54 protein-coding genes, 3 tRNA genes, 1 pseudogene and 1 CRISPR repeat array (2 of these 59 running past the window's edge) are annotated in these 54,754 nt (G+C 72.7%); of the genes and pseudogenes, 32 read left to right on the forward strand and 26 right to left on the reverse strand.

Annotation, left to right across the window (positions count from 1 at the left end; genetic code table 11):
* The 7 genes from casA to cas2e form a co-directional block, all read left to right on the forward strand.
* On the forward strand, positions 1-2,575 hold the 3' portion of the coding sequence (gene casA, locus ACH4OW_RS02310) for a type I-E CRISPR-associated protein Cse1/CasA (RefSeq protein ID WP_398024456.1). Its footprint begins 2,279 nt before the window's first position; only the last 2,575 of its 4,854 coding nucleotides appear in the window; its start codon lies off the left edge, out of view; its stop codon occupies positions 2,573-2,575.
* Positions 2,576-2,661: 86 nt separating this feature from the next.
* Positions 2,662-3,447, forward strand: coding sequence for a type I-E CRISPR-associated protein Cse2/CasB (casB, locus tag ACH4OW_RS02315; RefSeq protein WP_398024264.1), 786 nt, complete (start codon positions 2,662-2,664; stop codon positions 3,445-3,447).
* Positions 3,448-3,587: 140 nt separating this feature from the next.
* Complete coding sequence (gene cas7e, locus ACH4OW_RS02320) at positions 3,588-4,802, forward strand: type I-E CRISPR-associated protein Cas7/Cse4/CasC (protein WP_398024267.1); 1,215 nt, start codon at positions 3,588-3,590, stop codon at positions 4,800-4,802.
* Positions 4,799-5,563, forward strand: a complete 765-nt coding sequence (gene cas5e, locus ACH4OW_RS02325) for a type I-E CRISPR-associated protein Cas5/CasD (protein ID WP_398024269.1) — start codon at positions 4,799-4,801, stop codon at positions 5,561-5,563. Before cas7e ends, cas5e begins: the two co-directional genes overlap by 4 nt.
* Entirely contained in the window at positions 5,563-6,285 is a 723-nt protein-coding gene (cas6e, locus tag ACH4OW_RS02330) for a type I-E CRISPR-associated protein Cas6/Cse3/CasE (protein WP_398024271.1), read from the forward strand. Before cas5e ends, cas6e begins: the two co-directional genes overlap by 1 nt.
* Positions 6,282-7,220, forward strand: coding sequence for a type I-E CRISPR-associated endonuclease Cas1e (gene cas1e / locus ACH4OW_RS02335; RefSeq protein WP_398024273.1), 939 nt, complete (start codon positions 6,282-6,284; stop codon positions 7,218-7,220). The genes cas6e and cas1e overlap by 4 nt, the downstream gene beginning before the upstream one ends.
* Positions 7,217-7,582, forward strand: coding sequence for a type I-E CRISPR-associated endoribonuclease Cas2e (gene cas2e / locus ACH4OW_RS02340; RefSeq protein WP_398024275.1), 366 nt, complete (start codon positions 7,217-7,219; stop codon positions 7,580-7,582). Before cas1e ends, cas2e begins: the two co-directional genes overlap by 4 nt.
* Before the next feature lie 128 nt (positions 7,583-7,710).
* A CRISPR array of direct repeats spans positions 7,711-8,044; the repeat unit is 29 nt; unit sequence GTGGTCCCCGCGCGTGCGGGGCTGTTCCC.
* A gap of 256 nt (positions 8,045-8,300) precedes the next feature.
* On the opposite strand, the gene ACH4OW_RS02345 is transcribed toward cas2e, so the two are convergent.
* From ACH4OW_RS02345 to ACH4OW_RS02355, 3 genes are all read right to left on the reverse strand, one after another.
* A tRNA-Ile gene (locus tag ACH4OW_RS02345) sits at positions 8,301-8,377 on the reverse strand.
* A 180-nt stretch (positions 8,378-8,557) separates the two neighbouring features.
* Positions 8,558-8,630, reverse strand: a tRNA-Asn gene (locus ACH4OW_RS02350).
* Positions 8,631-8,635: 5 nt separating this feature from the next.
* Positions 8,636-8,708 (reverse strand) — tRNA-Asn (locus ACH4OW_RS02355).
* A gap of 262 nt (positions 8,709-8,970) precedes the next feature.
* On the opposite strand from ACH4OW_RS02355, the gene ACH4OW_RS02360 reads away from it, so the two are divergent.
* Both ACH4OW_RS02360 and ACH4OW_RS02365 read left to right on the forward strand, forming a co-directional pair.
* Entirely contained in the window at positions 8,971-9,270 is a 300-nt protein-coding gene (locus ACH4OW_RS02360; RefSeq protein WP_360122059.1) for a YtxH domain-containing protein, read from the forward strand.
* Positions 9,271-9,365: 95 nt separating this feature from the next.
* Positions 9,366-10,805: an FGGY family carbohydrate kinase gene (locus tag ACH4OW_RS02365; protein WP_360122062.1), complete on the forward strand. Its 1,440-nt coding sequence runs from the start codon at positions 9,366-9,368 to the stop codon at positions 10,803-10,805.
* Between the two features lie 18 nt (positions 10,806-10,823).
* Here the strand turns inward: ACH4OW_RS02365 and ACH4OW_RS02370 are convergent, their stop codons facing one another.
* From ACH4OW_RS02370 to ACH4OW_RS02395, 6 genes are all read right to left on the reverse strand, one after another.
* Positions 10,824-12,014: an RNA polymerase sigma factor gene (locus ACH4OW_RS02370; protein ID WP_360122065.1), complete on the reverse strand. Its 1,191-nt coding sequence runs from the start codon at positions 12,012-12,014 to the stop codon at positions 10,824-10,826.
* Between the two features lie 125 nt (positions 12,015-12,139).
* Positions 12,140-14,053 (reverse strand): DNA primase, encoded by a 1,914-nt coding sequence (gene dnaG, locus ACH4OW_RS02375; protein ID WP_360122068.1) that lies wholly within the window; start codon positions 14,051-14,053, stop codon positions 12,140-12,142.
* A gap of 113 nt (positions 14,054-14,166) precedes the next feature.
* Positions 14,167-15,159, reverse strand: a complete 993-nt coding sequence (locus ACH4OW_RS02380; RefSeq protein WP_398024279.1) for a threo-3-hydroxy-L-aspartate ammonia-lyase — start codon at positions 15,157-15,159, stop codon at positions 14,167-14,169.
* Between the two features lie 98 nt (positions 15,160-15,257).
* Positions 15,258-16,541: an FAD-dependent oxidoreductase gene (locus ACH4OW_RS02385; RefSeq protein ID WP_360122074.1), complete on the reverse strand. Its 1,284-nt coding sequence runs from the start codon at positions 16,539-16,541 to the stop codon at positions 15,258-15,260.
* Positions 16,542-16,854: 313 nt separating this feature from the next.
* Positions 16,855-18,186, reverse strand: a complete 1,332-nt coding sequence (locus ACH4OW_RS02390) for a deoxyguanosinetriphosphate triphosphohydrolase (protein ID WP_398024281.1) — start codon at positions 18,184-18,186, stop codon at positions 16,855-16,857.
* The gene (locus ACH4OW_RS02395) at positions 18,183-18,986 is read right to left on the reverse strand and encodes a sirohydrochlorin chelatase (protein WP_398024283.1); all 804 of its coding nucleotides are present in this window, start codon (positions 18,984-18,986) and stop codon (positions 18,183-18,185) included. The genes ACH4OW_RS02390 and ACH4OW_RS02395 overlap by 4 nt, the downstream gene beginning before the upstream one ends.
* A 243-nt stretch (positions 18,987-19,229) precedes the next feature.
* Here ACH4OW_RS02395 and ACH4OW_RS02400 point away from each other — a divergent pair, with 243 nt between their 5' ends.
* Positions 19,230-21,455 (forward strand): molybdopterin oxidoreductase family protein, encoded by a 2,226-nt coding sequence (locus ACH4OW_RS02400; RefSeq protein ID WP_398024286.1) that lies wholly within the window; start codon positions 19,230-19,232, stop codon positions 21,453-21,455.
* Here the strand turns inward: ACH4OW_RS02400 and ACH4OW_RS02405 are convergent.
* The 4 genes from ACH4OW_RS02405 to ACH4OW_RS02420 form a co-directional block, all read right to left on the reverse strand.
* Positions 21,397-21,855 (reverse strand): nuclear transport factor 2 family protein, encoded by a 459-nt coding sequence (locus ACH4OW_RS02405; RefSeq protein WP_398024288.1) that lies wholly within the window; start codon positions 21,853-21,855, stop codon positions 21,397-21,399. The two genes, ACH4OW_RS02400 and ACH4OW_RS02405, sit on opposite strands and share 59 nt — an antisense overlap.
* Before the next feature lie 116 nt (positions 21,856-21,971).
* Positions 21,972-22,427, reverse strand: coding sequence for a MarR family winged helix-turn-helix transcriptional regulator (locus tag ACH4OW_RS02410; RefSeq protein ID WP_398024290.1), 456 nt, complete (start codon positions 22,425-22,427; stop codon positions 21,972-21,974).
* A 102-nt stretch (positions 22,428-22,529) separates the two neighbouring features.
* Positions 22,530-23,546: an adenosine deaminase gene (locus tag ACH4OW_RS02415; RefSeq protein ID WP_398024292.1), complete on the reverse strand. Its 1,017-nt coding sequence runs from the start codon at positions 23,544-23,546 to the stop codon at positions 22,530-22,532.
* Between the two features lie 195 nt (positions 23,547-23,741).
* Positions 23,742-24,023 (reverse strand): hypothetical protein, encoded by a 282-nt coding sequence (locus ACH4OW_RS02420; RefSeq protein WP_398024294.1) that lies wholly within the window; start codon positions 24,021-24,023, stop codon positions 23,742-23,744.
* 57 nt (positions 24,024-24,080) lie between these two features.
* Between ACH4OW_RS02420 and ACH4OW_RS02425 the strand changes: the two are divergent.
* Positions 24,081-24,844 (forward strand): annotated as a pseudogene (locus tag ACH4OW_RS02425) (DUF5753 domain-containing protein).
* The gene (locus ACH4OW_RS02430) at positions 24,841-25,053 is read left to right on the forward strand and encodes a DUF397 domain-containing protein (RefSeq protein WP_398024296.1); all 213 of its coding nucleotides are present in this window, start codon (positions 24,841-24,843) and stop codon (positions 25,051-25,053) included. Before ACH4OW_RS02425 ends, ACH4OW_RS02430 begins: the two are co-directional and overlap by 4 nt.
* Positions 25,054-25,116: 63 nt before the next feature.
* Here the strand turns inward: ACH4OW_RS02430 and ACH4OW_RS02435 are convergent, their stop codons facing one another.
* Positions 25,117-25,551 carry a gamma-glutamylcyclotransferase family protein gene (locus tag ACH4OW_RS02435; RefSeq protein ID WP_398024298.1) on the reverse strand — a complete coding sequence of 145 codons (435 nt, stop codon included), beginning with the start codon at positions 25,549-25,551 and terminating at the stop codon, positions 25,117-25,119.
* A gap of 126 nt (positions 25,552-25,677) precedes the next feature.
* On the opposite strand from ACH4OW_RS02435, the gene ACH4OW_RS02440 reads away from it, so the two are divergent.
* Positions 25,678-26,382, forward strand: coding sequence for a vancomycin high temperature exclusion protein (locus ACH4OW_RS02440; RefSeq protein ID WP_398024299.1), 705 nt, complete (start codon positions 25,678-25,680; stop codon positions 26,380-26,382).
* Between the two features lie 35 nt (positions 26,383-26,417).
* Here ACH4OW_RS02440 and ACH4OW_RS02445 read toward each other — a convergent pair whose 3' ends face one another.
* Together ACH4OW_RS02445 and cutA are read right to left on the reverse strand one after the other, a co-directional pair.
* Positions 26,418-27,449: a trypsin-like serine peptidase gene (locus tag ACH4OW_RS02445; RefSeq protein WP_398024301.1), complete on the reverse strand. Its 1,032-nt coding sequence runs from the start codon at positions 27,447-27,449 to the stop codon at positions 26,418-26,420.
* A gap of 1 nt (position 27,450) precedes the next feature.
* Entirely contained in the window at positions 27,451-27,747 is a 297-nt protein-coding gene (gene cutA / locus ACH4OW_RS02450; protein ID WP_360122109.1) for a divalent-cation tolerance protein CutA, read from the reverse strand.
* A gap of 304 nt (positions 27,748-28,051) precedes the next feature.
* On the opposite strand from cutA, the gene ACH4OW_RS02455 reads away from it, so the two are divergent.
* A complete protein-coding gene (locus tag ACH4OW_RS02455; protein ID WP_360122112.1) occupies positions 28,052-28,384 on the forward strand; it encodes a cupin in 333 nt (110 codons plus the stop codon).
* A 17-nt stretch (positions 28,385-28,401) separates the two neighbouring features.
* Here the strand turns inward: ACH4OW_RS02455 and ACH4OW_RS02460 are convergent, their stop codons facing one another.
* The 3 genes from ACH4OW_RS02460 to fes form a co-directional block, all read right to left on the reverse strand.
* A complete protein-coding gene (locus tag ACH4OW_RS02460; RefSeq protein WP_360122115.1) occupies positions 28,402-29,187 on the reverse strand; it encodes a TSUP family transporter in 786 nt (261 codons plus the stop codon).
* Between the two features lie 116 nt (positions 29,188-29,303).
* Positions 29,304-29,543 carry a hypothetical protein gene (locus tag ACH4OW_RS02465; RefSeq protein ID WP_398024304.1) on the reverse strand — a complete coding sequence of 80 codons (240 nt, stop codon included), beginning with the start codon at positions 29,541-29,543 and terminating at the stop codon, positions 29,304-29,306.
* Positions 29,540-31,057 (reverse strand): enterochelin esterase, encoded by a 1,518-nt coding sequence (gene fes, locus ACH4OW_RS02470; RefSeq protein ID WP_398024306.1) that lies wholly within the window; start codon positions 31,055-31,057, stop codon positions 29,540-29,542. Before fes ends, ACH4OW_RS02465 begins: the two co-directional genes overlap by 4 nt.
* Positions 31,058-31,303: 246 nt before the next feature.
* On the opposite strand from fes, the gene ACH4OW_RS02475 reads away from it, so the two are divergent.
* On the forward strand, positions 31,304-33,304 hold the full coding sequence (locus tag ACH4OW_RS02475) for a glycoside hydrolase (RefSeq protein ID WP_398024308.1): 2,001 nt from the start codon (positions 31,304-31,306) through the stop codon (positions 33,302-33,304).
* A gap of 53 nt (positions 33,305-33,357) precedes the next feature.
* On the opposite strand, the gene ACH4OW_RS02480 is transcribed toward ACH4OW_RS02475, so the two are convergent.
* On the reverse strand, positions 33,358-34,299 hold the full coding sequence (locus ACH4OW_RS02480; protein ID WP_398024310.1) for a beta-ketoacyl-ACP synthase III: 942 nt from the start codon (positions 34,297-34,299) through the stop codon (positions 33,358-33,360).
* A 125-nt stretch (positions 34,300-34,424) separates the two neighbouring features.
* On the opposite strand from ACH4OW_RS02480, the gene ACH4OW_RS02485 reads away from it, so the two are divergent.
* The 6 genes from ACH4OW_RS02485 to ACH4OW_RS02510 all read left to right on the forward strand — a co-directional run bounded on the left by ACH4OW_RS02485 (position 34,425) and on the right by ACH4OW_RS02510 (position 41,282).
* Entirely contained in the window at positions 34,425-35,048 is a 624-nt protein-coding gene (locus ACH4OW_RS02485) for a TetR/AcrR family transcriptional regulator (protein ID WP_398024312.1), read from the forward strand.
* The gene (locus ACH4OW_RS02490) at positions 35,045-35,770 is read left to right on the forward strand and encodes a GNAT family N-acetyltransferase (protein ID WP_398024314.1); all 726 of its coding nucleotides are present in this window, start codon (positions 35,045-35,047) and stop codon (positions 35,768-35,770) included. The genes ACH4OW_RS02485 and ACH4OW_RS02490 overlap by 4 nt, the downstream gene beginning before the upstream one ends.
* A gap of 150 nt (positions 35,771-35,920) precedes the next feature.
* Entirely contained in the window at positions 35,921-37,213 is a 1,293-nt protein-coding gene (locus ACH4OW_RS02495) for an NAD(P)/FAD-dependent oxidoreductase (protein ID WP_398024316.1), read from the forward strand.
* 2 nt (positions 37,214-37,215) lie between these two features.
* Entirely contained in the window at positions 37,216-39,816 is a 2,601-nt protein-coding gene (gene nirB, locus ACH4OW_RS02500) for a nitrite reductase large subunit NirB (protein WP_398024318.1), read from the forward strand.
* Entirely contained in the window at positions 39,813-40,199 is a 387-nt protein-coding gene (nirD, locus tag ACH4OW_RS02505) for a nitrite reductase small subunit NirD (RefSeq protein WP_398024319.1), read from the forward strand. The genes nirB and nirD overlap by 4 nt, the downstream gene beginning before the upstream one ends.
* A 141-nt stretch (positions 40,200-40,340) precedes the next feature.
* On the forward strand, positions 40,341-41,282 hold the full coding sequence (locus ACH4OW_RS02510) for an oxidoreductase (protein WP_398024321.1): 942 nt from the start codon (positions 40,341-40,343) through the stop codon (positions 41,280-41,282).
* A gap of 82 nt (positions 41,283-41,364) precedes the next feature.
* Here ACH4OW_RS02510 and ACH4OW_RS02515 read toward each other — a convergent pair whose 3' ends face one another.
* Positions 41,365-41,874, reverse strand: coding sequence for a hypothetical protein (locus tag ACH4OW_RS02515; protein ID WP_360122151.1), 510 nt, complete (start codon positions 41,872-41,874; stop codon positions 41,365-41,367).
* Between the two features lie 484 nt (positions 41,875-42,358).
* Between ACH4OW_RS02515 and ACH4OW_RS02520 the strand changes: the two genes are divergently transcribed.
* Both ACH4OW_RS02520 and ACH4OW_RS02525 read left to right on the forward strand, forming a co-directional pair.
* Entirely contained in the window at positions 42,359-44,281 is a 1,923-nt protein-coding gene (locus ACH4OW_RS02520; protein WP_398024323.1) for an APC family permease, read from the forward strand.
* A 200-nt stretch (positions 44,282-44,481) separates the two neighbouring features.
* Positions 44,482-44,613, forward strand: coding sequence for a hypothetical protein (locus ACH4OW_RS02525; protein ID WP_398024325.1), 132 nt, complete (start codon positions 44,482-44,484; stop codon positions 44,611-44,613).
* A 272-nt stretch (positions 44,614-44,885) separates the two neighbouring features.
* Here the strand turns inward: ACH4OW_RS02525 and ACH4OW_RS02530 are convergent, their stop codons facing one another.
* Positions 44,886-45,446 carry a hypothetical protein gene (locus ACH4OW_RS02530; RefSeq protein ID WP_398024327.1) on the reverse strand — a complete coding sequence of 187 codons (561 nt, stop codon included), beginning with the start codon at positions 45,444-45,446 and terminating at the stop codon, positions 44,886-44,888.
* Between the two features lie 240 nt (positions 45,447-45,686).
* On the opposite strand from ACH4OW_RS02530, the gene ACH4OW_RS02535 reads away from it, so the two are divergent.
* Complete coding sequence (locus ACH4OW_RS02535; RefSeq protein WP_398024329.1) at positions 45,687-46,379, forward strand: protocatechuate 3,4-dioxygenase subunit beta; 693 nt, start codon at positions 45,687-45,689, stop codon at positions 46,377-46,379.
* On the opposite strand, the gene ACH4OW_RS02540 is transcribed toward ACH4OW_RS02535, so the two are convergent.
* Positions 46,366-46,788 carry an ATP-binding protein gene (locus ACH4OW_RS02540; protein WP_398024331.1) on the reverse strand — a complete coding sequence of 141 codons (423 nt, stop codon included), beginning with the start codon at positions 46,786-46,788 and terminating at the stop codon, positions 46,366-46,368. The genes ACH4OW_RS02535 and ACH4OW_RS02540 overlap by 14 nt on opposite strands.
* Before the next feature lie 186 nt (positions 46,789-46,974).
* Here ACH4OW_RS02540 and ACH4OW_RS02545 point away from each other — a divergent pair, with 186 nt between their 5' ends.
* Positions 46,975-47,826 carry a helix-turn-helix domain-containing protein gene (locus ACH4OW_RS02545; protein ID WP_398024333.1) on the forward strand — a complete coding sequence of 284 codons (852 nt, stop codon included), beginning with the start codon at positions 46,975-46,977 and terminating at the stop codon, positions 47,824-47,826.
* A 3-nt stretch (positions 47,827-47,829) separates the two neighbouring features.
* Positions 47,830-48,021 carry a DUF397 domain-containing protein gene (locus tag ACH4OW_RS02550; RefSeq protein WP_398024335.1) on the forward strand — a complete coding sequence of 64 codons (192 nt, stop codon included), beginning with the start codon at positions 47,830-47,832 and terminating at the stop codon, positions 48,019-48,021.
* Here ACH4OW_RS02550 and ACH4OW_RS02555 read toward each other — a convergent pair.
* Entirely contained in the window at positions 48,018-48,302 is a 285-nt protein-coding gene (locus tag ACH4OW_RS02555) for an antibiotic biosynthesis monooxygenase family protein (protein ID WP_360122178.1), read from the reverse strand. The genes ACH4OW_RS02550 and ACH4OW_RS02555 overlap by 4 nt on opposite strands.
* Positions 48,303-48,603: 301 nt before the next feature.
* Between ACH4OW_RS02555 and ACH4OW_RS02560 the strand changes: the two genes are divergently transcribed.
* The 3 genes from ACH4OW_RS02560 to ACH4OW_RS02570 all read left to right on the forward strand — a co-directional run bounded on the left by ACH4OW_RS02560 (position 48,604) and on the right by ACH4OW_RS02570 (position 51,752).
* A complete protein-coding gene (locus ACH4OW_RS02560; RefSeq protein WP_398024337.1) occupies positions 48,604-49,899 on the forward strand; it encodes an ABC transporter substrate-binding protein in 1,296 nt (431 codons plus the stop codon).
* Positions 49,900-49,964: 65 nt separating this feature from the next.
* Positions 49,965-50,879 (forward strand): sugar ABC transporter permease, encoded by a 915-nt coding sequence (locus ACH4OW_RS02565; RefSeq protein ID WP_360123246.1) that lies wholly within the window; start codon positions 49,965-49,967, stop codon positions 50,877-50,879.
* Between the two features lie 3 nt (positions 50,880-50,882).
* The gene (locus ACH4OW_RS02570) at positions 50,883-51,752 is read left to right on the forward strand and encodes a carbohydrate ABC transporter permease (RefSeq protein ID WP_398024340.1); all 870 of its coding nucleotides are present in this window, start codon (positions 50,883-50,885) and stop codon (positions 51,750-51,752) included.
* A gap of 15 nt (positions 51,753-51,767) precedes the next feature.
* On the opposite strand, the gene ACH4OW_RS02575 is transcribed toward ACH4OW_RS02570, so the two are convergent.
* A complete protein-coding gene (locus ACH4OW_RS02575) occupies positions 51,768-52,646 on the reverse strand; it encodes an SGNH/GDSL hydrolase family protein (RefSeq protein ID WP_398024342.1) in 879 nt (292 codons plus the stop codon).
* 198 nt (positions 52,647-52,844) lie between these two features.
* On the opposite strand from ACH4OW_RS02575, the gene ACH4OW_RS02580 reads away from it, so the two are divergent.
* From ACH4OW_RS02580 to ACH4OW_RS02590, 3 genes are all read left to right on the forward strand, one after another.
* Positions 52,845-53,288: a GNAT family N-acetyltransferase gene (locus tag ACH4OW_RS02580; RefSeq protein WP_360122190.1), complete on the forward strand. Its 444-nt coding sequence runs from the start codon at positions 52,845-52,847 to the stop codon at positions 53,286-53,288.
* Positions 53,289-53,372: 84 nt separating this feature from the next.
* On the forward strand, positions 53,373-53,516 hold the full coding sequence (locus ACH4OW_RS02585; protein ID WP_360122193.1) for a hypothetical protein: 144 nt from the start codon (positions 53,373-53,375) through the stop codon (positions 53,514-53,516).
* A 158-nt stretch (positions 53,517-53,674) separates the two neighbouring features.
* Positions 53,675-54,634 (forward strand): TauD/TfdA family dioxygenase, encoded by a 960-nt coding sequence (locus ACH4OW_RS02590; RefSeq protein WP_360122196.1) that lies wholly within the window; start codon positions 53,675-53,677, stop codon positions 54,632-54,634.
* A 97-nt stretch (positions 54,635-54,731) separates the two neighbouring features.
* On the opposite strand, the gene ACH4OW_RS02595 is transcribed toward ACH4OW_RS02590, so the two are convergent.
* Positions 54,732-54,754, reverse strand: partial view of a winged helix-turn-helix domain-containing protein gene (locus ACH4OW_RS02595; protein ID WP_360122199.1) — the end only. 1,015 nt of this gene lie beyond the right edge of the window; 23 of the gene's 1,038 nt are visible here — the last part of the coding sequence; its start codon lies beyond the right edge, outside the window — the gene reads right to left on this strand; the stop codon is at positions 54,732-54,734.

A 54,754-nucleotide genomic window follows, 5' to 3' on the forward strand; every position in this document is an offset into this window, starting at 1 on the left:
CGGGAGCACCGAGGCCGGTCCTCCGGAGTGGGCCGGGAAACTGGCTGAGGCCCGCGCAGAACATATTCAACTCCTCGAGAAGAAACGCGAAGCGGCCGGCAACTTCCTTCTGGGGCCGGTGCGGCGGGCGGGGCGGCCGGTGATCGGCTGGCTGGAGGCCAACGCCGGGGACGCGGACGACAGCCGGGCGGGGCGTGCGCAGGTGCGCGACAGCCCGGAGAGCCTGGAGGTTCTGGTCGTCCAGCGGCTGCGGGACGGCCGACTGGTCACCGTGCCGTGGCTGGACGGCGGGCGGGGCGGTTTGGATCTGCCCACCGATTTTCTGCCGAGCCGGCGCGCCGCCGAGGCCGCCGCGGCGAGTGCGATCACGTTGCCCTGGCAGTTCTGTAAACCCTGGGTGATCGACCGGACCATCGAGGAGCTGGAGCGCTTCCGGGTGGATGCCTGGCAGGTGAAGGAATGCCCGTGGCTGGCGGGGGAGTTGTTCCTCGTTCTCGATGAGGATTGTCAGACCCGTCTGTCAGGCTTCGTTCTCAGCTACAGCAAGGACGACGGGCTGCGGGTGCTGCCCTCGACCGAACCCGCGCGCGTGCCGGGCCCGGATGAGGGAGAGGCCCCGTCTGGGGACGGAGGAGATCGTGGGCGAGCAGCGGACAGCGAGGTTACGAGCCCTATGTCGGGACCGGCGCCAGTGGCCGTACCCGAGGGGGCCTCTGGCCAGGCGGCGTCAGCCGATACTTCGAGCACGCGGAAGCGCGCAGAGGAGGCGGGCTCACTGATGTCCCGCACCGCTCAGGCCGACGCTACGGCCCCGCCGTCCTTCGACCTGGTCACCCGCCCGTGGCTGCCGGTACAGCGCCTGGACGGCAGCACCGAGGAGCTGTCACTGCACGACCTCTTCGCGCAGACCCGCGAGCTGCGTCGGCTGGTCGGGGACGTGCCCACACAGGAGCTGGCGCTGCTGCGACTGCTGCTCGCTGTGGTGCACGACGCCCTCGACGGTCCGGCAGATCTGGAGCGCTGGGAGGAGCTGTGGCAGGCCGATGATCCCTTCGCCCCGGTCCTGGACTACCTTCGCCGATACGGTGATCGCTTCGACCTTCTGCACCCCGAGCAGCCGTTCTTTCAGGTCAGTGGACTGCGTACGGAGAAGGATGAGATCGCCTCGCTGAACCGGCTGGTCGCCGACGTCCCCAACGGTGATCCGTTCTTCGCCATGCGCCGCCCGGGCGTGGACCGGCTCTCGTACGCCGAGGCATCCCGGTGGCTGGTGCACGCACACGCTTACGACACTTCCGGTATCAAGTCCGCCATGGCCGGGGACGGCCGGGCCAAGGCCGGCAAGGTCTACCCCCTGGGGGTGGGGTCGGCCGGCACCCTGGGCGGGATCTTCGCCGAGGGGGCGAACCTCCACGAGACACTGCTGTTGAACCTCATCGCCCTCGACGAGGGCATCGTCGAGATGGCGGACCACGCGGGCATGGGCGGTGAAGACCGGCCGGCGTGGCGGCGGGAGCAGCCGTTCGGTCCGGGGCCGCGCGGGACGGCCTCGGATCTCAGCCGGCCGGACGGGCTGCGGGATCTGTACACCTGGCAATCCCGCCGTATCCGGCTGCACGCCGAGGACGGCGCCATCACGGGAGTGGTCCTGGGCTATGGCGATCCGCTGGTGATGTCCGCGCCGTGGAAGCTGGAGCCCATGTCGGGATGGCGGCGCAGCCCGGCGCAGGAGAAGAAGCAGGGCCGCCCGCTGGTCTACATGCCGCAGCAGCACGATCCGAGCCGGACGGCCTGGCGGGGCCTGGGCAGCCTGCTGCGCGCCCGCCGCGCCGCCACGGACGACAGCGGGCGAGGTGTGCCTGTATCGCTGCCGTCCGGAGTGGTGCGCTGGTCTTCGATGCTCACCACCGAGGGCGTCCTCGATCCGCGGGCGCTGATCCGGTTGCGGCTCATCGGCGCCGTGTACGGCACGCAGCAGTCCGTCGTGGACGAGATCGTGGACGACTCGGTGGTCCTGCCCGCGGTGCTCCTGCACCAGGAGCACGGGGCGTTTCGTACCGCGGCGGTCGACGCCGTCGCCGACGCCGACGAAGCCGTACGCGCCCTGGGCCACCTGGCCGGGAACCTGGCGCGCGCCGCCGGGACCGACGCGGCACCCGCCACGCAGACCGCCCGCGACCTCGGCTTCGGAACGCTGGACGGCCCCTACCGGCAGTGGCTGGCCACGTTGGCCGCGTACTCCGACCCGCAGGAGGCCCGCAAGGAGTGGCAAGCCACTGTGCGCCGCCGCATCCTCCGGCTCGGCCGGGACCTGCTCAATTCCGCGGGCCCGGCCGCATCGGAGGGCCGCGTCACCGAGCTTCCCGGGTACGGCCCGACCTGGGTCAATGACGCCGTCGCGGAGACCTGGTTCCGCCGCCGGTTGAACAAGGTCCTGCCCGACGCAGTGGTGCGGCCGGGCAGTGCGCAGGCCACAGGCCCCCTCGCCTCGTCACCCGTAACCGACCCCACCGCAGCGCCGGTGCCGGCATCTGCACCCGTGCGCCGCGACGACCAGACGGAGCCCGCCTTATGACCACCGGCCCGCACCCACCCACAGACCGTCGAACGGAAAGTTCCAAGCGCACGGACCGAGGTACCTACCAACGGAGCGCCCCAGAGGTGGCCACGGCTCGCTGCATCGGACGGCTTCAGCAGCTCTACCGCCAGGACGTCCCGTCGGCGGTCGCGATCCTGGCGCGGCTGCGGCGGGCCGCCGGCCGGACCGTGCACGAGACCCCGGACATCTGGGGCATCGACGGGCTGGAGGACCTCGCACGGGTCTGGGAAAAGCTGCGGGAAGCGAACGGGACCGACCCGGCAGGCAGCGAAGCACCGCTGGAGCTGCTTGACCCGGCCCAACGCCGTACGCGTGAGATGAGCACGCGGGCCGAGGAAGACGCCGTTCATGTGGCGGTCACGTTGTGGGCGCTGCATCAGCAGTCCGTACGGGATGCGGCCATGTACGAGCCCGGCTGGAGCCTGGGACGTGCGGTTCGCGCCCTGGCCCGAGGCAGTGGGGAAGCCGGCCCCACCGCTGACGGCGAGCCGGAACCGGGCCGCAAGCAAGCCCGTTCCGCTCCTCGTCTGGATGATGAACTCAACGAGACGCTGCGCAAGCGCTTCGTCCGCATCGGCACCTCGTCCTCGTTCGACATGCTCGCCGTGCGCCTTCGCGAAGTGGTACTGCTGCTGCGCACCGCACGTATCCCGCTCGACTACGCCCGGCTTGCCGATCAGTTGTGCCGCTGGCAGAACGAGGATCTGCGGGCGAGTGTCCGCCGCACCTGGGGGCGGGAGCTGTACCTGTCCTACAGCCGGCAGGCCCCGCCGGGCGGCGAAGGCGAGGACAGCGCCGAAGACACACCACCTCCCCCCGAGACCGACGAGCCCGACCCCGGCCTCTGAGCCACCGGAGTGGAGCGCCCGATGCATCGGCGTCGCCATGCCCCTCCGGCACCAGCACCGCCACCTCCAGCACAAGGCCCACGTCTCGCCGCGGAAGCCCGTACCCGTCCCACTTACCAGCGCCAGAACGGAAGACCTCGATGAGCCGCACGATTCTCGACATCCACATCCTCCAGACCGTCCCGCCGAGCAACCTCAACCGCGACGACACTGGAACCCCCAAATCCGCGCTGTACGGCGGGGTACGGCGGGCACGGGTCTCCAGCCAGGCGTGGAAGCGGGCCACCCGCAAAGCCTTCAACGATCTGCTGCCCCCCTCGGAACTGGGCGTGCGCACCAAGAAGGTCGCCGAGGTGCTGGCTGAGCGGATCACTGCTCTTGCTCTGGCGATGGATCCGGCCCACGCCGTCGACCTGGCCGCCGAGATGCTGCGGACGGCGACCGGCTCCAAGATCGAAGTGCCCAAGCGCAAGGCGAAGGACGACCAAGCCGAGGCGCAGGAGGCGAACGGCGCGGCGCCGGAATCCTCGTACCTGATGTTCCTCAGCACTTGCCAGCTCGACGCGCTGGCCGCCCTGGCCGTCGAACTGGACACCGGCGACGGCCTCAAGAGCTTCCAGGCGGCGCTGAAGAAGAAGGAGAACAAGGCTGCGGCCCAGCAGGCGGTCGACACCCGGCACTCGGTGGACATCGCGCTGTTCGGCCGGATGGTCGCCGACTCCACCGACCTGAACGTGGAGGCCGCCACCCAGGTCGCCCACGCGATCAGCGTGCACAAGTCCGAGATCGAATCCGACTACTACACCGCGGTCGACGACAAGAACAAGGAATCCGAGATGGGCGCCGGGATGATCGGCTCCATCGACTTCAACTCCGCCACCCTCTACCGCTACGCCGCCGTCGACGTCGACGAGCTGCACCGCACCCTGGGCACCGGACTCCGCACGGACGAGGCACCGTCGACTCCCGCGCAGAAGGCGGTGGGTGCCTTCCTCGAAGGGTTCATCACCTCCCTTCCCACCGGGAAGATCAACACGTTCGGCAACCACACCTTGCCGTCCGCCGTGATCGTCAAGCTCCGCACCCGCCGCCCCGTCAGCTTCGTCGGCGCCTTCGAACAGCCGGTCTCGCAGGGCGCGAACGGCGGCTTCCTGGAGGAGGCGTGCGAGCGCCTGGGAAGCTATGTGCCGCAGCTGGAGAAGGCGTTCGGCGTGCCGGACGGCGAGCGGAGCTGGGTCCTGCGGGTGGGCGGGGAAACCCAGGCCCTCAAGGACCTGGGCACCAGTGTCACGCTGGCGGAACTGGTCAAGGACGTGGAGGCCGCCGTCGCCAGGCGTCTGGAGACCGGCGTATGAGCGTGCTGCTCCTGCGGCTCGCCGGCCCGCTGCAAGCCTGGGGCTCCGCGGCCCGCTTCGCGCGCCGCAGCACCGAAAACGCCCCGACGAAAAGCGGCGTGCTCGGCCTGCTCGCCGCGGCCCAGGGCCGCCCGCGCCAGGCGGACCTCTCCGACCTGGCCGCGCTGCGCTTCGGCGTACGCATCGACCAGCCCGGCTCCCGGCTGCGCGACTTCCACACCGCCCACCACGCCGACTCCGGCAAGGCCATGCCACTGTCCGAACGCTTCTACCTGGCCGACGCCGTCTTCGTCGCCGGACTCGAAGGCGACCCCCAGCTACTGCACCAGCTCTATGAAGCGCTGCTGTGCCCCCGCTATCTGCCCTACCTCGGCCGCCGCTCCTGCCCCCCGTCCCAGCGGCTCGACATGGGCCCGCCGCGGGACACCCCCCTGGAAGAGGCCCTGCACCGCGCCGAATGGCAGGCATCGGACTGGTACGTGCGGCAGCTCCAGCGCACAGCCGAACGCGACACCACGGCCGGGCCGGAAGTCCTGGACGTGCTCGTCGACTGCCCGCCCGGAGACGTGCCCGACTTCTCCCTGCGGGACACGCCCGTCAGCTACGACCCCCACCACCGCCGCTACGCGCTGCGCGGCATCCGCAGCACCCAGGCCACCGCCGTGCACCGCACCACGCCTCCGGCTCATGATCCGACCGCCGGACTTACCCCCCTCCCCCTCGGGACGCCGACGACCACCCCGCCTTCGAGGACCACCTGATGTACCTGACCCGCTTTCGCGTCAACACGGGCCGCACCGAGGCCCGCCGGCTGCTCGGCTCACCCCACCTGATGCACGGCGCCGTCAACATGGCCTTCCCCGACCGTCCGCCCCAGGATGGCCAGGGCCCGCGCATCCTGTGGCGCGTCGACCGCACCTCCCCGGCGGAGACCACCCTGTTCATCGTCAGCCCCACCCGCCCGGACCTGACCCACCTCGTCGAACAAGCCGGCTGGCCCACCCTGGAAACCCCCGGCTGGACCACCTTCGCCTACGGCGAGTTCCTCGACGCCCTGGCAGACGGGGACACCTGGGGCTTCCGGCTGACCGCCAACCCCGTCCACCACATCCGCCAGCCTCAGGACGCCCCAGGCGCGCGCACCAAGCGCGCCGCCCACGTCACCCCCCGCCACCAAATGCAGTGGCTGCTCCAGCGCCAGGAGAAGGCAGGCTTCGAAATAGTGCCCAAGCCCGCCGACCGCCAACTGACCGAGCACGGCGACGCCTACGAGCTGATCGTGCGCGACCAGCAGCCGCTGCAGTTCCGACGCCCCCCGGCCAAACAGGCCGGGCAGGACGTCCGCTTGACCCGGGTCACCTTCGACGGCCGGCTGCGCATCACCGATCTCGTCGCCTTCCGCCGCACCCTCACCCACGGCCTGGGCAAGTCCAAGGCGTACGGCTGCGGCCTGATGACGCTGGCCGCGGCAGGCGGCCGATGAGCACCGTCAGCCGCCGCAGCGCCTCCACCCCACGCCAGCTGGCCCGGGTCGGCGACCGGCTCTCCTTCATCTACCTGGAGCGGTGCACCGTGCACCGCGACGACAACGCCATCACCGCCACCGACACCGACGGCACCACCCACATCCCCGCCGCCACCATCGGCACCCTCCTGCTGGGCCCCGGCACCCGCATCACCCACCAGGCCATGTCCGTCCTCGGCGAATGCGGCGCCGGCGTGGTCTGGGTCGGCGAGCACGGCGTCCGCTTCTACGCCGGCGGCCGCGCCCTGACCCGCTCCTCGGCCCTGGCCGAAACCCAAGCCACTGCCTGGGCCAACCGTCGCACCCGGCTGGAGGTGGCCCGCGCCATGTACCGCCTGCGCTTCCCCGACGAAGACCCCGCAGGGCGCACCCGCCAGGACCTGCTGTCCATGGAAGGCCGCCGCCTCAAAGACTGCTACCGCCGCGAATCCGCCCGCACCGGCGTCCCCTGGATCCGCCGCGACTACCACCGCGACAACTTCGCCGCCGGCGACGCCCCCAACCAGGCCGTCACCGCCGCCGCACAATGCATGTACGGCATCGCCCACGCCGTCGTCACCGCCCTGGGCTGCTCCCCCGCCCTGGGCTTCGTGCACTCCGGCCACGAACGCTCCTTCGTCCTGGACATCGCCGACCTCTACAAGACCGACATCGCCATCCCCGCCGCCTTCGACGCCGCCGCCGACGGCCTCGACGACGTGGCCTCCCGCACCCGCCGGGCCCTGCGCAACCGCATCACCGACACCGGCCTCCTCGACCGCTGCGTCAACGACATCAAAACCCTCCTCCACCACGACGACACCTCCGACCACCAGGACCGTGTGACCCTGCAATCGGACGGCGACACCCACTTGGAAAGCGGCCGCAACTACAGCGACGAGGTGCTGTGGTGACCGTCATCATCCTCGCCAACTGCCCCGCCGGTCTGCGCGGCTTCCTCACCCGCTGGCTCCTGGAAATCTCCCCCGGCGTCTTCCTCGGCTCCCCCAGCGCCCGCATCCGCGATCTCCTGTGGGACGAAGTCCGCCAGTACTCGGACAAAGGCCGCGCCCTCCTCGTCCACCAGACCGACACCGAACAAGGCTTCACCTTCCGCACCCACCACCACGCCTGGCACCCCACCGACCACGAAGGACTCACCCTCCTGCACCGACCAGCCCCCCGAGCCACCCCACCGGAAGCAGGGCGCCCACCCCAGCCACCCAAACAAAACTGGAGCAAAGCCGCCCAACGCCGCAAATACGGCCGCCGGTGACCACCCCAGCCCTCACCCCGCTTAAACGGAGCAGCCCACTGACGCCCGAACAGATGCCCGTTATGCCGGAATCCCTGGAAGTAAGTAAAAAGCCTTACCTCGCCTGACAAACCCGCTGGTCACGACCTGTGGCCCCCGCGCGTGCGGGGCTGTTCCCTTTGGAAGCATGGGGACACGGCACCCAGGAACGTGGTCCCCGCGCGTGCGGGGCTGTTCCCCGGACCGTAAACCGGATGCTGGAGGCCGGTGGGTGGTCCCCGCGCGTGCGGGGCTGTTCCCTGGCCCGCTGTGCCGCCCCGGTAGCGCTTCCAGTGGTCCCCGCGCGTGCGGGGCTGTTCCCTTCGCCGGGTCCGCGATGACCGGGACCGCGTCGTGGTCCCCGCGCGTGCGGGGCTGTTTCCGAGGAGCGGGCGAAGGCCAACGCGGCGAAGGCGTGGTCCCCGCGCCTGCGGAGCTTTGATGGCGGCGAGAGGCGCTCGGTGCAGGTGGGGGTGAGCGAGGGGGGAAGGGATGGGGGGCCTTCTGCTGCGGCCGTGGGGGGATTGGCTACTACTTCCACCCCGGCGCCGCCCCGAAACCCCAGGTCACCAGGGCCCCGGAACCTCGGCCAGGCCGCGCGAGCCTGCGTTTGCCTTACCGCGCCGAGGCAAACGCCTCACGCAAACGACCTCTTCAACCACGTTTCCGCAGGTCACATCGTTTCTGCACAGCAGTGCAGTGGTGGGGCGGGTGGGACTCGAACCCACGGCCGACGGATTATGAGTCCGCTGCTCTAACCGGCTGAGCTACCGCCCCGAAACGGCGCGCCGCGCACATTTGTGCGCGCCGTCTGCCGCAGCATAGCCGCTCATACGATCTGTTGCGCGGGTGGGTCCCCGATGGGCCGCCATGCTCGTCCAAGAGGACTTGGATCACCGGGTGTTCGGTTCCACCGCACAGGAAAAAGGACCCCCGTGGGGGTCCTCTTCCGTCCTGCTCCCCCGACTGGACTCGAACCAGTAACCCTCCGGTTAACAGCCGAATGCTCTGCCAATTGAGCTACAGGGGACCGAGCTCCCCCGACTGGACTCGAACCAGTAACCTGCCGGTTAACAGCCGGCTGCTCTGCCAATTGAGCTACAGGGGAATGCTCTGTGTGCCTCGAATGCACTCCGATCCGGGGGCTCCGGTCGGCGTGCGCTCGCTGCTGCACATACATTAGCGCAAGCAGGGGGGTGCTCCGCCAATCGGTATGCCGGCGCGGGTCCCGGATGATCTTCTGGTCCGTGGGTACGCGGGCAGCACGGACCGGCGGGCCCGTGCACGCGCACTCCTGTACGCGCACCCCTGTACGCGGGCCCTGCACAGCGCGCGAGCGAGACCGAACGAGAGGGAGAGGTGGAGCGACGATGCGCTACCGGCTGACGTTCATCACGGGACTGGCCATCGGATACGTGCTCGGTACCAAGGCGGGCCGGGAGCGGTACGAGCAGCTCCGCAAGGGTGCCCGGCGGATCGCGCAGAACCCGGCGGTCCGCAACACCGCGGAGTCCGCCGCGCTCGGCGGCCGCGAGGTGGCGGCCAAGGCGTTCGACACGGTGTCGGCGAAGGTCGGCGACCGGATGCCGGGCCCGGTGGCCGAGCGCATCCGCTCGCTGCGCGAGCAGCGCGGCGGCAATGACGACGACTGGGGTACGAGTAACACCTGAGCCGAGCTGGGAGGCATGACCCGGGCCGGGCCCCCTGTTACGCGGTCCGGCCCGGGCGCCCGCCGCGTCCCGTCCATGGGGCATCATCTGGGGGCATGGGGATAGTCGCCGGGCTGGACAGTTCGTCCGAGAGCACACGGATCGTCGTCTGCGACGCGGACACGGGTGCCGTCATCAGGCAGGGGTACGCGCCGCACCCCGCCGAAAAGGGACACGAGATCGACCCGCAGGCGTGGCTGATGTCACTCGGCGAGGCCGCGGGCAACGGGCTCCTGGAGGGCGTGCAGGCGATCGGGGTGTCCGCGCAGCAGCACGGGGTGCTGCCGCTGGACGGCGACGGCGCCCTCGTACGGGCCGCGCTGGTGGGCAACGACCGGCGGGCGCAGAGCGCGGCGGCCGACCTGGTCGACGCGCTCGGCGGGCGGGCCGCCTGGGCGCAGGCCGTCGGCGCCGTCCCGCACGCGGCCCAGCCGCTGACGAAGCTGCGCTGGCTGGCCAGGAACGAGCCGGCGAACGCGGCGCGGGTCGCCGAGGTCCTGCAGCCGCACGACTGGCTGGTGTGGCAGCTGCTGGGGCGGCCGGCGCGGCGTACGACGGACCGGGGCGGGGCCTCGGGTACGGGCTATTGGTCGGCGGCGACCGGCGCGTACCGGCCGGATCTGGTGGAGCTGGCGCTCGGGCACCAGGTGCGGCTGCCGGAGGTGCTGGGTCCTTCCGGTACGGCCGGGTTCACCCCCGAGGGGCTGCTGATCTCCGCGGGTACGGGCGAGACGATGGCCGCCGCCTTCGGGCTGGGGGTCGGCGCGGGCGACGCGGTGGTGTCGCTGGGCGCCTCGGGTTCGGTCTTCGGCATCCACCACGAGGCGCCGGCGGACTCCACCGGGACGATCACCTCGTTCGCCGACGCGACGGGCATGTTCCTGCCGGTGGTGCACGTGAGCAACGCGGTGCGGGTGCTGCGTGGCACGGCCGAGATGCTGGGCACGGATCTGGCGGGCTTGTCCGAGCTGGCGCTGAAGTCCACGCCGGGCTCGTACGGGATGGTGCTGCTGCCGTACCTGGAGGGCGAGCGGACGCCGCACCTGCCGCACACGGCGGGGTCGCTGCACGGGCTGCGGCGCGAGAGCATGAAGCCGGAGCACCTGGCGCGGGCGGCCTTCGAGGGCATGCTGTGCGGGCTCGCGGACGCGCTGGACGTGCTGCGCGGGCGCGGCGTCGAGGTGCGCCGGGTGTTCCTGCTGGGCGCGGCCGCCGAGCTGGGCGCGGTGCAGGCGGCGGCTCCCGGGCTGTTCGGGGCGCAGGTCGTGGTGCCGCAGCCGGCGGACTACGCGGCGCTGGGTGCGGCACGGCAGGCGGCCTGGGCGCTGGGCGCTGCGCACGGCACGCTGCCCGCGCACGAGCCGCCCCGCTGGCCCGCCGCGGCCAGCCAGGTTTTCGAGCCGGGCGAGGACCTGCCGGTCGGGCAGGCGGTGCGCCAGCAGTACATCGCGGTGCGTGAGGAGAGTTACGCGGGGGCGTTCCTGTCCGCCCCGTGAGCCGGAACGGTGCGTCGACTAGTCCAGGTAGCCCCGGAGTTGGTCGGCGAAGGCGTGGTCGCGGAGCTTGTTGAGGGTCTTGGACTCGATCTGGCGGATGCGTTCGCGGGTGACGCCGAAGATCCGGCCGATCTCCTCCAGGGTGCGGGGGCGGCCGTCGACGAGGCCGTACCGCAGCTGGACGACCTTGCGCTCGCGTTCACCGAGGGTGGAGAGCACCGCTTCGAGGTGTTCGCGTAGCAGGAGGAAGGCGGCGGATTCGACGGGGGACGCGGCGTCGCCGTCCTCGATGAGGTCGCCGAGCGCGACGTCGTCCTCCTCGCCCACGGGGGCGTGCAGGGAGACCGGCTCCTGGGCGAGCCGCAGGACCTCGCTGACGCGTTCCGGGGCCAGGTCGAGCTGGGCGGCGACCTCTTCGGGCGTGGGCTCGTAGCCACGCTCCTGGAGCATCCGGCGCTGTACCCGCACGACCCGGTTGATCAGTTCCACGACGTGCACCGGGACGCGGATCGTGCGGGCCTGGTCGGCCAGCGCGCGGGACATGGCCTGGCGGATCCACCAGGTGGCGTAGGTGGAGAACTTGTAGCCGCGGGCGTAGTCGAACTTCTCCACGGCGCGGATCAGCCCGAGGTTGCCCTCCTGGACGAGGTCGAGCATGGTCAGTCCGCGGCCGACGTAGCGCTTGGCGACGGAGACGACCAGGCGCAGGTTGGCCTCGATGAGGCGGCGCTTGGCCATCCGGCCCAGGACGACCAGTTTGTCGAGGTCAAGGGCGAGTTGGGAGTCCAGGTCGGTGGCGAGGCGCAGCCGCTCCTCGGCGAACAGGCCGGCCTCGACGCGGCGGGCCAGTTCGACCTCCTCCACCGCGGTGAGCAGCGGTATCCGGCCGATCTCCCGCAGGTACTGGCGGAAGAGGTCGGAGGAGGGGCCGCCCGCCTCGGGACGCGGCGGCGGCTCCGGGGCGATCTCCTCCACGAGGATTTCGGGCGCGGGCGGCTCGGCCTGGTGCGGCACGGTGGCCGCGGCCGGCGCGTCGGCGAGGGTCCGGGTCTGCACGGGGGCGACCTCCAGTGTGATCGCTGCTGAGGCGGCAGAAAGGTCGGGACCGTCTGCGGCCGAGCCGCTGTCCGTCCCGTACGTCAAGAGCGGTTCCGCGGGGGATTCCGGTTCCGTACGCCCGGACCCGCCGCGCTCCGTGGACTCAGGCACCGCTCCTCAGTGTGGAGTACGACACATGCCCGCCACGAGGGGCGTGCGGGCACTTTTTGGGTCCGTACGGTGACCGTGCGGCTACGGCGGGGTGGGTACCGGCCGGGCGGGGGCCGCGGGCGCGCCTACAGCGCCGCGTAGCCCCGTTCGCGCAGGGACTGGCCGTACTGCTGGAGGACCCACAGCTCGTTCTGGACGGCGGCCAGGTGCTGGGGGTCGGCGTTGGGGCCGAGGCGCTGGAGGGCGCCGCGGATCTCCGTGACGCGGCGGTTGACGGCGGCGAGCCGGACGGCCACCAACTGGACGCCTGCGTACGCCTCGTCCGCGTCGCGGCGGGTGTGCAGCGGCTCCACGGCCAACTCGGTGACCATGGCGCGGACCGTGTCGTCGGGGGCGGCCTCGCGGACCCGGGCGAGGTAGGTGTTGTCGCCGGCGGCGGACAGCGCGCCGCCGGCCTCCTCGATGCAGCGGCGCACGGTGGCGTACGGGGGCGCGGTGAACTCGTCGGCGCCGTACGCGTCGAAGGCCGGCGAGACCAGGTCGGGCCGCTGGAGGGCCAGCTTGAGCAGCTCCCGCTCGACGCGGTGGGCGGGGCTGCGGAGGTTCAGGGCGGGGCCGCGGGGGCCGGGCGGCGGCTGGACGGCGTCGGGGGCCTGGGCGGGGGCGCGGCGGCCCGTACGGCCCTGGTCCTGGCCGTCCCGGCCGCGCTCGCGGGCCCAGCGGGCGAGCTGGCCGACCCGGCGGACCACGAACTGGGTGTCGAGGATGCCGAGCATGCCGGCGAGCTGCACGGCGGACTCGTGCTGGATGGAGCTGTTCTTGATGTTGGCGACGATGGGCGCCGCCTCGTCCAGGGCGGCGGCGCGGCCGACGGTGGTGTCCAGGTTGTGCCGGGAGACGACGTGCCGCAGCGCGAACTCGAAGAGCGGGGTGCGGGACTCGACCAGGTCGGCGACGGCCGCGTCGCCCTTGGCCAGGCGCAGGTCGCAGGGGTCCATGCCGCCGGGGGTGATGGCGATGGAGGTCTCGGCGGCGAACTTCTGGTCGTCCTCGAAGGCGCGCAGGGCGGCCTTCTGGCCGGCCGCGTCACCGTCGAAGGTGAAGACGACCTCGGAGCCCGCGTTGTCCATCAGCAGCCGGCGGAGGATCTTGATGTGGCCCTCGCCGAAGCTGGTGCCGCAGGTGGCGATGGCGGTGGTGATGCCGGCGAGGTGGCAGGCCATGACGTCGGTGTAGCCCTCGACGACGACCGCGCGGCTGGTCTTGGCGATCTCCTTCTTGGCCAGGTCGATGCCGTACAGGACCTGGGACTTGCGGTAGAGGGGGGTCTCCGGGGTGTTCAGGTACTTGGGGCCGTTGTCGTCGTCGCGCAGCTTGCGGGCGCCGAAGCCGACGACCTCGCCGGCGATGTCGCGGATCGGCCACATCAGGCGGCCGCGGAAGCGGTCGATGGGGCCGCGGCGGCCGTCCTGGGAGAGGCCGGAGAGGATCAGCTCCTTGTCGCTGAAACCGCGGCCGCGCAGGAAGCGGGTGAGGTGGTCCCAGCCGGCCGGGCTGTAGCCGACGCCGAAGTGCCGGGCGGCGGCCTGGTCGAAACCGCGCTCGGCGAGGAACTTGCGGCCGATCTCGGCCTCGGGGCTGTCCAGCTGCTCGGCGTAGAACTGGGCCGCCACCTTGTGGGCCTCGACCAGGCGGGTGCGCTCGCCCTGCTGGCGGCCCGGGGTGTAGCCGCCCTCCTCGTAGCGCAGCGTGATGCCGGCCTGGGAGGCGAGCCGTTCGATGGTCTCGGCGAAGGAGAGGTGGTCGAGCTTCATGATGAAGTCGACGACGTCCCCGCCCTCCTGGCAGCCGAAGCAGTGGTAGAGGCCCTTGGCGGGGCTGACGTGGAACGACGGGGACTTCTCGTCGTGGAAGGGGCACAGGCCCTTGAGGTTGCCGCCGCCCGCGTTGCGCAGCTGGAGGTACTCGGACACGACGGCGTCGATCGGGACCGCGTCCCGCACCGCCTTCACGTCGTCATCGTTGATCCTGCCTGCCACGCCTGAATTCTACGGGTGGGGTACGACAGTCCCGTCCGGGCCCGCCCGGTGATCATGAAGTCCGGGCGGGCCCGGGCGGTTGGCGGGCGCCGGCCGCCCGGCGTGCCGCCCGCTCAGGCCATCAGCTCCAGGAAGCGGTCCAGGCCGACGTTGCCGCCGGAGACCACCACGCCGATCCGGCGCGGCAGCGGCTCGACGGCCCCGGCCAGCAGGGCGGCCAGCGCGCTCGCCCCGCTGGGCTCGGTGACGATCTTGAGCCGTTCGAAGGCCAGCCGCATCGCCGCCCGGATCTCGTCGTCGCTCACCAGGACCACCGATTCGACCAGCCGCCGGTTGACGGCGAAGGTCAGCTCGCCCGGCTGTTCCACGGCCTGCCCGTCGGCGATGGTGCGGGGCACCGGGATGCGCACCCGCTCGCCGCCGGCCAGCGAGCGCCTGGTGTCGTCCCCGGCCTCCGGCTCGACGCCGATCATGCGGATGCCGGGCGACAGCGCGGTGGCGGCGACGGCCGAGCCCGCGATCAGGCCGCCCCCGCCGACCGGTACGACCAGCGCGTCCAGCGGGCCGGTCTCCTCGATCAGCTCCCGCGCCGCGGTGCCCTGTCCTGCGATGACGTGCGGGTGGTCGTAGGGCGGGATCAGGGTCAGGCCGCGCTCGGCGGCGAGCCGCGCGCCGATGTCGGCCCGGTCGCCGTTGTAGCGGTCGTACGTGACGATCTCGGCGCCGTACCCGAGGGTGGCGTCCTTCTTGGAGCGCGGCGAGTCCTCCGGCATGAGGATGACGGCGCTGCTGCCCAGCTCGCGCGCGGCGAGCGCGAGCGCCTGGGCGTGGTTGCCGGAGGAGAACGCCGCGACGCCGCGCGCCAGCTCCGCCCGCGACAGGCGCGAGACGGCGTTGTAGGCGCCGCGGAACTTGAACGCGCCGGCCCGCTGGAAGTTCTCGCACTTGAGGTGCACCTCGGCGCCGACGAGGGCGTCGAGGGTGCGGGAGCGGAGCACGGGCGTGCGGTGGGCGACGCCTTTGAGGCGGGCGGCGGCGTCCTCGATGTCGGCGGGCGTGACGACGTCGGCGGGCGTGCCGGGGTCGGTGGGCGTGGTGGGCGGCATGGTCGGCTCTCCCTGGCCTTCGGCTGCGGTTCGGGTGTCCTCGGTCGAAGGCCGGGCCCGCCGCGCGGGCCCGGCCCCGGTCCTGCCGGTCCTCCGGCTCAGAGCAGCGAGTCCAGCGGGACCTCCGGGTCGGCCAGGGCGTTCGGGTCCAGGACCCGGCCGGAGCGGATGAGCTGCTGGATGGGTCCCGTGACGTCCCACATGTTGACGTTCATGCCCGCCAGGAGCCGGCCCTGGGACAGCCAGAAGGAGATGAACTCGCGCTTGCCGACGTCGCCGCGGCAGACGACCTGGTCGTACGAGCCGGGCGGCGCGTAGCCGGAGTACTCCAGCCCGACGTCGTACTGGTCGGAGAAGAAGTAGGGGATGCGGTCGTAGGTGACGTCCTGGCCGAGCATGGCGCGGGCGGCGGCGGGGCCGCCGTTGAGGGCGTTGGCCCAGTGTTCGACGCGCAGGGCGGTGGGCTCGCCGTCGTCCCCGTCGCCGGGCGGCAGGGAGTACGGGAAGGCGGCGACGTCGCCGGCGGCGTAGATGTGCGGGTCGGAGGTGCGCAGCGCGGCGTCCACCGCGATGCCGCCGCCGTGCGCCGGGCCGATCAGGGTCAGCCCGGCCTGCTCGGCGAGCGCGGTGCGCGGCGCGGCGCCGATCGCGGCGAGCACGTCGTGGGCCGGGTGCTCCTCGCCGTCGTCGGTGCGCGCGGCCAGCACCACGCCGTCCTGGCCGGCGATCTCGGTGAGGCGGGCGCCGAAGTGGAAGCGGACGCCGTGCTCGCGGTGCAGGTCGGTGAAGAGGCTGCCCAGTTCGGGGCCGACGACGCTGTGCAGCGGGGTCGGCTCGGGCTCGACGACGGTCACCTCGGCGCCGTACGAGCGCGCGGCGGCGGCGACTTCGAGGCCGATCCAACCGGCGCCCGCGATGACGAGGTGGCCGTTGTCCCGGCCGAGGGAGCGCAGTACGCCGCGCAGCCGCTCGGCGTGCGCGAGCCGCCGCAGGTGGTGCACGCCGGCCAGGCCGGTGCCGGGGACCTCAAGGCGCCGCGGCTCGGAGCCGGTGGCCAGCAGGAGCTTGTCGTACGCGATGAGGGTGCCGTCGCCGAGCCGTACGGTGCGGGCCGCCGGGTCCAGGTGGACGGCGGGCTGGCCGAGGTGGAGTTCGATGTCGGCGCCGGCGTACCAGGCGGGCTCGTGGACGAAGACGCTGTCGCGCTCCTCCTTGCCGAGCAGGTAACCCTTGGAGAGCGGGGGGCGCTCGTAAGGGTGGTCGCGCTCGTCACAGATCAGTATCACCCGGCCGGTGAAGCCTTCCGCACGCAGGGTCTCGGCGGCCTTTGCCCCGGCCAGGCCACCCCCGACGATGACGAACGTCTGGTGTGCGTCGACCACTTGCTTCCTCCTCGCTGCGGCGCGGTGCGTCCGCGTCCGTGAACGCCCCCGGTCGTGTCCCCGTTGTACCCCCGCAGTGCTTCCCCCGCGTGCTGTCCGCGCGGCCGGCCGCGTGTCCCCCACCCGGACGCGCGCCGGGGTATGTCATACCGCGTTCCGCGGTCGGACGCCCCGTGGTGCCCCTGTTTTGTTCCCTCGTTCGAAACACTCAAGCCCGAGCGTCCCGCACCCGGCGTGCCGCGGGAAGAGGGCCGGGTTACCAGGGGTCGCACCGGTCCCGTCCATGATGGCCCCACACCGTCGGTGCCCCAGGTCAGCGGGTACCGGGCGACCGGGTGAGCCGGGCGTGCAGGGAGCGTGCCGTGGCGTCCGTGAGGGCCGCGATCTGGTCGATCAGGGCCCGCATCCTGGCGGTGTCGTCGCCCGCCGCCTCGGCCTGGTCGTACAGCGCGCGGAACTGCGGGTCCAGGCCGTCGGGGGCACGCGCGATCAGTGCCTCGGCCAGTTCGGCGATGACGATGCGCTGCTCGGCCCGGAGCGCTTCCTGATCGGGCCTGCGCATCACGTACCGTTCCGCGACGGCCTTCAACACGGCGCATTCCAGCCGGGTTCCGTGCGGCACGACGAGCCGGGCGCGGTGCCGGGTGCGGCGCCCCTCGCCCCACGCGGCGCGGGTCGCGGTCTCGGCGGCGAGGCAGAAGCGGCCGATGAGCTGGCTGGTGGCGTCTTTCAGGCGGGCCTGGGCGACGGCGGTGCCGTCGTAGTTGTGCGGCCACCACACCTGGTCGAGCAGGCGGTCGAGGGCCGCGCCCAGTTCCGCCGGGTCCGCGCCGGGCGCGTAACGTCCCGCGGCGATCGCGAACACTTCGGCACGTTCGGGCTCGGCGAGCAGGCAGTTCGGGTCGAGGTGGCCGGCGTGCAGGCCGTCCTCCACGTCGTGCACCGAGTACGCCACGTCGTCGGCCCAGTCCATGACCTGCGCCTCGAAGCTGCGTGCGGCCTCGGGCGCGCCCTGCCGGAACCAGGTGAAGACCGGCAGGTCGTCCTCGTACACCCCGAACTTGGGCGAACCGGGGTCGGTGGGGTGGGCGCCGCGCGGCCACGGGTACTTGGTCGCGGCGTCCAGGGCGGCGCGGGTGAGGTTGAGGCCGACGCTGACCGCCGTGCCGTCCGCGTCGGGCACGAACCGTTTGGGTTCCAGGCGGGTGAGCAGCCGCAGCGACTGGGCGTTGCCCTCGAAGCCGCCGCAGGGCGCGGCGACCTCGTTGAGCGCCTGTTCGCCGTTGTGCCCGAAGGGCGGGTGGCCCAGGTCGTGGGCGAGGCAGGCGGTCTCGACCAGGTCGGGGTCGCAGCCGAGCGCGGCGCCGAGTTCGCGGCCCACCTGGGCGCACTCCAGGGAGTGGGTCAGGCGGGTGCGGGGGCTGGCGTCCCACAGGTGTTCGGTGGTGCCGGGGGTGACGACCTGGGTCTTGCCGGCCAGCCGGCGCAGCGCGGCGGAGTGCAGCACCCGGGCCCGGTCGCGCTGGAAGGCGGTGCGTCCCGGGCGCTTGTCGGGCTCGGCGACCCAGCGTTCGGTGTCGGCCGCGTCGTAACCCGTACCGTCGTGTCCCGCTTCGCGGCCGGCCGTCGTTCGTGTGCCCGTCATACCGTGACGGTAGCCGCCCTGGTGGGGTCCCGGTCGCAGGTGGTACGGGCGGCGAGCGCCCGGTCGTAGCGGTGCAGTACGAGTTCGGCCAGTGCGGGGTGGTCGCCGAGCGGCGCGGCGGCGGGCCCGGGAGCGGTGGCGGCGCACTGGGCGGCGAAGCGGCCGGGCGCGGTGAAGCAGGAGGCGAGGGCCGGGCGGTGGTGGCCGCGTGCGGCGAGGGCGCGCAGCGCGGCGGGGACGGAGAGCGGGCTGCCGGCGGGCGCCGAGGCGTAGGCCGGGAGGACGGGTACGCCGCCGAGCCGTGCGGACAACAGCCGCGCCGTACGGGCCGTGTCGGCGGCCGACTCGGGCGCGCGGGACCCGGCGGCGGCCAGCACGACGGCGTCGGGGCGCCGGGCCCCGGCCTCGCGGAGGCGGGCGTGCAGGGCTTCGGCGAGCAGGGGGTGCGGGCCCAGGGGCGGGGCCAGGTGCGCCGTGAGGTGGGGCGCGCCGGTCAGCGCGGCGGGGATGTCGTGGGCGACGTGGTGGCCGCGGGCGAGCAGCAGCGGTACGACGACGGCCGTGCCGCGCAGCCGGGCGAGCATGTCCGGGAGCAGGGGTTCGTCGAGTTCGATGTGGCCGAGGCGGACGGCGAGCCCGGGGCGCAGGCGCCGTACGCGGTCCAGGAGGGCCGTGACGGTGCGCAGCGCGGCGGGGTCGCGGCTGCCGTGCGCCACCGCTACGAGGGTGGGCGCGCGGTGCGGGCGGGGCAGACCGTCCGGTCCGGTCAGGGCGGGCCGGCTGCTGAGCCGTGTGGTCATGCGGGGAGCCTGGCAGCCGGGCGTTGCCGGGCCGTTGCGGGGGCGTGTCGTCCGGTTACCGGGCGCTGTCGGGCCGCGGGCCGGGCACGTGAGGTGCGGTCCCGGTGCGGGAGGTGCGGTCCCGGTGCGGGAGGCGCGCTCCCGGTCTCCTCACCCGCCGGGTGCGGGCGCCGTGAGGCACCCTTGTCCGGCCCGTAACGTCGCCCCGGACCAGCGGAAACACGAGCGCCGCAGGCTGGCGGCATGAACGCCGCCACCCCCCGCTCCACCGCCGCCCCGGCGGCCCCGCCCCGGGGCGCGCACGTGGACACGCACTGCCCGTACTGCTCCCTCCAGTGCGGCATGGCCCTGCGCCGCACCCCGCAGGGCGCCACCGGAGCCCCCGCCGAGGTCGTGGAGCGTCCCGCCTTCCCCGTCAACCGCGGCGCCCTGTGCGGCAAGGGCCGCACCGCCGCCGAACTGCTCGCCCCGGGGGCCCGGCTGACCGAGCCCCTGGTAAGGGACGCGGCGACGGGCCGCCTGGTACCGGCGGACTGGGAGACGGCGCTGGACCGGGTGGCCGACGGGCTGTCCCGTACCGGCGCCGGATACGGCAGGGACGCGGTGGGTGTCTTCGGCGGGGGCGGGCTGACCAACGAGAAGGCGTACGCGCTGGGCAAGTTCGCGCGGGTGGTGCTCGGCACCTCGCAGATCGACTACAACGGCCGGTTCTGCATGGCGTCGGCCGCCGCCGCGCACCAGCGGGCCTTCGGCCTGGACCGGGGGCTGCCCTTCCCGCTCGCCGACGTCGCCCGCACCGGCTGCGTCGTCCTCGTCGGCTCCAACCTGGCCGAGACGATGCCGCCCGCGCTGCGCTACCTGACGGAGCTGAAGGAGAACGGCGGCCGGCTGATCGTCGTCGACCCGCGCCGTACCCGCACCGCCGAGCAGGCGGACCTGCACCTGGCGCCGCGCCCCGGCACCGACCTGGCGCTCGCGCTCGGCCTGCTGCACCTGGTGGTGGCCGAGGGGCGGACGGACGAGGCGTTCATCGCGGCGCGTACCAGCGGCTGGCCGGCGGCGCGGGCGGCGGCGATGGCGCACTGGCCGGAGCTGGTGGAGCGGATCACCGGCGTGCCGGTGCCGCAACTGCGCGCCGCGGTGCGGATGTTCTGCGAGGCGGACGGGTCGATGGTGCTGACGGCGCGCGGCCCCGAGCAGCAGTCGAAGGGCACGGACACGGTGGGCGCGTGGATCAACCTGTGCCTGGCGACCGGGCGCGCCGGCCGCGAACGCTCCGGTTACGGGTGCCTGACCGGCCAGGGCAACGGGCAGGGCGGGCGCGAGCACGGCCAGAAGGCGGACCAGCTGCCGGGCTACCGCAAGCTGGCCGACCCCGCCGCGCGGGCCCATGTGGCGGGTGTGTGGGGCGTACCGCCCGAGTCCCTCCCCGGCCCCGGACGCAGCGCGTACGAGCTGCTGGACGCGCTCGGCCGGGACGTGCGCGCCCTGCTCCTGATGGGCTCCAACCCCGTCGTCTCCGCGCCCCGCGCCGCCCACGTGGAACAGCGCATCCGGGACCTGGACTTCCTCGCGGTGGCCGACGTGGTGCTGTCGGAGACCGCGGCGCTCGCTGACGTGGTCCTGCCGGTGACCCAGTGGGCCGAGGAGACCGGGACGACGACGAACCTGGAGGGCCGGGTGCTGCTGCGGCGCCGCGCGCTGGACCCGCCGCCGGGCGTACGCACCGACCTCCAGGTCCTCAATGCCCTCGCCGCCCGCCTCGGTTGGGAGAAAGGATTCCCCACCGACCCGGAAGAGGTCTTCGGCGAACTGCGGCGCGCCTCGGCCGGCGGCCCGGCCGACTACGGCGGTATCACCTACCGGCGGATCGCCGCCGAGGACGGCGTCTTCTGGCCCTGCCCCGACGAGGAGCACGCCGGCACGCCGCGCCTCTTCCTCGACCGCTTCGCGACGCCCGACGGCCGGGCCCGCTTCGTGCCGGTCACCCACCGCCCGGCGGCCGAGGAGCCCGACGACCGGTACCCGGTGGTGCTGACGACCGGCCGCGTACTGGCCCAGTACCAGTCGGGCGCGCAGACCCGCCGCGTACCGGACCTGAACGCCGCCGCCCCGGGCCCTTACGTGGAGATCCACCCGCGGCTGGCCCGGCGGTACGGCATCGAGGACGGCCACCCGGTGGCGGTCACCTCCCGCCGCGGCCGCGCGGTGGCCCCCGCCCGCTACAGCGAGGCGATCCGCGCCGACACGGTCTTCATGCCCTTCCACTGGCCGGGCACCGGACGCGCCAACACCCTCACCAACCCGGCCCTCGACCCGACGTCGGGGATGCCGGAGTTCAAGGTGTGCGCGGTGCGGGTGGAGGCGGTGGACTCCGAAACCGGCGGGGAAGAAGAGGCAGGACCGAACCTCACGGCCTGCACGCCTCCGCGATGGACAAGCTGTTCTCGTAAAGGTGATGGCGGGTGATGCGCCCGTCCTCGACGGTGAGGCGGAGCGCGAAGGGACCCTCGAAGCTCTTGCCCGTGGCGCGTACGGTTCCTGCGACGTGTCCGGTCACGACGGCGTCGGTGCCGTCGACCAGGAAGGCGTCGAGTGCGGCACGGGCGTCCTCGGGGACGGTGTGGGCGGCCAGTTCCGCCGCCTGGGCGGCGCATTCGGCGGCCGTGTGCCGGGGGCGGATCCACGGGACGGCGGGGTTCTCGGCGAGCTGCCAGTCGACCTCGTCGGCGAACAGCTCGGTGAGCCGCCCGGTGTCCCCGGCCAGCCGGGCAGCGAGGAACTGCTGCACGACGGCCCGGGTGGTCTGGGCGACCGGAGGCCGGTCCGTGGCCGTACCCGGAGTGTCGGCGGTGGGGTCGGCGGTCATGGCTCTCTCCTCGCGGCTGCGGCCGGGCCCGGCGGGGGTTCCCGCCGGTACGCCCGATGCTGCCGGGTGCGGGGAGGCCGGTCGATTACCCCGGGGGTAAGGGGCCGACCGGCGGCTCAGTGGTGCCACATCTTCCCGTCCACGTTGTGGATCATCCGCTGGAGCACCTTGAGCGTCCGTACGTACTCCTCGTCGCTGATGCCGTCGTGGATCGTCGCGCGCATCTCCTTCTGGAGCGCGGCGCACCGGGCGTGCAGGTCCGCGCCCTCGGCGGTGAGGTGCAGGCGGTCGCCGTCGGCGGCGGCGAGGCCCCGGCCGAGGAGGGCGCCGACGGCCGCGTCGATGCCGGCGGCGCCGACGTCCAGGTAGCCCTTGAGCATGTCGGTCACCTCCGCCCGGTCGCGGCCGTCCGGGTGGCCCACGAGCTGGTTGAGCACCCACCACTGGGGCTGGCTCAGCCCGTGGCGGGCCAGCCCCGTGCGGATGTGCGTGACGGCTGCCGTGTGCGCGGCCCAGGCCCAGTAGCCGATGGGCTGGCCGGCGAGTTCGGCGTCGCTGTGCGAGTACTCCATGGTCGTGTCCTCGTCTCCCGGCGCGGGTGTCGCGCCGCTGAGGAAGAACCTAGGAACTCAACCGGACTTGAGGTCAACAGTGGCCCCGGTCACGCGCCTGCGTCACGCGCGGCCGTGCGCCTCGACCTCCTTGAGGTACGCCTCGCGGGTCGGCTCGTCCAGGAAGGACGCGCGGAAGGAGTTGCGGGCGAGGGTGCGCAGCGTCTCCTCGTCCAGGTTCAGGGCGTCGCGTACGGCGGTGAAGTTGTCGTCGGCGTAGCCGCCGAAGTAGGCGGGGTCGTCCGAGTTGACGGTGACCAGCAGGCCGGCGTCCAGCATCGCGGGCAGCGGGTGGTCGGCCAGCTCGTCGATGACGCGCAGCCGGACGTTGGACAGCGGGCAGACGGTCAGCGGCACCTGGTCGGCGACCAGGCGGGCGACCAGCTCCGGGTCCTCCAGGCAGCGCACGCCGTGGTCGACGCGGTCCACGCCGAGAATGTCCAGCGCCTCCCAGACGTACGCCGGCGGGCCCTCCTCGCCCGCGTGCGCCACGCACTTGAGCCCGGCCTCCCGCGCCAGCGCGTAGACCTCCTTGAACTTCGACGGCGGGTGCCCGACCTCCGCCGAGTCCAGGCCGACGGCGGTGATCCGGTCCAGGTAGGGGCGGGCCGCCTCGAAGGTGGCGAGGGCCGACTCGGCGCTCTCGTCGCGCAGGAAGCACATGATCAGGCGGGTGGTGATGCCGTACCGCTCCTCGGCGGTGTCCAGGGCCCGCGTCAGGCCCTCGATCACCGTGCCGACGGACACGCCGCGCGCGGTGTGCGCCTGCGGGTCGAAGAAGATCTCGGCGTGCCGGACGCCCTGGCCCTGCGCGCGCGCCAGGTAGGCGTCGGCGAGGTCGGCGAAGTCGTCCTCGGTGCGCAGCACCGCCATCAGCGCGTAGTAGAGGTTCAGGAAGGACTGGAGGTCGGTGAAGGAGTAGGCGCGGCGGAGGTCGTCCTCGGTGGCGTACGGCAGGGTGACGCCGTTGCGCTCGGCGAGGCGGAAGGCCAGCTCGGGTTCCAGGGTGCCCTCGATGTGAAGGTGCAGTTCCGCCTTGGGGAACGGGGAGCCGGCCGGGGCCGAGGAGGTGGGGGGCACGCTGGGATCACACCTGTCTACTGCTGGGACTGCCGGGGGGGTGCCGGAACCATCAGGGTCACCGGGGCTGCCGGGGCCTGTGTGGTTCGAGCAAGTGGTCCAGGTTAACGGGGCGGGGACGTCGGCACGGCGGACGGGGTGTCCGTACGGCGTGCCGTGCCCGCGGTCAGCGACGGGTGGCGCCGCCGCGCTCTCTCACTGCTGCGCCTTGGCAGGCGTGGAGTAGACGTTGGCCGGCTCTTCCGTGAGCTTCACGAACTTCTTGTGCTCGTACTCGTCCGCGTGGGCGCGAATCCACACGTCCAGGTGCCTGGCGGAGTCCCAGTCGTTCGAGCGGACGCCACACTTCGTACCGTCGATTTCGGTGACGCATTCGGCGCCACCGCTGGTGCGCACATGGAGCACGCCGTCGTGTCCGCGTGAGCGCATGAGCCGGGCGAGCTTCACCCGGCCGGGGCCGGGGTTGAAGTTGGTCATTCGTGACCACCGTTCGTGGGGGAACGTCGGTATGCGATCGAGTCGCGCATTCCGGGTATGAATCCGGCGGCAGGACCGAAGGCGGCGTTCGGTGCTCGTTTGCGTAGCGCGCGAGAGGCACGCGGGTGGAAACAGGACGCAAACCGCCAACGCTTCGCTTTTCGCGCGCAGTGGACACCGCCCTTGGGCTGGCGGGAACCAGCGATTCATTCGAACGCACATGGGCGGAGATCCGCAACGGCAGCTTGCTGGAGGGATTTCCGGAATACCTGGGGCAGGAGGCTCGCGCGGCGGAGATCCGGCTGTTCGAAGTAGGAGCGATTCCCGGACTGCTCCAGACACCGGAGTACGCGAGCGCCTTGGAAGAGGGCAACGTACGGCGAGGCACGATCAGCGATGAACAGGCCTGCGAGCGGGTCGACTTCCTGGTGGAGCGCCAGGCGTCCCTGGCGCGGCGCGTGCCGCCCGTGGTGATCGCGGTCCTCGACGAAAGCTGCATCCGGCGACCGATCGGCGGTCCGGCCGTCATGGACGCCCAGTTGGCCCGGCTGGTCGAGTTCGCCGACCAGCCGGACACCACTCTCCAGGTGGCTCCCTACGCCATGGGCGAGCGACGCCCGTTCAACCGATCGGTCAACTTGTTGACCCTGCCTGATCGCTCCGTGGTTTCCTACGTCGAGTCGGAGACCCACGGGCGTCTGGATCGCGAACTGACCTCCGTGCTACCGCTGGTGAGGGCTTACCATCAGCTACAGGCGGCCTCACTGTCTCAGGCGGAATCAGTAACCATGATCCACCACATACGGAAGGGCACCTCGTGACCACCGACCCCCGAACCCTCATCTGGTCCAAGTCTTCCTACAGTGGCAACGGTGGCTCCTGTGTCGAATGGGCCCCGGCACAGGCGACCACCGGCATAGTTCCCGTCCGGGACAGCAAAAACCCGAGCGGCCCCGTTCTCTCCGTCCCCACCCCTTCGTTCGCGGAGTTCATCGCGGGCGTCAAAGGTGGCGCGTTCTCCGCCACGTGATGCGGCGCGGTAGCGCTACCCGGCCTTGAGCCCCGCCGCTCCCCCATCGGAGTGGCGGAGTTCTCAGTGTGCTCGTCCGCGCAGCCAGTCGCCGCCCGGGACCGGTGTGCCGGACGCGCGCAGTTGCCCGGCCAGTGGCTCGGCCGCCACGTACAGCCATGCCCGTACGGTCTCGCCGTCCGCGCGCTCGGCCCGCCAGGCGACCCGCTCGTAGAGGTTGCCGGGCGCGCCCGGCACGTAGCCCTCCAGTCGGTCCAGGGCGGCGCGCACCTCGTCGTGGACGTCCTCGCGCGGCTGTACGAGGTCGCCGTGCACGACCGCGTCGGCGGGGCCCGCCACGGCGTACGGGTAGCCTGGCCCCTCGTACAGCAGCACGCCCCTGACCAGCGCGGACTCCTCGGCTGCCGTCCGCCCGCGCAGGCACCGGGCGTGGTTGGCCCGGCCGGGGCGCAGCGTTCCGTAGACGAAGAACGGCAGGCGCTCGGGCTCGGTGGGCATCCGGCGGCTCCTTCGGCTCGGGGGCGGGCCGGGCGGCGGTGTCCGGGCTCTTTTCGTTTCCGCAACCATGCCAGGCCCCGGTGCGTCGCTGCTTGCGGCGGTAACAAGAGCAACGGGGGACAACGGATGACACGGCGGACACAGCGGACACAGTGGATACGACGGGCGGCGGGGCGTTTGCGGCTGCCCGGGACGCGGCGCGGGCAGCGGCGCGCCTTCCAGGTCGCCGTGCTGGCCTGTGTGCTGGCACTGCTGCCCGCGACGTGGATGAACGCGGCCGGGGGGTCGCGGGTACGGACGGTCGAGGACGTCCCGGCGGCGCCGGTGGCCGTCGTCTTCGGCGCGGGGCTGTGGGACGGCGAGCCGTCCCCGTACCTGGCGCACCGGCTGGACGCGGCCGCCCGCCTGTACGAGCGGGGTACGGTCCGCGCCGTCCTGGTCACCGGCGACAACAGCCGCGAGGACTACGACGAGCCGGACGCCATGCGCGCGTACCTGGTCGCGCACGGCGTTCCGGCCGGCCGGATCGTCAGCGACTACGCGGGTTTCGACACCTGGGACTCCTGCACCCGCGCCCGCCGGGTCTTCGGCGTGGACCGGGCCGTCCTGGTCAGCCAGGGCTTCCACATCCGGCGCGCGTTGGCGCTGTGCGGCGCGGCGGGCGTCGAGGCGTACGGGGTCGGTGTCGACGACCGCCACGACGTGACCTGGTATTACGGCGGCACCCGTGAGGTGTTCGCGGCGGCGAAGGCGGCGGCGGAGGCGGCCGTGCGGCCCGACCCGCACTTCCTGGGGCCGCGTGAGGACGGGGTGGCGGCGGCCCTGCGGTAGGCGTACCGCGTCCGGCGGGCCGCCGCCGTGCGGCATCAGCCCATGATGGCGCGGGCGTAGAGCCGGAAGACCTCCCGGCCGTAGTACGGGCTGTAGGAGGTCCGGTCGCTGTCCGGGCCCGACGGGCCGCCGCCGTTGAGGCCGCCGAGGTTGCCGACGACGTAACCGGTCTTGGTCCGCTCGTCGAACCGGCTCAGCCAGGGGCTGCCCGAGGTGCCGCCGTAGAAGCCGCCGCACTCCATGCGCAGCTGGCGGTAGCCGGTGAGCCTGGTGGTGCGCACGGCGCACCGTACGGCCTGGTCGGCGGGGTCGTTGCGGACGGACGGGTAGCCGATGACGGTGACGTCGGTGGCGTAACCGGGTGTGCGGGCCAGGAAGTTGCCGCCGGTGACCGTTTCCAGCGCGCGGCCCCGGCTGTCGGGTTTGACCGTCGCGAACGCGAAGTCCAGGTCCGACCCCGGCCCGGTGCCGGTGAGACCCGGGTCGGTGAAGCCCCGTTCGACGGCCCAGACGCCGTACGGCTGTTCGGTGGCGCCGGAACGATACTGCGGGACGAATGCCGCGCGCTCGCCCGGATCGCAGTGCCCCGCCGTGAGGATCAGGTTGCGACGCGGGCTGCGGACGACGCTGGCGGTGCAGTGGTGCGCCCGCGCGTCCTTGTCGATGGAGAAGAGCACGCCGACGGAGGGGATGCCGTCGAAGTGCCGCGCGGACCCGGCGGCATCGGGCGCGGCCGCCGTGGCACGCGCGGCGGGCGCCGCCGAGCCCTTCGCGGTGCCCGCCCCCGACGGGGACGCCCCCGCCATCCGCCCGGCCGTCCAGTACTGCGTCGCGGCCTCGCTCGTCCAGCCGCCGCCCGCGTCATCGTCGTCGGCGGTCGCGCCGCTCGCGGGCGCCATGACGCAGCACAGGGCGAGCCCGGCTCCCGCTGCCGTCACCCGGGCCCACGCGGGCCATCTCCGCCGCGCCCTGCGGTGGTGCCCCGTACGGCCGTGGCGGGACCCGTCGCCCGCCGTACGGCCGTCCTCGTCCGCCGTCCCGCGTCCCGTGCCGGATCGCCGTCCCATGTCAGCTCGTCTCCTCCGTGACCCAGGCCAGGTAGCCGGCGCCGCCGCGCGTGACCGGCGTGGCGATGATCTCCGGCGTGTCGTAGTCGTGCGCCTGGAGGAGGTACGCCTCCAGCGCCTCGTAGCGCGCGGCCGCCGTCTTGAACAGCACCTGCCACTCCTGTGCCGTCTCGACCGCCCCGTCCCACCGGTACACGGACGTGACGGGCGCGCCGATCTGCGCGCACGCCGCCACCCTCGCCTCGATCGCGCCGCGCGCCAGCGTCTCCGCCTTCGCCGCGCTGTCGGTCGTCGTCATGACGGTCAGGAAGCCCGCGGGGCCGCCGTTCGTCCCTTCGGCAGATCCGCCCTGCCGGCCTTGCTCCGCCGGTTCGCCTCGCACCGGAACGCCCCCTTCGGGCCCTGGTGGGTGATCAGTTCTCCCGCATCGTACGGACCGCCGCGATCACCGTCCCGGACCACCGGCCATTCGGCAGCCGACCGGCCACCCGTCAGGATGGACCGCGCCCCGCGCCGGTGCGGTCGGCGGGGCCGGAACGGGTACCAGTAGCGGCACCGGCGCCGGCCCCGGCGCCGCTGACCACCGACCGAAAGGCCGCGTCATGGACGACCTCGCCTCGCTCGCCCGCCACCAGCTCGACGACGCCAGGGCTTCCGCGCACGGGCGCAGCGCCCACCTCTTCCTCCAGGACGGCCCGCTCCGGCAGACCGTGATCGCGCTGATCGAGGGCGCCGCGCTGGACGAGCACACCACGCCGCCGGCCGCCAGCCTCCAAGTGCTGCACGGCCGGGTCCGGCTGACCGGGACGAGCGACGACCGGGACCTGATCGCCGGACAGGTCGTACCGGTCCCGCACGAGCGGCACGGCCTGAAGGCTCTCCAGGACTCCGCCGTCCTGCTGACCGCGGTCACCGCGACGAAGTCCATGAACTGAGCCACCGGTCCGCCGGCTCAGGCCAGCCATTGGTCGAAGGCCAGCTTGCACAGCAGTGACACGACGACCACGACCAGCACCCCGCGCACGAACCCGGCGCCGCGCTTGAGTGCCATGCGGGCGCCGGCCATGCCGCCGGCGAAGTTGAACACGGCCAGCAGCGCGCCCAGTTGCCACAGGACCGTGCCCTGATAGGCGAACATGGCCAGGGCGCCGATGTTGGTGCAGACGTTGACGACCTTGGCGGTGGCCGAGGACGTGACCAGGTCCATGTGCAGGATCGCGGCCAGCGCGACGACGAGGAAGGCGCCGGTGCCGGGGCCGATCAGGCCGTCGTAGAAGCCGATGCCCAGGCCGGCGACGAGTACGGCGGCCAGCACCCGGCGCCGCGTGACGGGCCCCGAGGGCGGCGGCGCCGTGCCGAAGGCCGGGCGGAGGAGGACGAACGCCAGCACGCCCACCAGCACGGTCATGATGAGCGGGCGCAGCACCTCGCTGTTGATGCCCGCCGCGAAGAACGCGCCGCCCAGCGACCCGCCGAGCGCGGCCAGGCCGATGCGCAGGGCGGTGCGCAGGTCGATGGGGGCCTTGCGTACGTAGGTGACGGCCGCGGCGGCGGTGCCGACGACGGCCGTGGACTTGTTGGTCCCCAGGACGTACGCGGCGGGCGTGTGCGGCAGGCCGACGAGCAGGGCCGGCAGGAGCAGGAGACCGCCGCCGCCCACGACGGCGTCGATCCAGCCGGCCGCGAGGGCCGCCACGCACAGCAGGAGGAGCGTCGTCAGGGATATGTCAGCGGGCACCGGCCGATCTTATGGAGCCCACAGGGGTAGTTGAGGCCGGCGTGGCAGGAGTCACAGGAGATGCAAGAAGGGTGGGCGCCCCGCCCCGGCACTGGTGGGGCGGGACGCCGCGTCCGTCACCCGGCGAGGGCCTTGGTACGCCGGTGAGGACGGTCTGTGGCGGGCCGCTGCGGGCGGCCGGTGGCGCGGGACGGCATCGTCCGGCCCGTGCAGGTGCGTTGCGGGCGGTCCGGATGGCGTTCACCGGCCCCGTCCGCCGCCGGCTTGGCGGTACGGAAGCGGGGCGTCCGCAGGATGGCGTGATACGCGCGGGACTTGAGCACGTAGTAAGCGAGGCGGGGCTTGAACGGGTTCATGCGAACCCCGGCCCCGGCGCGGCGCCTTCGGGCGCGCGGTCCGGCCGCCCCAGCAGGTCGGCCAGCCCGTCCGCCAGACCGCCTGCCCAGCAGGCGTAGTCGTGGCCGCCGGTGTACTCCGTGTACGCGACGGGATATCCGAGCGCACGCAGCGTGGCGTCCAGTTCCCCGGCCCGTTCGCGCATGTCGCCTTCGTACCGGCCGACGCGCAGGTGCACCCGCAGGTCGCGGCGGCCGCCCCTGGCGTACTCCTCCGTCATCCAGGAGAGCCGCCCCGCGACGTCCGCGCCGCCCACGGGCCCGGCGCCCTCCGGCCGCCACCACAGCGAGGGCGACTGGGCCAGCACCTTGCCGAACCGGCGCGGCGCGGCGAACCCGGCGTACAGCGCGGTGAGCCCGCCGAGACTCTCGCCGGCGACGACCGTGCGCGACGGGTCGAACGTCACCGGCAGCCGGGCCGCCGCCCAGGGCAGCAGTTCGGCGGCGAGGAAGTTCGCGTACGCCTGCCGGCCGCCGAACTCGCGGGCGCGGGTGGCGTTGTCCACGGCCTCCGGCGCGAGCACCACGAGGGGCGGCAGGACACCGTCCGCGATCAGCCGGTCGAAGAGGTTCTGCACGCCGAGCCGCCCGAACCACATGTCGCCGTCCAGGAGCACCAGTGTGTCCGCGCCGCCGTCCGGGAGCGGCCCCGGCGGCAGGTACGTCCACACGTCGCGGCGGGCGGCGAGCGCGGCGCTGGTCAGCCGGTGGCGCCGCACCGTGCCCCGGCTCCCGGCCCCGGGCGGCCGTACGCGGCCCGTCCACGGCTGCCACGGCTGGGGCGGCGCGTCGGGCAGCTCGAACACCGAGCTGCCCTCGCCGCGCCAACGGGACGGGACCGTGCGGGCGTTGAGCGGGTCGGGCCCGGCCGAGGCGGCCAGCGGCAGCAGCCGCGCCTGGAAGTCGTCCGCCGCCTCTCCGGCCGGCGGGCAGGCGGCCCGGTCGCGGCCGCCGGTCCCGGTGTCGGGCGCGACGAGGTAGGAGCCGCGGTGGTCGGAGCGGAGCCGGTAGGTGAGGTGCCAGACGTCGGTGCCATGGACGCGGCGCATCAGGCTGCCCGCCAGGTGCGAGCGGTCCACGAGGCGGTTGGCGAGGAGGAGGACGCGCCGGGTCTCCTCCGTGCCGCGCCACAGGAAGGTGACGGCCCGGTGCCCGGGGTCCCACGGGATCGGCTCGACGAGCGGGGTGCCCTGCGCCTCGGCATCGGCCCAGAACTCCCGTACGGCGGCGTCCTGTCCGCCCGCCACGGACGCGGCCAGGGCCACGATGCGCGGGCTGTCGACGATTTCGGCCGGTGCCGGGCGCGACGTGCGCGGCGGCGCAGCGGGCGCGGCGTGTGCCGCCCCGGTGCCCGCCGGTCCGCCGGAGGGTGCGCCCGGCACCGTCCCCCGTGCCGCCCCCGTCGCCGTGCCCGCCACTGCGCCCGGCAGGGTTCCCCCTGCCGCGCCCGTCGACGTGTCCACCGATGCCTTCATCGACGCTCCCATCGACAACCCGCTTTCCCGCCCGGCGCGCGGCCCGGCACTGACGACTTCGGCCGGGGCCGTACGCACGGAGCGGCGACCTCGACTTAGGTAAGGCTAACCTAATCCCAATCAGGGTGGTCCGACAACACCCGCAGGACCGACACCTCCCGCAACCCCCGCCCCGAGCACCCCGCCGACCCCACGGACGCCCCGCCTCTTAAAGAGTTCTTAACTCCGCCCACTATTCACGTGTCCATGGATTCCAAGATCGCCCCACGCGGCGGCCGCACCCGTACCCGCACCGGTACGCGGGTGCTCGCCGCCTCCCTCGTCCTGACCGCGACGGCCACCGTCGGCGCCTCCGGATGCAGCAGCCAGGCCGTGGCCGGCACCGCCGCAGGGCGGCACGTCGACATCCCCGTCAAGGGCGGCACGGCCACCGTCGACACCGGCTCCCTCGCCGTCAACGCCCGCACCACCGACGGCAAGACCCTGGAACTGTCCGCACCCGCCGGCACCGGCCTGGGCACACCGGGCCCGGTCCGGCGCACCGGCGACGGCGCCCGCTGGAGCTACCCGGACCGGGGCCTGACGGTGACCGCGCGCGCGGACCACGGACGGCTGCGGATCAGCATGAAGGCGGACCGCGACGGCTCGGTCACCTGGCCCGTCACCGGCACCGACCGGGCCGCCTCCGCCGTACAGCTGCCGCGCGGCGAGGGCCTGGACATCCCCGTGCGCGACACCTTCTGGAACTCCGCCGAGGGCGGGCTCACCGGCGACGCGATCGACGTCGGCGGCGGACTGGAACTCCCCCTGTGGGGCTACACCATGGGCAGCGGGCACGGCGTCAGCTACCTCGCCCCCACCGACCTCGGCACCTCGCTGAAGTTCCGCTCCGAGGGCGGGCAGCTGCGCACCTCCACCACCCACGACTTCAACGGCGGCGACGGCACCCGCGACTACACCGTCACCCTCGCCCTCACCGACGGCAACCCCGTCGCGCCCGGCGCCGACTACCGCGCCTGGCTCGGCGAGCACGGACAGCTCGGCAGCCTCCGCGACAAGATCGGGCAGAATCCGGCCAACGGCAAGCTGCTCGGCGCCTTCCACGCCTACGTGTGGGGCGACGCGCGCAAGGCCGCGGGCGTCGAGCAGCTGCGCAAGCTGGGCGTGGACCGGATGTGGCTCGGCTACGACGCCGGGCCCGACCCGATGGACGCGGCCGCCGTCAAGGCCGCCAAGAAGGCGGGCTACCTCGTCGGCCCGTACGACTCGTTCGCCAACGGCCAGGACCCGAAGACCGCCGACTCCCCCACCTCCGCGTGGCCGGGCACCGTCTACCCGGACTTCTGCGTCCAGGACGCCAAGGGCAAGCCGCAGACCGGCTTCGGCAACCGCGGCTGCTACCTCGGCTCACGCGCCTTCGAACAGGCCGAACCGAAGCACCACTACCTCGCGGACCGCACCCGCGCCATGACCGCCAACGGCGCCGACAGCTACTTCCTCGACGTCGACGCGACGGGCGAGGTGTTCCGCGACCACAGCGCGGGCCACCCGATGACCAAGGCCCAGGACCGCGACAGCCGCCTCGCCCGGATGCGGCGCCTCGCCAAGAACCTCGTCCTGGGCTCGGAGAGCGCCCAGCCCTGGGCGAACAAGGTGCTGGCCTTCGACCACGGGGCGGCCACACCGGTCGCCGACGGCCTGTGGAAGCTCCAGCGCGACAAGGAGACCTGGGGCGGCTACTACCCGCAGAACGCCCCCAAGACCTTCTTCAAGCCGGTAGAGCTGCCCGCCGGCCTGGCCAAGGCGATGTACGACCCGGTCTACCGCGTACCGCTGTACGAGACCGCACTGCACAGCTCCCTCGTCAACGCCGAGCGCTGGGAACTGTCGTACGACAAGCTGCCGCGGCAGAAGACCGACCGCGCGCTGCTCGCGATGCTCTACAACATCCCGCTGAACTACGTGCTCGACGGCCCGTCCCTGAAGAAGTCCGGCACCGAACTCGCTGCCCTCCAAAAGTACTTCTCGCCCCTGCACAAGGCCGCCGGCACCGAGAAGCTCACCTCGTTCCGGCGACTGACCGGCGACAACCTGGTCCAGCGCACGGAATTCGGCGGCGGCAAGCTCACCGTCACCGCCAACTTCGGCAAGACGCCCCACGCCGGCCTCCCCGGCGGCTGCGTGGACGCCAAGCTCCGCGGCGATCAGCAGCCCCGCCGCCTGTGCCCGGCGCAGCTCACCGGCTGAGCGCGGAACCGGGGCGGGTGCCGCGCGACGGCGCCCGCCCCGGCACGTCGCCCCTACGGGCAGTCCACCACCTGCCCCGCGAAGGACAAGCCGCCGCCGAAGCTCAGCAGCAGGACGGGGCCGCCGGACGGCAGGTCGCGGCGCTCGACCATCTTGGACAGGGCGAGGGGGACGGACGCCGCCGACGTGTTGCCGGACTCGACCACGTCCCGGGCTATCACCACGTGCTCGGGCAGGTCGAGCTGCTGCACCACCGCCTCGATGATGCGCAGGTTGGCCTGGTGGGTGACGACGCCGGCGAGGTCGGCGAGGCCGATGCCGGCCCGCTCGCACGCCTCGGCGGCCAGCGGGGCCAGCTCGGTGGTGACCCAGCGGAACACCGTCTGCCCCTCCTGCGCGAACCGCGGGTGCCAGTCGTCCACCAGGCGCACGGCCTGGGCGCGCGTCGGGTCGGAGCCCCAGACGACGGGCCCGATGTGCGCGGACTCGGCGGCGCTCACGACGACGGCGCCGGCGCCGTCGCCGAGCAGCACGCACGTACTGCGGTCGGTCCAGTCGGTCACGTCGGACATCTTCTCGGCGCCGATGACCAGGGCGTGCCGGGCGGCGCCCGCGCGGACCGCGTGGTCGGCCGAGGCGAGCGCGGTGCAGAAGCCGGCGCAGCCGTTGTTCAGGTCGAAGGCGACGGGCGAGGGGATGCCGAGCGCGGCCGCGACCTGTGCCGCGGTCGACGGGCAGCGGTCGATGTTCGAGCAGGTCGCCACGGTGACCATGCCGATGTCGCCGGGCTCCAGCCCGGACGCCGCCAGGGCCTTGGCCGCGGCGGCCGTGGCCAGGTCGGCGACGGACTCCTCGTCGGCGATGCGGCGGGTGGCGATGCCGGTGCGCCGCCGGATCCATGCGTCGCTGGTGTCGACCATCCCCGCCAGGTCGTCGTTGGTCAGGACGCGGGACGGCTGGTAGTGGCCCGTCGCGGCGATGCGGGTTCCCGGCATGGTTGCTCTCCTCGGCTTGACGCGGGTGGTGCGGGCGGCGCTGGCGGCACCGGCGGGAAATATAGCAACCGATCGGTCGGAAGTTAATTGGGGAAAACCCGGGACGCGCTGGCTACGATGGCGGCATGAGCCCACGCAAGTCCGTCGCCGAGTCCCGCAGGACCCGCGAGCGGATCATCGACCGCAGCATCGCGATCGCCTCGGTCGAAGGACTGGACGGGCTGACCATCGGCCGCCTCGCCACCGACCTGGGCATGAGCAAGGCCGGCGTGCTCGGCCACTTCGGCACCAAGGAGGCGCTCCAACTCGCCTCCCTGGACAGCGCGTCGGCGATCTTCTCCAAAGCGGTGTGGGAACCCTCCGCGCACACCGCCCCGGGCCTCGCCCGGCTCCAGGCCATCTGCGAGTCCTGGATCACCTACCTGGAACGCGAACACGGCGCCTTCCCCGGCGGCTGCTTCTTCACCACGGCCGCGGTGGAATTCGACGCGCGCGTCGGCCCCATCCGGGACGCGGTCGTACGGCGCTCCACCCTCTGGCGCCGCCGCCTGGCCAACGAGATCCGGTACGCCGTCGAAACCGGCGAACTCCCCCGCGACACCGACCCCGAGCAGCTCGTCTTCGAACTGGTCGGCCTCTACACCGGCCTCAACCAGGCCATCCAGCTCTTCGCCGACCCCACCGCTCCCAACCGCACCCGCCGCGCCCTCGCCCGCCTCCTCGCTCCGGCCACGGCACAGGCGCGGTGACGGCCGCGCACGAAGCGGAACTGCTCCGCACCGAGATCGAGACCAACTGGCCCCCGGACGCACGGGGGCGCCTCCGGGGCCCGCACCACGCGGTGCTCGGCGTCACGGCGGACGGCCGCCGGCGGACGCTGGCGGCCGGCGCCCACCTTCCGGACGCCCTCGCCGCCGAACTGGCGGCCGCCGGAGCGGCGGCCGACGCCCTCCCCCGCGTCCAGCGGCTGCTGGCAGCGTCCCTCGGCCCCGTCCACACGGCCTCGGGCCCGAGCTACCTCGTCCTGCCCGACCGCATCCGCTTCGCGCCGACCGCACCCGTCGTCCGTTCCGACGGCCCGCCCGCCGCGATCGACGCCCTGCGCACCGCGAACCCGGGCAACTGGGGCACGGACGAATGGCACGACCTCCTGGACGGCACGCTGGGCCCCTGGGCCATGGCCCTCGCCCCCGGCGGCGGGCACCCCTCCCACGTCGTCTCGATCTGCCACACCCCCTGCCGGTCCGACCGCGGCGCGGAAGCCGGCACCTGGACCCGCCCAGGACACCGCGGCCGCGGCCACGCCGCGACGGTCACCGCCGCCTGGGCCCGCCTGATGTCCCCCGGCACCCGCCACCTCTTCTACAGCACCACCGCCGCCAACCACTCCTCCCAGCACGTCGCCGCCCGCCTGGGTTTGCGCCCGCTGGGCACGCTGTGGAAAGTGTCGCCCCCGGGCTCCGGGGAGTGAAGGGCGCGGCCGGACGACGGCGCAGGCGGACACCCCGGTGCCCACGGCCAGACGCCTCACACCCCGCCCTCCCCCGTGCTGAGGGCAGCGTTCCCCGCGGGTAACAACGCAGATGCGGACGGGTAACAGCCGGACCGCACGCTGGCGGACATGACCTCGCAACAGCGTGTGGTGGTGATCGGAGGCGGCATGGCCGCCGCCCGGCTCGCGCAGCGCCTCGGCCCGGCCGCCGCCGACGGCGGTCCGGTGCTCACCGTCCTCGGGGAGGAGCCGCACCGCCCGTACAACCGTGTCCTGCTCGCCGAGGTGCTGGCCGGCCGGTACGCGCAGGAGGTCATCGCCCTGCCGGCCCCGCACGACGGAGTGCGGTGGCTGGCCGGGGTGCGGGCGGTACGGATCGACCGGGCGGGCCGCACGGTGCTGTGCGACGACGGGCAGGCCGTACCGTACGACCGTCTCGTCCTCGCGACCGGCTCCAACCCGGTGCTCCCGCCGCTCCGCGGTCTCTTCCCGCCCGGCCACGAGGACCTTCCCGGCGGCGTCCACCCCTTCCGTACGCTCGACGACTGCGCCGCGCTCGGCGCGGCCGCCGCCCGGCCGGGCGCGCGTGCCGTGGTGATCGGCGGCGGGCTGCTCGGCGTCTCGGCGGCCCGCGCGCTGGCCGAGCGCGGTGTATCGGTTCTGCTCGCGCAGCAGGGCGAGCACCTGATGGAACGGCAGTTGGACGCCGGGGCCGCGGCCCTGCTGCGCGCCCACCTCGAAACGCTGGGCGTTGAGGTGCACACGGAGTGCCGGGTGCGCGGGCTGCGCGTCGAGGAAGGCGCCGTACGCGGGGTGGAATTCGCGGACGGCTACGCGCCGGATGCCGGCCTGGTCGTCCTGGCCTGCGGGGTACGGCCGCGCGTCGGCCTGGCGCGCGCCGCCGGGCTGCCGGTCGACCGGGGCGTCGTCGTCGACGACCGGCTGCGTACGGCCGATCCCCGCATCCACGCGATCGGGGACTGCGCGCAGCACGACGGCCTGGTGTACGGCCTGGCGGGTCCCGCCCTCGAACAGGCCGACCTGCTGGCGCGCATCCTCAGGGCGGAGGCCGCCCGCTACCGCGGCACCCGCGCCCTCACCCGCCTCACTCTCACCGGCACCGGCACCGCGCCCGGGACGGCGCCCGCCGCCACCGCCCCCCTCGACCTGGCCGCCTTCGGCACCCCTTCCCCCCTCCCCGGCGACGACGTGATCCACCTGTCCGACGCCACCCGCAACGCCTACCGCAAGGTCGTCGTCCGCGGCGACCGCCTCGTCGGCGGCATCCTCCTCGGCGACCTGGGCGCCGTCGGCACCCTCGCCCGCACCTGGGAGTCCGGCGAACCGCTGCCAAAGGCGCCCCTGCTGCACCTGCTCACCACCGAGACCGCCACCCCTTCCCGCACCGCCGGAGGCTCCTGACCATGGCCGCAACCGCCGTTCCCACCCTCGTGCTCATCGGCCACGGCATGGTCGGCCAACGGTTCCTCGAAGCCCTCGCCGACCGCGGCGTGACCGGGCGCGCCCGGGTGGTCGTCCTGTGCGAGGAGCCCCGGGCCGCCTACGACCGGGTCCAGCTCACCTCGTACTTCTCTGGCCGCACGCCGGACGACCTGTCCCTCGCCGACCCCGGGTTCATGGCCCGGCACGGCATCGAACTGCACCTGGGCGACCCGGCCACCGCCATCGACCGCGCGGCGCGCACCGTCACCGCCCGGTCCGGCCTGACGCTCGCGTACGACACGCTCGTCCTGGCCACCGGCTCGTACCCCTTCGTGCCGCCGGTCCCCGGCAAGGACAGCACCGGCTGCTTCGTCTACCGGACCATCGAGGACCTGCTCGCCATCGAGGAGTACGCCAAGAACTGCCGCACCGGCACCGTCGTCGGCGGCGGCCTGCTCGGCCTGGAGGCCGCCGGCGCGCTCAACGGGCTCGGGCTGCGGACCCACATCGTCGAGTTCCAGCCGCGGCTGATGGCGGTCCAGGTCGACGAGGGCGGCGGCAGCGCGCTGCGCCGGACCGTGGAGGGGATGGGCCTGAGCGTCCACACAGGCGTCGGCGGCAAGGAGATCGTCGCGGACGAGGACGGCGCGGTGCGGGCCATGGAGCTGTCGGACGGCTCGTCCGTCGAGACGGACCTGGTGATCTTCTCGGCCGGGGTGCGCCCCCGCGACCAGCTCGCCCGCGACTGCGGCCTGGCGGTCGGCGAGCGCGGTGGCATCGGCGTGGACGAGCGGTGCCGTACCAGCGACCCCGCCGTCTACGCGATCGGCGAATGCGCGCTGGCGGCCGACGGCAGGGTGTACGGACTGGTGGCGCCCGGCTACGAGATGGCGGAGACGGCGGCGGCCGCCATCGCCGGCGACCGGGACGTGCCCGCGTTCACCGGCGCCGACACCTCCACCAAGCTCAAGCTCCTCGGCGTGGACGTGGCCTCCTTCGGTGACGCGCACGGCGCCACTCCCGGCTGCCTCGACGTCGTCTACGCCGACTCCCGTTCCGGCGTCTACAAGAAGCTGGTCGTCGGCGCGGACGGCGAGCTGCTCGGCGGCGTGCTGGTCGGCGACGCCGAGTCGTACGGCCTGCTGCGCCCGCTCATCGGCTCCGTGCCGCCCGTCGCCCCCGAGCAGCTCGTGCTGCCTGCCGGAACCGGCGCACCGGCCGCCCTCGGTCCCGCCGCCCTCCCCGACGACGCGGTGATCTGCAACTGCCACAACGTCACCAAGGGCACCATTCGCTCCGCGGTCTCCGAGCACTCCTGCACCACCGTGCCCGAGGTGAAGAAGTGCACCAAGGCGGGCACCGGCTGCGGCAGTTGCGTCAAGGCCCTGACCACACTGGTCAACGACGAACTCGCGGCCGGCGGCGTGGCCGTCGACAAGGGGCTGTGCGGCTGCTTCCCGCACACCCGCGCCGAGCTGTACGAAATCGTCCGCACCCGCCGCCTCACCTCGTACGCCGAACTCCTGGACGCCCACGGCCGTGCGGAGGCCCGCGGCGGCGACGGCTGCGAGACCTGCAAACCGGCCGTCGGCTCCATCATCGCCTCCCTCGCCCCCACCGTCGGCGCCGGCGGCTACGTCCTGGACGGCGAGCAGTCCGCCCTCCAGGACACCAACGACCACTTCCTCGCCAACCTCCAGCGCAACGGCTCCTACTCGGTCGTCCCCCGCATCCCCGGCGGCGAGATCACCCCGGAGAAGCTGATCACCATCGGCGAGGTGGCCCGCGACTTCGGCCTCTATACGAAGATCACCGGCGGCCAGCGCATCGACCTGTTCGGCGCCCGCGTCGACCAACTCCCGCGCATCTGGGCCCGCCTGGTGGACGCCGGCTTCGAATCCGGCCACGCGTACGGGAAAGCCCTCCGCACCGTGAAGTCGTGCGTCGGGCAGACCTGGTGCCGCTACGGCGTCCAGGACTCCGTCCGCATGGCCATCGACCTGGAACTGCGCTACCGGGGCCTGCGGTCCCCGCACAAACTCAAGTCGGCGGTCTCCGGGTGCGCGCGCGAGTGCGCCGAGGCACGCGGCAAGGACTTCGGCGTCATCGCCACCTCCAACGGCTGGAACCTGTACGTCGGCGGCAACGGCGGCGCCGACCCCCGCCACGCCGACCTGCTCGCCCAAGACCTCTCCGACACCGAACTGATCCGCCTGATCGACCGCTTCCTGATGTTCTACATCCGCACCGCCGACCGCCTGGAGCGCACCTCCGCCTGGCTGGAGCGCATCGAGGGCGGCCTCGACCACGTACGCGACGTCGTCGTGCACGACTCCCTCGGCCTCTGCGACGAACTGGAGTCCCTGATGGCCGCGCACGTGTCCGCCTACCGCGACGAGTGGGCCGACACCCTCGCCGACCCGGAGCGCCTCGCCCGCTTCGTCTCCTTCGTCAACGCGCCGGACGCCCCCGACCCGGCCGTCCGCTTCGTCCCCGAGCGCGACCAGATCAAGCCGGACCTGGGCCTGCTGGCCGGTCCCACACTCCCCGTACGCACCCTGGAAGGGACCGCCGCCCGATGACCCCCACGACCCTCGCCGTAGCACTCGCCGTGCAACTCCCCGCAGCACAGGAGCAGGAGAAGGACGGCCACTGGATCCCCGTGTGCGACCGCTCCGCCCTCGTCCCCGGCCGGGGCGTCGCCGCCCTCCTCCCGGACGGCGGGCAGGTGGCGCTGTTCCTGGACCGCGCGGGACGCCCGTACGCCATCGGCAACCGCGACCCGTTCACCGGCGCGTACGTCCTCTCCCGCGGCCTGACCGGCTCGGCCGGCGGCCGCCCGTTCGTCGCCTCCCCCCTCCTCAAACAGCGCTTCGACCTGGAGACGGGCACCTGCCTGGACGACCCGGCGGTGTCGGTGCCCGTCTACCGGGTCCGGGAAGTCACCGGAGGACGCGACGGCTGACGGCGGACGCGACGGCCGGCGGCCGGCAGCTGGCGGTTGGCGGTTGGCGGCGGCATCACCCGCCCTCCCGGCACCCCTGGCCCCGTACGGCCTGGGCGTACGCTGGTGCTCCCCACGCACCGACGAAGGAGCGCAGCAGGCGTGACCCGTTGGAACACGAGCCACATCCCCGACCAGACGGGCCGCTCGGCGGTCGTCACCGGCGCCAACAGCGGCATCGGCTACATCACCGCGCGCGAACTCGCCCGGCGCGGCGCCCGCACCGTACTGGCCTGCCGCAACGAGGCGCGCGGGCATGCGGCGCTCGCCCGGCTGCGCTCCGAAGTACCGGCCGCCGAAGCCGAGTTCCGGCGCCTCGACCTGGCCGACCTGGCGTCCGTACGCGACTTCGCGGCCGGCCTCGACGACTTCGACGGCGACCGCCTCGACCTCCTCGTCAACAACGCCGGCGTCATGGCGCTCCCGCAGCGCCGCACCGCCGACGGCTTCGAGATGCAGTTCGGCACCAACCACCTCGGCCACTTCGCCCTCACCGGCCTCCTCCTGCCCAAGCTGCTCGGCACCCCGGGGGCGCGCGTCGTCACCGTCTCCAGCGGCTTCCACGCGCTCGCCAACGTCAAGCTGGACGACCTCAACAGCGAGCGCGGCTACCACCGGTGGATCGCCTACGGCCGCTCCAAGAGCGCCAACCTGCTCTTCGTCCACGAGCTGTCCCGCCGCCTGGCGCAGGCCGGATCGCGGGTACTGGCCGTCGCCGCGCACCCCGGCTACGCCGACACCAACCTCCAGACCGCCGGCGTACGAATGGAGGGCCGTACGCGCGCCGAGCGGATCGTGAATCTGGCCAACCGCCTCATCGGCCAGCCCGCCGAATCCGGCGCCCTGCCCACCCTGTGCGCCGCCACCGCGCCGCACATGAAGCCGGACGCGTTCCTCGGCCCCCGCAACGGCCTGCGCGGCGCGACCGCGCCGTCCTTCCGCGCCCCGTGGACGACGAACGACGAGACCTCGGAACGGCTGTGGGCGGCGTCGGAGGAGCTCACGGGGGTGCGCTACGACTTCGGCGGCGGGGCGCGGGGCTAAGGGCAAATGGGGCGCGCGGATGGCGCGCCGCCGCAACCTGCCTTGCGCGCGTAGCGGGGGAAGGGCGTGCGGCGGCGGCCGGTCACTCCAGGCCCGACGCCTCGAAGATCCGTCGGGCGCCGTCCCGGTCGACGTGCTCGCCCAGCGCCCGCAGCGCCTCGCCGCCCGAGCGCAGCAGACCGCGCTCCCGGGACAGCCGGGCACCGGTGTCGAGCAGGTGCCACAGGGCCGGGTTGGCGGTGAGGACCTTGGGGTCCAGTTCGACCCGGCCGCCCGTGAGGTCGCGGAGCACCAGCCGCGGCGCCATTCCGTCGCTGCGGAGCACGAGCACCAGCAGGTCGGTGCGGACCCGGCGCTCGCGCAGCAGTCCGCGTACGGCGAGCCACCCCGCCCCCGCGGTCACCCGTGCCGGGAAGAGCGCCGCGAGGAGCACCACCGCGAGGGACGTCCAGCAGGCGGCGCGCAGCGGGTCGAGGGTGTCGTTGGCGAGGTCGACGGCGAGCATGAGGGTGAGCACGCCGGCCGAGCAGCAGACCGCCGCGCGCAGTTCGGGCGCCCACCGGCGGTCCCGGTACGCCGCCGGGCCGTGCACCGGGGGTGGAAGGGCGTACCCCTCCCGCGTATGCCGTCCATCGCGCGCCCCACCGCCTCCCTGTCCGCCCCCGCCCGCGCCGTCTTCGCCGCCCTCTCCGTAGGCCGTCGGCCCGGCCCCGGTGCCCCATCGCCGTCCCATGGCCGCGACGATAGGGCGGCGGGGCCCCGGCCGTCGCACCCTTGATGCGGCGCTGACGAAGCCCCGGGAAACCTTGACGCACCACTGACAAGGCCCGGCAGCCGCCCGCGCGGACCACCGGAGGCCCGCACCGCCCTGTGCCGGGGCCACCCGGTGCTGCGGCCACCCGCCCGCATCGAAACGCCCCCACAGGGCATCAAAGGCGTCAAGAAGCCGTGAAGATGCCAGGATCGCCCGCCAAAGCCACGCCAAGAACCAGCGTGCCCGTACGAACCGGCACTCACGCTGGGCTGGCCCCGTCACCGGGGTTCTCTACCCACAGCGCACGGAGGTACGGCGAACGATGTCGATGGCGTGGAAACTCACGGGCCGGACCCCGGCCCGGGCCACGGACCCGGACGCGGACCGGAATGCGCCGGGCACCGGGACCGCGGGCGGACCGGGCGGCCCGCTGACCGCACCGCCTCCCGGGCCCGAGCCGGACGCCCGACATCGCCTGACCTCCGTACAGGGCCTCGCCGCCCTCTCCCTCGACGCGATGGCGTCGGTCGCGTACGGGCCCGAGGCCATCGTCCTGGTCCTGGCCGCGGCGGGCGCCCGCGGGCTCGGGTATACCCTGCCGGTCACCCTCGGCATCGCGGCGCTGCTCGCCGTCCTGGTCGCCTCGTACCGCCAGGTGATCGCGGCGTTCCCGAACGGCGGCGGCTCGTACGCCGTCGCCAAGGCCCACCTCGGGCGCCGTACCGCCCTGGTCGCCGCGGCGTCCCTGATCCTCGACTACGTCCTGAACGTCGCCGTGTCCGTGACGGCCGGCGTCGCCGCGCTCACCTCCGCCTTCCCCGGCCTGTACGGCGAACGGCTGTGGCTGTGCCTGGCGGTGCTCGTCCTGGTGACCGGCGTGAACCTGCGCGGCATCGTCGACTCCGCGAAGGCGTTCCTGCTGCCCACCGCCGTCTTCGTGGGTTCGATTCTCGCCCTCGTCGCGGTCGGCCTGTTCAGGGACGCGCCCGCCTCCACGGTCTCCGCCGCCGGCCACGCCTCCGTACTGTCCGACAACGCGACCTCCGTGGGCGCGCTCCTCCTCCTGAAGGCGTTCGCCTCCGGCTGTTCGGCGCTGACCGGCGTCGAGGCGGTCGCCAACGCCGTACCGTCCTTCCGTGCCCCCGCCGCCAAGCGCGCGCAGCGCACCGAAGTCGCCCTGGGCGTGCTACTCGGCGTGATGCTGATCGGCCTCTCGGTCCTGATCGGCCGCTTCCACCTCCAGCCGGTGGAGGGCGTCACCGTACTCGCCCAGCTCGCGGACGCCGCCCTCGGCCACAACTGGGCCTTCTACCTGGTGCAGTTCGCCACGATGGTGCTGCTCGCCCTGGCCGCGAACACCTCCTTCGGCGGGCTGCCCGTCCTGATGAGCCTGCTGGCCCGCGACAACTACCTGCCGCACGTCTTCGGCCTCAAGGCCGACCGGCAGGTGCACCGGCACGGCGTACTGGCGCTGGCCGCCGTCGCCGCCGTGCTCCTCGTCTTCTCCGGCGGCGACGTGAACACCCTCGTCCCGCTCTTCGCCATCGGCGTCTTCGTGGGCTTCACCGTCTGCCAGGTGGGCATGGTCCGGCACTGGCGGCAGGAACGATCCGCCGGCTGGCGCGGCAAGGCCGCCCTCAACGGCTTCGGCGCGCTGCTGACCGGCGTGTCCGCCGTCGTCGTCACGGCGACGAAGTTCACCGCGGGCGCCTGGCTCGTCGTCATCGCCCTGCCCGCCCTCGTCCTCGCCTTCGAGGCGGTCCACCGGGCGTACGGCCGGATCGCGGACCGCCTGGCCCTGGGCCGCATCCCCGAGCCCCCGCACCGCGACCGCTCCCTCGTCGTCGTCCCCGTCTCCCACCTCTCCAAGCTCACCTGCGAGGCACTGAACGCCGCGGTCTCCCTCGGCGACAAAGTGGTGGCGGTCACCGTCACGTACGCCTCCCCGGAGGACCGCCGCGCCTCGGAGTCCCTGCGCCGCGACTGGGAGCTGTGGAACCCCGGCGTGGAACTCCTCGAACTGCCCTCCGCGACCCGCACCGTCGGCCGCCCCGTCGCCGCGTACGTACGCGATCTCGGCGCGCGACAGCCCGGCACCCGGGTCACGGTCCTCATCCCCGAGGTGGAACCGGCCCACCTGTGGCAGCGCCTCCTCCAGAACCAGCGCGGCGCAGTCGTCGCCCACGCGGTCCGGCGCACCACGGACGCGACGATCTGCCGTTTGCGGTTCCGGGTGTCGGCGTAAACGCCGCACGTTATTGAAGCCCGACCAGACAGCCTTTCGGTTGATTTACCCCATCCCAAAACGATCTTGACTGGGCGTTTAAGCGGCTTTGTGACCGGCACCATATGAGCCGCCCTTTTTACCCACAAGGGTGGATGGGTCCCCAGTCATGGGGGCGGAAGTAATGGAAAGGTGACCAGCTCACGCAGAAAGTCGCCGACGTGAAGGGTTCCACGGTCGAAGGCGTCGTGGTCCGGCCGACAACTCCGGGACAGGTGACCACGCGCATGGACTGGACCTGCCTCCAGGACGGCACTGGTGCCGTCATGGGCGTCGCCGACCACTGCTTTTAAGGACTGCTGTTCATGCTTCTCGGACGGATACTGGCCGCCCTCGCGCTTATCGGTGCGCTTGTCACGACAGCCCTCGGCGTATGGCTCGGCGACACATGGGGCATCGTGATCGGGATATTCGGAGTATTCAGTGCGTCCATCAGCACGTCCATAGTCTGGCGAGCCCGCCGGCAGTGAGTACACCTCGGTAGCTACGCCGGTAGGTCGGCCGGACCATGCCGGCGTAGCTCCGGGGCACGCCCCGCGTTAACTCCCCCCATACCCCCTTTTCCCTACTTCCCGGAACCGGGGGCCTGGAGGTCCCGGTCCGTGGGGTCCTCCCGCTCGGGCTGTTCGGGCGGCCGTACGAAGTCGTGCGAGCCGTTGTCCGAGGACTGACCGCCGAAGTGCGGCAGCGGCCGGTCGCAGCCGGGCCCCGGCCGGTTGCCCATCGGCATCAGCGCCAGGTCGGAGCCGAGGAACGGCACGATGGAGTAACCGCCGTTGCACATCGGCAGCACGTAAAACCGCTGCGCCTCCAACTCCTTGTTGTTCGGGGTCTTGGGGTCCTGCGGGTCCGTGAACCGCATTCCGTCCCGGAGGTTGTCGGGATTGACCGCCAGCCGCTTGCCCTCCCGCTTGTTCTCGAAGCTGTACACCGTGTTGTTCTTGTAGTAGCCCACCAGGTGGACCACCCACAGGTGCCGCTTGTTGTCGATGTTCTCGACGGGGTCGGTCTCGATCTGGAGGTCACCGTTGTGGGTGAGGTACCCACCGGAGACCCGGTGGATGATCATCAACTCGCGCTGGTGCTTCACGGACGCGACAAAGGTGTCCAGGGTGTTCGGGTACATACAGCGCCTTTCTTCTGTTCCGGCCCCCCGCACCTGGCATGCCCGACCCTCCTCCGCCAACGCCCGCATATGCCCCCGGCCGGAAGCGCTCACCGCGTACGCGCGTAGACACAGTTCATATGAACAGCGCCTGCCGCGCTCCGGCTCTCACGGGCGTACGCCCCGGTCGCCCGAACCTGTCCGCACGCCCGGCCGGTTCACGGCCTTGCCGCCGCTCCCGCCAGGTGCGACAACGGCCCCATGCCGACCTCGCCGACCCACGCCCCGGCCCCCACCGCGCCGCCGCCGTACCAGGGCCTCCCTCTACGCCACCCCACCCGGCCGCCGGTTCTCCTCCCCACCGACCCGGAGAGCGCGGAACTGAACGGCCCGGTCTTCGGCCACACCGACGTCACATCCCTCGACCACGACCTCACCCGCCACCACACCGGCGCCCCCATAGGCGAACGCATCACCCTGACCGGCCACGTCCTCGACAGCCGCGGCCGCCCCGTCCGCCACCAGCTCGTCGAACTCTGGCAGGCCAACGCCGCCGGCCGCTACGCCCACCAGGGCGACCGGCACGACGCCCCGCTCGACCCGAACTTCACGGGTACGGGCCGCGCCCTGACCGACGCCGACGGCCGCTACACCGTCACCACGATCAAGCCCGGCGCGTACCCGCTCGGCACCCCCGACCACGCCTGGCGCGCCGCCCACGTGCACTTCTCCTTCTTCGGCAGCGCCTTCACGCAACGCCTGGTCACCCAGATGTACTTCCCGGGCGACCCGCTCCTGGCCCATGACTCGGTCCTCCACTCCGCTCCTGGCGAAGCCGCCCGCCGCCGCCTGATCGCCACCTACGACCCGGCCCTCTCCAGCATCGCCGGCACCCTCACGTACCGCTGGAACATCGTCCTCGGCGGCCTCTCCCCCACCGTCACTCCTGCCTGACGTCCACCTCACACCACACCGTCTTACCGACCTCCCGTTCCCGCACCCCCCACCGCGCTGCCAGCCCCCGCACAATCACCAGCCCCCGCCCGCCCAAGTCTTCCTCTCCCGGCTCACATTCACTCGGCAACGCCTCCCCCCGCGCATCCGACACCGCAACCCGCACCACCCGCCCGGTACCCACCAGATGCACCCGGAACAGCCGCCCCTTGACCCGCCCGTGCACCAACGCGTTCGTGGCCAGCTCGGACACCAACACCCCGACGTCCCCGGCGATCTCCCCGTACCCCCACTCCCCCACCAACCGAACCGCCCGCCGCCGAGCCAGCGCGACGGCCTTGGGGAAGGGCGTGTAGTCGAGCAGGTCTTCATGAAGGACGACTTCTGCGGGGTCCTGCGGAGCGATCATCTACGACACCTCCGAGTTACGAGCGACGCGCACCCTGCGAAAGCCGCTGCGCGAGCGATTCACTACGGACCGTATTCGCCCTTCCGAGATCCACTCAACCTTTCACCGGGAAATATCCACCGAACGAGGTTGCCGCTGCCCGCCCCGACCCAGCACACTGGCCGCATCACGCAGAGGAGTCGCCAGGTGACAGCAGGTCAGGCCACACAGAGCAACAGCACGTCGACCGTTCTGGGGCGCAGACTCGGCGGTGAACTTCTCGCTCTCCGCACAGCCGCAGGGTTGACCCAGCCCCAGGCCGCCCAGGTCCTCAGCGCCTCCACGGCGAAGGTCGCCAAGCTGGAGCGTGGCTGGGTTCCCATCCGTGACCCGGACATCCGGGCACTGTGCGACCTATACGGCGTGCGGGATCCTCGCACGGTCGGCGGCCTCCTCGAACTGGCCCGCATCGACCGCGAGCGCCGCAAGGCCAAAGGGTGGTGGACGGAATTTCCCGGCATCGGCGCGATGCAGGAGTACGTCGCCCTGGAGAACGCCGCCACGACAGTCAAGGCGTGGCAACTGGCCTTCGTCCCCGGCCTCCTCCAAAGCCCGGACTACGTGCGCGCGTTGAACCCGGAGGACAGCTTCGTCAGCGCCAGGGTGGCGCGCCAACAGCGGCTCATGGGCGAGTCCCCGCTCACCCTCCATGCCGTGGTTTTCGAGGCCGCGCTCAGGACGCTCACCGGAGGCCGCGACACGATGCGCAGACAGCTGGAACACCTGGCAACCATGGCACAGCGACCGAACGTGAACGTGCGGGTTCTCCCGTTCAGCGCCGGCACCCAACCGGGCATGGGCTGCGCCTTCAACATCCTCTCGTTCGCCGAACCCGGCGCCATGGACATCGTCTACATGGAGATCCCCCACAACGAGCTGTGGCGCGAAGGAGGCCAAGAGGCCGGCGTGTACGGCACCATGTTCGAGAACATCGAACGCAACGCCCTCACCGCCGAAGGGTCTCTGGCGTTCATCACCAGCCTCAGTAAAGAACTGTGAGCCATGCCCCCGTACACGTTCCACAAGTCCAGCTACAGCAACGAAGAACGCGAGTGCGTCGAAGTGGCCACCAACCACCCCCACCTCATCGCCATACGCGACTCCAAGCGCGCGGACGGCCCCACCCTCCATGTCGGCGGCGCCGCGTGGACGGACTTTCTCGCCACGCTGCGGCCGGGGGCGTGCTCAGGCTAGGGCGCCTCCACGCCGGATATCCGGTACTTCCGCACCTCCGCGTCGAGGATCGCCGTCACCTGTTCGGGAGCCGGGCCGTTGCCGCGGAACACCTGGAGGTGGGCGTCGGACTCCCAGCGTTCGTACACGTTGATCCGGCCGGGATCGAGGCGGTCCGCCGACAGGGCGTAGTCCAGGCAGCCGGGGGCGGCTCTCGCCTGTTCGGCTATGGGGTCGCAGGCGGTCAGGTACGCGGCACGGGCGTCGGGGGCGACGTGGAGCTGGCCGGACACGATGATCATGGGCGTCTCCTCGGGAAGCGGGTAAGTCGGGCGGCTCGTACGGAAATCATGCACGAGGGGTCTGACAATCGCCCCGGGCGCGGGAACACGCGGGAACGCGCGGGAACACCAAGACCATCCACAACGCTCACCCCTACGGGCGTCCTCACCGGCCGGTTTCGTGGAGGTGCAATGCGTTCTTCACGCCGGTGCGGCAAAGTAGGCGCCCGTGGCGAGCGGTGATCGACGATCATCGGAGCCGCACGGCAGCCGTACGACGACCACGCGCGACGCGCGACGGGCTACGCAGGGGGCGATCGGCATGACACGCGGCAGCGACAGAGGCATGGGCAGGGGCGCCGGGGTCGGGAGGCGGCAGGTGCTCGGCGCCGCCGGTGGCGTGGCGCTCGCCGCCGTACTGGCGGCCTGCGGTGCCAACACCGGCCGCAACGGCAAGGGTTCGGGGCCGGCGCTGAGCCAGTGGTATCACCAGTACGGGGAGCCGGGTGCCGAGCAGGCCGTGAAGCGGTACGCCGCCGCGTACGACAAGGCGCGGGTGACCGTGCAGTGGCGGCCCGGCGATTACGACCGGCAGACGGCCGCCGCGCTGCTGACGGATTCGGGGCCCGACGTCTTCGAGGTCAACGGGCCGAAGCTGGAGCAGTTGAAGGGCGGCCAGGTCGTCGATCTGACCGCGGAGATCGAGGCCGTCAAGGACGACTTCAACCAGGCGGTGCTCAATCCGAAGATCTGGCGGGACAAGATCTGGGCGGTGCCGCAGGCCATCGACACGCAGTTGCTCTACTACAGGAAGAGCATGTTGAAGCGGGCGGGGGTGGAACCGCCGCGCACGGTGGATGAGTTGGTCGACGCGGCCAAGGAGCTGACCGCACGGTTCAAGGGCGACAAGGTCAAGGGGCTGTTCCTGGGGAACGACGGTGGGGCCGCCGTGCTGGGCGGTACGCCGCTGTACGCCGCGGGGCTGAGCCTGATCACCGAGGACGGGAAGGTCGGGTTCGACGATCCGGCCGCCGCCCGCGTGATCGCGAAGATCCGGCAGCTGTACGCCGATGAATCGTTGCTGCTGGGGGCGCCGACGGACTGGTCCGATCCGGCGGCCTTCGTGCAGGGGCTGACCGCCATGCAGTGGTCGGGGCTGTGGGCGCTGCCGCAGGTCAAGAAGGCCCTGGGGGACGACTTCGGGGTGCTGCCGTTCCCGAAGGACGGGGCCGGCAGGCCGGCCGTGCCGGTGGGCGCGTACGGCGCGGCGGTCAGCGCCCGCGGCAAGCACCGGGACGCGGCCAAGGCGTACGTGAAGTGGCTGTGGGTGGACGGGACCGACAAGCAGGAGGACTTCGCGCTCTCGTACGGCTTCCACATCCCGGCCCGTACCTCGCTCGCCAAGAAGGCGAAGCAGCTCCAGGAGGGTGCGGCGGCCGACGCGGTCGCGTACGCCACCCGGTACGGCAACGCCGAGCCGCTGCTCTGGACGACGCCGAGCAGCACCGCCTACCAGGACGCGCTGAACCGCATCATCAAGGGCGGCGCGAACCCGGAGAGCGAGTTGAAGGCCGTGGTGCGCAAGGTCGAGGCCGAGTTGCAGCGGGCCGGTAAGTGACCACCGGGCGGGCGGGCACGCGCAGGGGTACGTGGAGTACGGGTGCGGGCGCGCGGGCCGGCGGACTGCTCGGGCGGATTCGGGGGCCGCAGAACCGGAATCTGTGGTTCTGGGCCTTCGTGGGCCCGTTCGCCGCCGGTCTGGCCCTGTTCACGTACGTGCCGCTGGCCTGGAGCGCCTACCTCAGCTTCTTCGACGCGCACAACACGGTCACCCCGACGGACTTCGTCGGGCTGGACAACTACGCGGCGATGCTGGGCGACCGTGCCTTCGTGAGCAGCCTGGGCACCTTCGCGCTGTTCACGGCCTTCATCGTGCCGGCCACGTACGTCCTCTCGCTCGCCCTGGCGCTCATGGTCAACCGGCTGCGGTTCGCCCAGGCGTTCTTCCGCTCGGTCTTCTTCCTGCCGACGGCCTGCTCGTACGTGGTCGCCGCCCTGGTCTGGAAGTTGTCGATCTTCAACGGGGTGCGGTTCGGGCTCGCCAACACCGTGCTGGGGTGGTTCGGCGCCGACCAGACCGCCTGGCTGTCCACGACCGACCCGCCCTGGTACTGGCTGGTGATCGTGACCGTCCGGCTGTGGTTGCAGGCAGGTTTCTACATGATCCTGTTCCTGGCCGGTCTGCAACGGATCTCGCCCCGCCTGTACGAGGCGGCCGCGGTGGACGGCGCGCGGCCCGGCTGGCAGACGCTGCGGTACATCACACTGCCGCAGCTGCGCGCTACGTCGGTCGCCGTCGTACTGCTGCTGGTGATCAACGCGTTCCAGGCGTTCGACGAGTTCTACAACCTGATGTCCGACGCGCGCGGCTACCCGCCGTACGCGCGCCCGCCGCTGGTCTACCTCTACTACACCGCACTCGGGCAGGAGCAGAACCTCGGCCTGGGCAGCGCGGGCGCGGTGATCCTGGCGCTGATCATCGCCGTGGCGACCGTCGTGCAGGCCCGCTGGTTCGGCCTCGGGCGAAAGGAGGACTGAGCGATGACGACCAGGTACACACAACAGCCGGGCAGCCGGGGTGACTCTCGCGTACGGGCCGGGCGCGCGCTGCGTGCGGTGCTCCTCGCCGTCCTCGCCGTGCTGTTCCTCATCCCGTTCTACCTGCTCGTGCGCAACGGGCTGGCCACCGAACAGGACATCACCGCACCCGACTGGACGTTCTTCCCCCGCGATGTCCAGTGGTCGAATCTCACCGAGGTGTTCGACGATCCGAACCTGCCGCTGGCGCGGGCGCTGCAAAACTCCACGCTGATCGCGGTCTCCACGACGGTGGGCACGGTGCTGCTGGCGTCGCTGGCCGGGTACGGGCTGGCCCGCATCCCGTACCGCCACGCGAACGCCGTCTTCTACGCCGTCCTCGGCACGCTCATGGTCCCGGCGGCGGTCACGTTCGTGCCCAGTTTCGTGCTCGTCTCGTCGCTCGGCTGGATCTCCACCCTGCGCGGGCTGATCGTCCCGACGCTGTTCAGCGCCTTCGCCTGCTTCATATTCCGCCAGTACTTCCTGGGCTTCCCGCGGGAGCTGGAGGACGCGGCGCGGGTGGACGGGCTCGGGTACTGGCGTACGTACTGGCGGGTCGTGGTGCCCAACTCGCGGCCCGTCTTCGCCGCCGTCGGCACCATCGTGTTCATCGGCGCGTGGAACGCGTTCCTGTGGCCGCTGGTCATCGGCCAGGACAAGGAATCCTGGACGGTGCAGGTGGCGCTCTCCACCTTCACCACGGCGCAGAACCTCAACCTGCACGAGCTGTTCACGGCCGCGGCGATCTCGATCGCGCCGCTGGTGGTGGTGTTCGTGCTGTTGCAGCGCTACATCGTGGCGGGGGTGGAGCGGTCGGGGATCGACGACTGAGCGGGACCGGAGACCCTAAGGCGAGCCGATGGCATCGGCCACCGTCGCGCCCGCGTGCGCCATGCCGGTGCCGTTCGGGTGGTACGGGGCGGCCGTCGAGGTCGGCAGCAGCCCTTCCATCCACTTCTCGCCCTTCGCGGCGCAGACGCCGTGCCGGGCGCTGGGCGTACGGATGTCGACAAAGTCCGCGCCGCCCGCCGCGGCCTGCCCGGCGAGCATGGTGTGCAGGCGGTCGAAGGTGTTCTGGAGGTAGTCGGCGTCGCCGGGCCAGATGGGTTCCTTCGGCCAGCAGCCACCCGGCTGGAAGTAGGTGCCGTACGAGACGACGTACACCTTCGCGTGCGGGGAACGGCGGTGGATCTGCCGGAGTGCGGCGGCGATCTTGGGCGCCGTCCGGGTGATCCGCTCGGCCAGCCGGTCCCGGCCGCCTGCCGTGTAGGCGGCTTCGCACGTCCGGCCCGGGGCCACCGCCTGCGGTAGCGGCCGGACGCAGGACGGCAGGGCGGTGCCCAGGCTGATGTCGTTGGCGCCGATGGCCAGGGTGACCAGGTCCGTGTCCGTCCGCAGAGCGTCGAACTGGGGCGGTACGAGGACGAGCCGTCGCCCGGTCAGATCGGCCGTTTTGGCGCCGCTGCACGTGACGTCGGTGAGTTCGGCTCCGAGGCGCGCGGCGGCGGCCGTCGGCCAGTTCCGGTTGGAGCGCAGGCACGTCAGGCTCGTCTGGGCGGGGATCAGCGGACCGGCGGCCGAGGAGTCGCCGAGCGCGACGTAGTGGGGTTTTCGTACGGGGGCGGTGGCGGAGACGGTGTTCGCCGTGGCGGTGGGCGTGCCGAGGGCGGCCAGTACGGCTACCGCCGCGGCAACGCGTCCGGCACGGCGCGGGCTTCGGGGCATCGCGACTCCTGCTGCTCGTGGGCGGTCAGGCGGCCGTGACGACCACGGACAAGGAAGACTCCCCGGAACGCCCGGCCACCAAAAGTCCACGGAGCCCCAGCCGTACGTACAGTCCTGCGCGGCGGTACGGCGGTACGGCGGTACGGCTGTATGGAAATCGGGTGGCGGTACACCGGGGACGTATGGGGATACTCGGCCATGAGCGATGCGGAAACGCCGGTCCGGGGGCCGGCTCTCACGGTCGGCGAGCAGGATCCCAAGCTGGTCAAGCGCCTGGAGGACGAGCTCGACGCCTTCAACGCCGCCGCCACGGACGGCGCCGAGCACGCCGAGTTCTCGGTGCGGGTGACGGACGAGGACGGCGAGCTGGTCGGCGGCCTGAGCGCCTGGACCTGGGGCGGGCTCTGCGAGATTCATCTGCTGTGGGTCCGCGAGGACCGCCGCGCGGAGGGCTGGGGCGCGAAGCTGCTGCGGGCCGCCGAGGAGGAGGCGGTACGGCGTGGCTGCGACCGCTCCACGGTGTCCTCGTACACCTTCCAGGCGCCGGGTTTCTACCAGCGCCAGGGATACACCGAGGTGGGGCGCGTGCCGGGCATGCCGGGCGGCCACGCGGACGTGTACCTGTTCAAGAAACTGGGCTGAGGCGGGCCGGGGCGAACCGAGGCCGGGCCGGGGGCGGGCCGGCGCCCGTTCCCCGTGCCGCGGACATGAGGTACGGTGCGAGCCATGACCACGTACTCGATCTTCCGTGAGACGGAGCCGCTGCACCGCGGCCCCCACGGCGAGTGCGCGCCCCGCGGCATGACGTTTCTGCGCCGCCGCGGCCGGGTGGGGTCTCCCCCGGCCGCCGCTTTCCACCGCTGTCGGTGATCCCCGGGCTCCGAGCCCTGCCGAGAAGCGGCGCCCCGCCCACCGCGCACGCCGCAGGCGGCGTCCCTGCGCGCTCGGCGCACCCGCACCCGCGGCACCCCTGCCGCACTCCTCGTTCCCGCCGCACTCCTCGTTCCGCGCCCTGTCAGGAGGACCCGTTGCCGGCCGCAGCCGACTCCGTCACCCCCGCCCCCGCTCCCGCTCCCGCCGCCCCCGCGCTCCGCGGCCACCGCATCCCCGCCGACGGCCTGTACGAGGGCCACCGCGTCCTGCGCCGCACCCCCGAGGGCTGGGAGGACCGCCCGTACGAGCGCTTCACGGTCGTCCCGCAAGCGGCCACCATCGGCGCGGAGATCCGCGGCCTCGACCTGTCCCGCCCTCTGGACGCCGCCCTGCGCGAGGAGTTGAACCGTGCGCTGCTGGAGTGGAAGGTGCTCTTCTTCAGGGGCCAGCACCTCACCTCCGCCGCGCAGCGCGCTTTCGCCCGCAACTGGGGCGAGCTGGAGACCAACCCGCTGCTGGCGACGGGCGACGCCGAGGACGTGGTCCGGTTCGACCGCAGCGCCGTGTCCACCTTCGAGAACGTCTGGCACGCGGACGTCACCTTCCGCGAACGCCCGGCGATGGGTGCCGTGTTGCAGCTGCGCGAGGTGCCGGCGTTCGGCGGCGACACCATGTGGGCGGACATGGCGGCCGCGTACGACAACCTGCCGCAGGACGTACGGAACCGTATCGACGGGGCCACCGCCGTCCACGACTTCCTGCCGGGCTTCGCCCGTTTCTACTCCGCCGAGCGGCTGGCGCCGTTCCAGGACCGGTTCCCGCCGGTGGAGCACCCGGTCGTGCGGCGGCACCCGGAGACCGGCCGCCGGATGCTGTTCGTCAACACCTCGTTCACCACGCGCATCGTGGGCATGGAGCGGGCGGAGAGCGACCGGCTGCTGCGGCTCCTGTTCCAGCAGGCGCACGTGCCGGAGTACCAGGTGCGGTTCCGCTGGCAGGCGGGCGACGTCGCCTTCTGGGACAACCGCGCCACCCAGCACTACGCGGTCAACGACTACGGCGCGCAGCGCCGGGTGGCCGAGCGGGTGGCCGTCACGGGCGACCGTCCGTACTGACCGAGGGGCGCCGCCGGCCGGAGAGTGCCCTGCCCCGGCAGCGCCCCGCCCCAGCAGCGCCGCCGGAACGTTCCTGCGCACCTCCGGCAGCCGCTCCCTAAGCGTCCACCTCCCGGGCCT

This window comes from Streptomyces sp. NPDC017056 (genome assembly GCF_044332485.1).
In the GTDB taxonomy this organism is placed as follows: Bacteria; Actinomycetota; Actinomycetes; order Streptomycetales; family Streptomycetaceae; genus Streptomyces.

What these genes read in the sequence shown, in the direction of transcription:
- cas7e (WP_398024267.1), top strand. Translation starts at nt 3,588, where the DNA reads ATGAGCCGCACGATTCTCGACATCCACATCCTCCAGACCGTCCCGCCG.
- cas5e (WP_398024269.1), top strand. Translation starts at nt 4,799, where the DNA reads ATGAGCGTGCTGCTCCTGCGGCTCGCCGGCCCGCTGCAAGCCTGGGGC.
- cas6e (WP_398024271.1), top strand. Translation starts at nt 5,563, where the DNA reads ATGTACCTGACCCGCTTTCGCGTCAACACGGGCCGCACCGAGGCCCGC.
- cas1e (WP_398024273.1), top strand. Translation starts at nt 6,282, where the DNA reads ATGAGCACCGTCAGCCGCCGCAGCGCCTCCACCCCACGCCAGCTGGCC.
- ACH4OW_RS02360 (WP_360122059.1), top strand. Translation starts at nt 8,971, where the DNA reads ATGCGCTACCGGCTGACGTTCATCACGGGACTGGCCATCGGATACGTG.
- ACH4OW_RS02365 (WP_360122062.1), top strand. Translation starts at nt 9,366, where the DNA reads ATGGGGATAGTCGCCGGGCTGGACAGTTCGTCCGAGAGCACACGGATC.
- ACH4OW_RS02380 (WP_398024279.1), bottom strand. Translation starts at nt 15,159, where the DNA reads ATGCCGCCCACCACGCCCACCGACCCCGGCACGCCCGCCGACGTCGTC.
- ACH4OW_RS02390 (WP_398024281.1), bottom strand. Translation starts at nt 18,186, where the DNA reads ATGACGGGCACACGAACGACGGCCGGCCGCGAAGCGGGACACGACGGT.
- ACH4OW_RS02395 (WP_398024283.1), bottom strand. Translation starts at nt 18,986, where the DNA reads ATGACCACACGGCTCAGCAGCCGGCCCGCCCTGACCGGACCGGACGGT.
- ACH4OW_RS02400 (WP_398024286.1), top strand. Translation starts at nt 19,230, where the DNA reads ATGAACGCCGCCACCCCCCGCTCCACCGCCGCCCCGGCGGCCCCGCCC.
- ACH4OW_RS02405 (WP_398024288.1), bottom strand. Translation starts at nt 21,855, where the DNA reads ATGACCGCCGACCCCACCGCCGACACTCCGGGTACGGCCACGGACCGG.
- ACH4OW_RS02410 (WP_398024290.1), bottom strand. Translation starts at nt 22,427, where the DNA reads ATGGAGTACTCGCACAGCGACGCCGAACTCGCCGGCCAGCCCATCGGC.
- ACH4OW_RS02420 (WP_398024294.1), bottom strand. Translation starts at nt 24,023, where the DNA reads ATGACCAACTTCAACCCCGGCCCCGGCCGGGTGAAGCTCGCCCGGCTC.
- ACH4OW_RS02435 (WP_398024298.1), bottom strand. Translation starts at nt 25,551, where the DNA reads ATGCCCACCGAGCCCGAGCGCCTGCCGTTCTTCGTCTACGGAACGCTG.
- ACH4OW_RS02440 (WP_398024299.1), top strand. Translation starts at nt 25,678, where the DNA reads ATGACACGGCGGACACAGCGGACACAGTGGATACGACGGGCGGCGGGG.
- ACH4OW_RS02445 (WP_398024301.1), bottom strand. Translation starts at nt 27,449, where the DNA reads ATGGGACGGCGATCCGGCACGGGACGCGGGACGGCGGACGAGGACGGC.
- cutA (WP_360122109.1), bottom strand. Translation starts at nt 27,747, where the DNA reads ATGACGACGACCGACAGCGCGGCGAAGGCGGAGACGCTGGCGCGCGGC.
- ACH4OW_RS02455 (WP_360122112.1), top strand. Translation starts at nt 28,052, where the DNA reads ATGGACGACCTCGCCTCGCTCGCCCGCCACCAGCTCGACGACGCCAGG.
- ACH4OW_RS02465 (WP_398024304.1), bottom strand. Translation starts at nt 29,543, where the DNA reads ATGAACCCGTTCAAGCCCCGCCTCGCTTACTACGTGCTCAAGTCCCGC.
- fes (WP_398024306.1), bottom strand. Translation starts at nt 31,057, where the DNA reads ATGAAGGCATCGGTGGACACGTCGACGGGCGCGGCAGGGGGAACCCTG.
- ACH4OW_RS02475 (WP_398024308.1), top strand. Translation starts at nt 31,304, where the DNA reads ATGGATTCCAAGATCGCCCCACGCGGCGGCCGCACCCGTACCCGCACC.
- ACH4OW_RS02480 (WP_398024310.1), bottom strand. Translation starts at nt 34,299, where the DNA reads ATGCCGGGAACCCGCATCGCCGCGACGGGCCACTACCAGCCGTCCCGC.
- ACH4OW_RS02485 (WP_398024312.1), top strand. Translation starts at nt 34,425, where the DNA reads ATGAGCCCACGCAAGTCCGTCGCCGAGTCCCGCAGGACCCGCGAGCGG.
- ACH4OW_RS02495 (WP_398024316.1), top strand. Translation starts at nt 35,921, where the DNA reads ATGACCTCGCAACAGCGTGTGGTGGTGATCGGAGGCGGCATGGCCGCC.
- nirB (WP_398024318.1), top strand. Translation starts at nt 37,216, where the DNA reads ATGGCCGCAACCGCCGTTCCCACCCTCGTGCTCATCGGCCACGGCATG.
- nirD (WP_398024319.1), top strand. Translation starts at nt 39,813, where the DNA reads ATGACCCCCACGACCCTCGCCGTAGCACTCGCCGTGCAACTCCCCGCA.
- ACH4OW_RS02520 (WP_398024323.1), top strand. Translation starts at nt 42,359, where the DNA reads ATGTCGATGGCGTGGAAACTCACGGGCCGGACCCCGGCCCGGGCCACG.
- ACH4OW_RS02530 (WP_398024327.1), bottom strand. Translation starts at nt 45,446, where the DNA reads ATGTACCCGAACACCCTGGACACCTTTGTCGCGTCCGTGAAGCACCAG.
- ACH4OW_RS02535 (WP_398024329.1), top strand. Translation starts at nt 45,687, where the DNA reads ATGCCGACCTCGCCGACCCACGCCCCGGCCCCCACCGCGCCGCCGCCG.
- ACH4OW_RS02540 (WP_398024331.1), bottom strand. Translation starts at nt 46,788, where the DNA reads ATGATCGCTCCGCAGGACCCCGCAGAAGTCGTCCTTCATGAAGACCTG.
- ACH4OW_RS02550 (WP_398024335.1), top strand. Translation starts at nt 47,830, where the DNA reads ATGCCCCCGTACACGTTCCACAAGTCCAGCTACAGCAACGAAGAACGC.
- ACH4OW_RS02555 (WP_360122178.1), bottom strand. Translation starts at nt 48,302, where the DNA reads ATGATCATCGTGTCCGGCCAGCTCCACGTCGCCCCCGACGCCCGTGCC.
- ACH4OW_RS02560 (WP_398024337.1), top strand. Translation starts at nt 48,604, where the DNA reads ATGACACGCGGCAGCGACAGAGGCATGGGCAGGGGCGCCGGGGTCGGG.
- ACH4OW_RS02570 (WP_398024340.1), top strand. Translation starts at nt 50,883, where the DNA reads ATGACGACCAGGTACACACAACAGCCGGGCAGCCGGGGTGACTCTCGC.
- ACH4OW_RS02575 (WP_398024342.1), bottom strand. Translation starts at nt 52,646, where the DNA reads ATGCCCCGAAGCCCGCGCCGTGCCGGACGCGTTGCCGCGGCGGTAGCC.
- ACH4OW_RS02580 (WP_360122190.1), top strand. Translation starts at nt 52,845, where the DNA reads ATGAGCGATGCGGAAACGCCGGTCCGGGGGCCGGCTCTCACGGTCGGC.
- ACH4OW_RS02585 (WP_360122193.1), top strand. Translation starts at nt 53,373, where the DNA reads ATGACCACGTACTCGATCTTCCGTGAGACGGAGCCGCTGCACCGCGGC.